Origin of the sequence: Arthrobacter sp. KN11-1C, from assembly GCF_052180225.1 — a bacterium.
In the GTDB taxonomy this organism is placed as follows: domain Bacteria; phylum Actinomycetota; class Actinomycetes; order Actinomycetales; family Micrococcaceae; genus Arthrobacter.
Genome location: NZ_CP197467.1, coordinates 1,991,719 through 2,047,346, shown reverse-complemented (window position 1 = coordinate 2,047,346; position 55,628 = coordinate 1,991,719). Strand labels below are relative to the sequence as shown.

The 55,628-nt window shown below is 64.7% G+C and carries 55 protein-coding genes and 1 tRNA gene; 25 read left to right on the top strand and 31 right to left on the bottom strand.

The window, feature by feature from the left end; translation table 11 throughout:
- Window positions 1-71: 71 nt before the first annotated feature.
- The 3 genes from ACSBOX_RS09575 to ACSBOX_RS09565 all read right to left on the bottom strand — a co-directional run bounded on the left by ACSBOX_RS09575 (window position 72) and on the right by ACSBOX_RS09565 (window position 3,150).
- On the bottom strand, window positions 72-1,124 hold the full coding sequence (locus ACSBOX_RS09575) for a tRNA (adenine-N1)-methyltransferase (RefSeq protein WP_442545781.1): 1,053 nt from the start codon (window positions 1,122-1,124) through the stop codon (window positions 72-74).
- Between the two features lie 112 nt (window positions 1,125-1,236).
- A complete protein-coding gene (locus tag ACSBOX_RS09570; RefSeq protein WP_442545780.1) occupies window positions 1,237-2,406 on the bottom strand; it encodes a site-2 protease family protein in 1,170 nt (389 codons plus the stop codon).
- The gene (locus ACSBOX_RS09565) at window positions 2,407-3,150 is read right to left on the bottom strand and encodes an HAD family hydrolase (protein WP_442545779.1); all 744 of its coding nucleotides are present in this window, start codon (window positions 3,148-3,150) and stop codon (window positions 2,407-2,409) included.
- Window positions 3,151-3,269: 119 nt separating this feature from the next.
- Between ACSBOX_RS09565 and ACSBOX_RS09560 the strand changes: the two genes are divergently transcribed.
- Window positions 3,270-4,175, top strand: coding sequence for a PAC2 family protein (locus ACSBOX_RS09560; protein ID WP_442545778.1), 906 nt, complete (start codon window positions 3,270-3,272; stop codon window positions 4,173-4,175).
- A gap of 73 nt (window positions 4,176-4,248) precedes the next feature.
- Here ACSBOX_RS09560 and mshC read toward each other — a convergent pair whose 3' ends face one another.
- Window positions 4,249-5,532, bottom strand: a complete 1,284-nt coding sequence (gene mshC / locus ACSBOX_RS09555) for a cysteine--1-D-myo-inosityl 2-amino-2-deoxy-alpha-D-glucopyranoside ligase (RefSeq protein WP_442545777.1) — start codon at window positions 5,530-5,532, stop codon at window positions 4,249-4,251.
- 16 nt (window positions 5,533-5,548) lie between these two features.
- On the bottom strand, window positions 5,549-6,382 hold the full coding sequence (locus ACSBOX_RS09550) for an undecaprenyl-diphosphate phosphatase (RefSeq protein ID WP_442545776.1): 834 nt from the start codon (window positions 6,380-6,382) through the stop codon (window positions 5,549-5,551).
- 52 nt (window positions 6,383-6,434) lie between these two features.
- Between ACSBOX_RS09550 and ACSBOX_RS09545 the strand changes: the two genes are divergently transcribed.
- A complete protein-coding gene (locus ACSBOX_RS09545; protein ID WP_442545775.1) occupies window positions 6,435-7,367 on the top strand; it encodes an aldo/keto reductase in 933 nt (310 codons plus the stop codon).
- Window positions 7,368-7,419: 52 nt separating this feature from the next.
- Here the strand turns inward: ACSBOX_RS09545 and ACSBOX_RS09540 are convergent, their stop codons facing one another.
- The gene (locus tag ACSBOX_RS09540; RefSeq protein ID WP_059389240.1) at window positions 7,420-7,692 is read right to left on the bottom strand and encodes a hypothetical protein; all 273 of its coding nucleotides are present in this window, start codon (window positions 7,690-7,692) and stop codon (window positions 7,420-7,422) included.
- Between the two features lie 39 nt (window positions 7,693-7,731).
- Between ACSBOX_RS09540 and ACSBOX_RS09535 the strand changes: the two genes are divergently transcribed.
- Complete coding sequence (locus tag ACSBOX_RS09535; RefSeq protein ID WP_078108891.1) at window positions 7,732-7,965, top strand: DUF5703 family protein; 234 nt, start codon at window positions 7,732-7,734, stop codon at window positions 7,963-7,965.
- A gap of 46 nt (window positions 7,966-8,011) precedes the next feature.
- On the opposite strand, the gene ACSBOX_RS09530 is transcribed toward ACSBOX_RS09535, so the two are convergent.
- Window positions 8,012-9,172 carry an acyl-CoA dehydrogenase family protein gene (locus ACSBOX_RS09530; RefSeq protein ID WP_442545773.1) on the bottom strand — a complete coding sequence of 387 codons (1,161 nt, stop codon included), beginning with the start codon at window positions 9,170-9,172 and terminating at the stop codon, window positions 8,012-8,014.
- 10 nt (window positions 9,173-9,182) lie between these two features.
- Window positions 9,183-10,487, bottom strand: coding sequence for a M20/M25/M40 family metallo-hydrolase (locus ACSBOX_RS09525; protein ID WP_442545772.1), 1,305 nt, complete (start codon window positions 10,485-10,487; stop codon window positions 9,183-9,185).
- 277 nt (window positions 10,488-10,764) lie between these two features.
- On the opposite strand from ACSBOX_RS09525, the gene ACSBOX_RS09520 reads away from it, so the two are divergent.
- A tRNA-Leu gene (locus tag ACSBOX_RS09520) sits at window positions 10,765-10,847 on the top strand.
- Window positions 10,848-11,087: 240 nt separating this feature from the next.
- On the opposite strand, the gene ACSBOX_RS09515 is transcribed toward ACSBOX_RS09520, so the two are convergent.
- The 3 genes from ACSBOX_RS09515 to ACSBOX_RS09505 are packed head-to-tail and all read right to left on the bottom strand — an operon-like array spanning window position 11,088 to window position 14,724.
- Complete coding sequence (locus ACSBOX_RS09515) at window positions 11,088-11,999, bottom strand: MaoC family dehydratase (RefSeq protein ID WP_442545770.1); 912 nt, start codon at window positions 11,997-11,999, stop codon at window positions 11,088-11,090.
- Window positions 11,996-13,348, bottom strand: coding sequence for a 3-oxoacyl-ACP reductase (locus ACSBOX_RS09510; RefSeq protein ID WP_442545769.1), 1,353 nt, complete (start codon window positions 13,346-13,348; stop codon window positions 11,996-11,998). The genes ACSBOX_RS09515 and ACSBOX_RS09510 overlap by 4 nt, the downstream gene beginning before the upstream one ends.
- 5 nt (window positions 13,349-13,353) lie before the next feature.
- The gene (locus tag ACSBOX_RS09505; RefSeq protein ID WP_442545768.1) at window positions 13,354-14,724 is read right to left on the bottom strand and encodes an acetyl-CoA C-acetyltransferase; all 1,371 of its coding nucleotides are present in this window, start codon (window positions 14,722-14,724) and stop codon (window positions 13,354-13,356) included.
- 68 nt (window positions 14,725-14,792) lie between these two features.
- Here ACSBOX_RS09505 and ACSBOX_RS09500 point away from each other — a divergent pair, with 68 nt between their 5' ends.
- Together ACSBOX_RS09500 and ACSBOX_RS09495 are read left to right on the top strand one after the other, a co-directional pair.
- Window positions 14,793-15,515, top strand: a complete 723-nt coding sequence (locus ACSBOX_RS09500; RefSeq protein WP_442546006.1) for a TetR/AcrR family transcriptional regulator — start codon at window positions 14,793-14,795, stop codon at window positions 15,513-15,515.
- A gap of 34 nt (window positions 15,516-15,549) precedes the next feature.
- The gene (locus ACSBOX_RS09495) at window positions 15,550-17,655 is read left to right on the top strand and encodes an acyl-CoA dehydrogenase family protein (protein WP_442545767.1); all 2,106 of its coding nucleotides are present in this window, start codon (window positions 15,550-15,552) and stop codon (window positions 17,653-17,655) included.
- 170 nt (window positions 17,656-17,825) lie between these two features.
- On the opposite strand, the gene glgA is transcribed toward ACSBOX_RS09495, so the two are convergent.
- Window positions 17,826-19,025, bottom strand: a complete 1,200-nt coding sequence (gene glgA, locus ACSBOX_RS09490) for a glycogen synthase (protein WP_442545766.1) — start codon at window positions 19,023-19,025, stop codon at window positions 17,826-17,828.
- Between the two features lie 104 nt (window positions 19,026-19,129).
- Here glgA and glgC point away from each other — a divergent pair, with 104 nt between their 5' ends.
- Entirely contained in the window at window positions 19,130-20,512 is a 1,383-nt protein-coding gene (gene glgC / locus ACSBOX_RS09485) for a glucose-1-phosphate adenylyltransferase (protein WP_442545765.1), read from the top strand.
- A gap of 108 nt (window positions 20,513-20,620) precedes the next feature.
- Window positions 20,621-22,072, top strand: coding sequence for an SDR family NAD(P)-dependent oxidoreductase (locus tag ACSBOX_RS09480; RefSeq protein ID WP_442545764.1), 1,452 nt, complete (start codon window positions 20,621-20,623; stop codon window positions 22,070-22,072).
- A 25-nt stretch (window positions 22,073-22,097) separates the two neighbouring features.
- Here ACSBOX_RS09480 and ACSBOX_RS09475 read toward each other — a convergent pair whose 3' ends face one another.
- The 3 genes from ACSBOX_RS09475 to ACSBOX_RS09465 all read right to left on the bottom strand — a co-directional run bounded on the left by ACSBOX_RS09475 (window position 22,098) and on the right by ACSBOX_RS09465 (window position 25,501).
- Entirely contained in the window at window positions 22,098-22,949 is an 852-nt protein-coding gene (locus ACSBOX_RS09475) for a transglutaminase family protein (protein ID WP_442545763.1), read from the bottom strand.
- Window positions 22,946-23,872: an alpha-E domain-containing protein gene (locus ACSBOX_RS09470; protein ID WP_078108851.1), complete on the bottom strand. Its 927-nt coding sequence runs from the start codon at window positions 23,870-23,872 to the stop codon at window positions 22,946-22,948. Before ACSBOX_RS09470 ends, ACSBOX_RS09475 begins: the two co-directional genes overlap by 4 nt.
- Window positions 23,873-23,944: 72 nt before the next feature.
- Complete coding sequence (locus ACSBOX_RS09465) at window positions 23,945-25,501, bottom strand: circularly permuted type 2 ATP-grasp protein (RefSeq protein WP_078108850.1); 1,557 nt, start codon at window positions 25,499-25,501, stop codon at window positions 23,945-23,947.
- A gap of 113 nt (window positions 25,502-25,614) precedes the next feature.
- Here ACSBOX_RS09465 and ACSBOX_RS09460 point away from each other — a divergent pair, with 113 nt between their 5' ends.
- The 4 genes from ACSBOX_RS09460 (at window position 25,615) to ACSBOX_RS09445 (ending at window position 30,440) form a co-directional block, all read left to right on the top strand.
- The gene (locus ACSBOX_RS09460; RefSeq protein WP_442545761.1) at window positions 25,615-26,658 is read left to right on the top strand and encodes a YeiH family protein; all 1,044 of its coding nucleotides are present in this window, start codon (window positions 25,615-25,617) and stop codon (window positions 26,656-26,658) included.
- 4 nt (window positions 26,659-26,662) lie between these two features.
- A complete protein-coding gene (pepN, locus tag ACSBOX_RS09455; RefSeq protein ID WP_442545760.1) occupies window positions 26,663-29,302 on the top strand; it encodes an aminopeptidase N in 2,640 nt (879 codons plus the stop codon).
- A gap of 117 nt (window positions 29,303-29,419) precedes the next feature.
- Window positions 29,420-29,824 (top strand): hypothetical protein, encoded by a 405-nt coding sequence (locus tag ACSBOX_RS09450; protein ID WP_442545759.1) that lies wholly within the window; start codon window positions 29,420-29,422, stop codon window positions 29,822-29,824.
- On the top strand, window positions 29,811-30,440 hold the full coding sequence (locus ACSBOX_RS09445) for a hypothetical protein (RefSeq protein ID WP_442545758.1): 630 nt from the start codon (window positions 29,811-29,813) through the stop codon (window positions 30,438-30,440). The genes ACSBOX_RS09450 and ACSBOX_RS09445 overlap by 14 nt, the downstream gene beginning before the upstream one ends.
- A gap of 68 nt (window positions 30,441-30,508) precedes the next feature.
- On the opposite strand, the gene ACSBOX_RS09440 is transcribed toward ACSBOX_RS09445, so the two are convergent.
- The 5 genes from ACSBOX_RS09440 to ACSBOX_RS09420 all read right to left on the bottom strand — a co-directional run bounded on the left by ACSBOX_RS09440 (window position 30,509) and on the right by ACSBOX_RS09420 (window position 34,489).
- The gene (locus ACSBOX_RS09440) at window positions 30,509-31,606 is read right to left on the bottom strand and encodes a lipoate--protein ligase family protein (RefSeq protein ID WP_442545757.1); all 1,098 of its coding nucleotides are present in this window, start codon (window positions 31,604-31,606) and stop codon (window positions 30,509-30,511) included.
- A gap of 81 nt (window positions 31,607-31,687) precedes the next feature.
- On the bottom strand, window positions 31,688-31,945 hold the full coding sequence (locus ACSBOX_RS09435; RefSeq protein ID WP_009358283.1) for a type B 50S ribosomal protein L31: 258 nt from the start codon (window positions 31,943-31,945) through the stop codon (window positions 31,688-31,690).
- Window positions 31,946-32,082: 137 nt separating this feature from the next.
- Window positions 32,083-32,892, bottom strand: a complete 810-nt coding sequence (locus tag ACSBOX_RS09430) for a TrmH family RNA methyltransferase (RefSeq protein ID WP_442545756.1) — start codon at window positions 32,890-32,892, stop codon at window positions 32,083-32,085.
- A 6-nt stretch (window positions 32,893-32,898) separates the two neighbouring features.
- Window positions 32,899-33,684, bottom strand: a complete 786-nt coding sequence (locus ACSBOX_RS09425; protein ID WP_442545755.1) for a sulfite exporter TauE/SafE family protein — start codon at window positions 33,682-33,684, stop codon at window positions 32,899-32,901.
- Window positions 33,685-33,703: 19 nt separating this feature from the next.
- Window positions 33,704-34,489, bottom strand: a complete 786-nt coding sequence (locus ACSBOX_RS09420) for an ABC transporter ATP-binding protein (RefSeq protein ID WP_059389255.1) — start codon at window positions 34,487-34,489, stop codon at window positions 33,704-33,706.
- Window positions 34,490-34,614: 125 nt separating this feature from the next.
- Between ACSBOX_RS09420 and serB the strand changes: the two genes are divergently transcribed.
- Window positions 34,615-35,508 carry a phosphoserine phosphatase SerB gene (gene serB, locus ACSBOX_RS09415; protein WP_442545754.1) on the top strand — a complete coding sequence of 298 codons (894 nt, stop codon included), beginning with the start codon at window positions 34,615-34,617 and terminating at the stop codon, window positions 35,506-35,508.
- Window positions 35,509-35,592: 84 nt separating this feature from the next.
- Here serB and ACSBOX_RS09410 read toward each other — a convergent pair whose 3' ends face one another.
- Both ACSBOX_RS09410 and ACSBOX_RS09405 read right to left on the bottom strand, forming a co-directional pair.
- Window positions 35,593-36,342, bottom strand: coding sequence for an SDR family oxidoreductase (locus ACSBOX_RS09410; protein WP_442545753.1), 750 nt, complete (start codon window positions 36,340-36,342; stop codon window positions 35,593-35,595).
- An 88-nt stretch (window positions 36,343-36,430) separates the two neighbouring features.
- Window positions 36,431-37,156 (bottom strand): beta-ketoacyl-ACP reductase, encoded by a 726-nt coding sequence (locus tag ACSBOX_RS09405; protein ID WP_442545752.1) that lies wholly within the window; start codon window positions 37,154-37,156, stop codon window positions 36,431-36,433.
- 153 nt (window positions 37,157-37,309) lie between these two features.
- Between ACSBOX_RS09405 and ACSBOX_RS09400 the strand changes: the two genes are divergently transcribed.
- From ACSBOX_RS09400 to ACSBOX_RS09380, 5 genes are read left to right on the top strand one after another with little or no spacing between them, the layout of a single operon-like run.
- Window positions 37,310-37,822 carry a DUF3099 domain-containing protein gene (locus tag ACSBOX_RS09400; RefSeq protein WP_442545751.1) on the top strand — a complete coding sequence of 171 codons (513 nt, stop codon included), beginning with the start codon at window positions 37,310-37,312 and terminating at the stop codon, window positions 37,820-37,822.
- Window positions 37,819-38,097 (top strand): hypothetical protein, encoded by a 279-nt coding sequence (locus ACSBOX_RS09395; protein WP_442545750.1) that lies wholly within the window; start codon window positions 37,819-37,821, stop codon window positions 38,095-38,097. Before ACSBOX_RS09400 ends, ACSBOX_RS09395 begins: the two co-directional genes overlap by 4 nt.
- The gene (locus tag ACSBOX_RS09390) at window positions 38,098-38,955 is read left to right on the top strand and encodes an SURF1 family cytochrome oxidase biogenesis protein (RefSeq protein WP_442545749.1); all 858 of its coding nucleotides are present in this window, start codon (window positions 38,098-38,100) and stop codon (window positions 38,953-38,955) included.
- Window positions 38,939-39,424, top strand: a complete 486-nt coding sequence (locus ACSBOX_RS09385; protein ID WP_442545748.1) for a YbaK/EbsC family protein — start codon at window positions 38,939-38,941, stop codon at window positions 39,422-39,424. Before ACSBOX_RS09390 ends, ACSBOX_RS09385 begins: the two co-directional genes overlap by 17 nt.
- 39 nt (window positions 39,425-39,463) lie before the next feature.
- A complete protein-coding gene (locus ACSBOX_RS09380; protein ID WP_442545747.1) occupies window positions 39,464-39,907 on the top strand; it encodes an SRPBCC domain-containing protein in 444 nt (147 codons plus the stop codon).
- Window positions 39,908-39,952: 45 nt separating this feature from the next.
- On the opposite strand, the gene abc-f is transcribed toward ACSBOX_RS09380, so the two are convergent.
- Window positions 39,953-41,551 carry a ribosomal protection-like ABC-F family protein gene (gene abc-f / locus ACSBOX_RS09375; RefSeq protein ID WP_442545746.1) on the bottom strand — a complete coding sequence of 533 codons (1,599 nt, stop codon included), beginning with the start codon at window positions 41,549-41,551 and terminating at the stop codon, window positions 39,953-39,955.
- A gap of 224 nt (window positions 41,552-41,775) precedes the next feature.
- On the opposite strand from abc-f, the gene ACSBOX_RS09370 reads away from it, so the two are divergent.
- From ACSBOX_RS09370 to ACSBOX_RS09355, 4 genes are all read left to right on the top strand, one after another.
- Window positions 41,776-42,561, top strand: coding sequence for a hypothetical protein (locus tag ACSBOX_RS09370; protein WP_442545745.1), 786 nt, complete (start codon window positions 41,776-41,778; stop codon window positions 42,559-42,561).
- Window positions 42,562-42,715: 154 nt separating this feature from the next.
- Window positions 42,716-43,330, top strand: coding sequence for a biotin transporter BioY (locus tag ACSBOX_RS09365; protein WP_442545744.1), 615 nt, complete (start codon window positions 42,716-42,718; stop codon window positions 43,328-43,330).
- Between the two features lie 17 nt (window positions 43,331-43,347).
- Entirely contained in the window at window positions 43,348-44,079 is a 732-nt protein-coding gene (locus ACSBOX_RS09360; protein WP_442545743.1) for an energy-coupling factor ABC transporter ATP-binding protein, read from the top strand.
- Entirely contained in the window at window positions 44,076-44,699 is a 624-nt protein-coding gene (locus ACSBOX_RS09355; RefSeq protein ID WP_442545742.1) for an energy-coupling factor transporter transmembrane component T family protein, read from the top strand. The genes ACSBOX_RS09360 and ACSBOX_RS09355 overlap by 4 nt, the downstream gene beginning before the upstream one ends.
- Here the strand turns inward: ACSBOX_RS09355 and ACSBOX_RS09350 are convergent.
- The 8 genes from ACSBOX_RS09350 to ACSBOX_RS09315 form a co-directional block, all read right to left on the bottom strand.
- The gene (locus ACSBOX_RS09350; protein WP_442545741.1) at window positions 44,696-45,913 is read right to left on the bottom strand and encodes a thiolase family protein; all 1,218 of its coding nucleotides are present in this window, start codon (window positions 45,911-45,913) and stop codon (window positions 44,696-44,698) included. The two genes, ACSBOX_RS09355 and ACSBOX_RS09350, sit on opposite strands and share 4 nt — an antisense overlap.
- Window positions 45,906-47,312, bottom strand: a complete 1,407-nt coding sequence (locus ACSBOX_RS09345) for a class I adenylate-forming enzyme family protein (protein ID WP_442545740.1) — start codon at window positions 47,310-47,312, stop codon at window positions 45,906-45,908. The genes ACSBOX_RS09350 and ACSBOX_RS09345 overlap by 8 nt, the downstream gene beginning before the upstream one ends.
- A 116-nt stretch (window positions 47,313-47,428) precedes the next feature.
- A complete protein-coding gene (locus ACSBOX_RS09340; protein WP_059389266.1) occupies window positions 47,429-47,761 on the bottom strand; it encodes a metal-sulfur cluster assembly factor in 333 nt (110 codons plus the stop codon).
- A gap of 14 nt (window positions 47,762-47,775) precedes the next feature.
- On the bottom strand, window positions 47,776-48,570 hold the full coding sequence (gene sufC / locus ACSBOX_RS09335) for a Fe-S cluster assembly ATPase SufC (RefSeq protein ID WP_241707760.1): 795 nt from the start codon (window positions 48,568-48,570) through the stop codon (window positions 47,776-47,778).
- Between the two features lie 38 nt (window positions 48,571-48,608).
- Window positions 48,609-48,965, bottom strand: coding sequence for a non-heme iron oxygenase ferredoxin subunit (locus tag ACSBOX_RS09330; RefSeq protein WP_442545739.1), 357 nt, complete (start codon window positions 48,963-48,965; stop codon window positions 48,609-48,611).
- Between the two features lie 26 nt (window positions 48,966-48,991).
- The gene (gene sufD, locus ACSBOX_RS09325; protein ID WP_442545738.1) at window positions 48,992-50,320 is read right to left on the bottom strand and encodes a Fe-S cluster assembly protein SufD; all 1,329 of its coding nucleotides are present in this window, start codon (window positions 50,318-50,320) and stop codon (window positions 48,992-48,994) included.
- 2 nt (window positions 50,321-50,322) lie between these two features.
- Window positions 50,323-51,798 (bottom strand): Fe-S cluster assembly protein SufB, encoded by a 1,476-nt coding sequence (sufB, locus tag ACSBOX_RS09320; RefSeq protein WP_078108810.1) that lies wholly within the window; start codon window positions 51,796-51,798, stop codon window positions 50,323-50,325.
- A gap of 11 nt (window positions 51,799-51,809) precedes the next feature.
- Window positions 51,810-52,628: a helix-turn-helix transcriptional regulator gene (locus ACSBOX_RS09315; RefSeq protein ID WP_241707762.1), complete on the bottom strand. Its 819-nt coding sequence runs from the start codon at window positions 52,626-52,628 to the stop codon at window positions 51,810-51,812.
- A gap of 102 nt (window positions 52,629-52,730) precedes the next feature.
- On the opposite strand from ACSBOX_RS09315, the gene ACSBOX_RS09310 reads away from it, so the two are divergent.
- The 3 genes from ACSBOX_RS09310 to ACSBOX_RS09300 are packed head-to-tail and all read left to right on the top strand — an operon-like array spanning window position 52,731 to window position 55,473.
- On the top strand, window positions 52,731-53,696 hold the full coding sequence (locus tag ACSBOX_RS09310) for an ABC transporter ATP-binding protein (protein ID WP_442545737.1): 966 nt from the start codon (window positions 52,731-52,733) through the stop codon (window positions 53,694-53,696).
- The gene (locus tag ACSBOX_RS09305; protein ID WP_442545736.1) at window positions 53,693-54,469 is read left to right on the top strand and encodes an ABC transporter permease; all 777 of its coding nucleotides are present in this window, start codon (window positions 53,693-53,695) and stop codon (window positions 54,467-54,469) included. Before ACSBOX_RS09310 ends, ACSBOX_RS09305 begins: the two co-directional genes overlap by 4 nt.
- A gap of 59 nt (window positions 54,470-54,528) precedes the next feature.
- Entirely contained in the window at window positions 54,529-55,473 is a 945-nt protein-coding gene (locus ACSBOX_RS09300) for a COX15/CtaA family protein (RefSeq protein ID WP_442545735.1), read from the top strand.
- Window positions 55,474-55,628: the final 155 nt, after the last annotated feature.

The window sequence follows — 55,628 nt, the reverse complement described above, 5'->3', positions numbered from 1 at the left end:
ATAGACCTTAGCCCTCAAAAGCGTCGGGAAACCTGTGACATCCGGAATGCGGACCAGTTTGTGATGTTTCCTCAGGGAGCGGGCGTGGGGTCGTCCTTGACGTTGGTGCCGGCAATCGCATCGCGTGCCGCCCGACGCAGTTTTTTGTCCGAAACCGCGCGCTCTCCTACGGCGCCCGGCGTCCACGCATTCAAGTCCTCTTCGCTGAACTCGGTCTTGGACGGACGCCGCTTGACGGAGATTCCGGTCACGCCGTCGGCGAGGCGGCGGGTGACCAAAAGGAAGCCGGTGTGGGCCACCATGCGGTGGTCCGGGCGGACGGCGAGGCCCTCAAGGTGCCAGCCGCGGACCATGGACTCCCAGGCGTCCGGTTCCGTGAACCGTCCGTCGGCGCGGATGGCTTCGGCAGTGCGGGAAAGCTGGGTCACCGTGGCCACGTAGTTGATCCACACGCCGCCGGGGGCCAGGACGGTCGCAACGGCGTCGAGGCATTCCCAAGGAGCGAGCATGTCCAGCACCACGCGGTCCACGGATCCGGGCTCTTCGCTGCGGACCACTTCCTCCTGGAAGTCGCCCAGCGAGATCTTCCAGGCGGGGTGCGGACCGCCGAAAATTGTTTCCACGTTGCCGCGGGCGATGTCTGCGAATTCTTCGCGACGTTCGAAAGAGTGCAGGTAACCGTTGTCGCCCACTGCGCGGAGCAAGGAAATCGAAAGGGCGCCGGAACCAACGCCTGCTTCCACAACGCGCGCACCCGGGAAGATGTCGGCCATCGTGACGATCTGCCCGGCATCCTTCGGGTAGACCACTGCTGCACCGCGGGGCATGGACAACACGAAGTCCGAGAGCAGCGGCCGGAGCGTCTGGTACTGCTGGCCGATGTTGTTGGCGACTACGGAGCCATCAACCTGGCCGATGATTTCGTCATGGTTGAGGAAGCCGCGGTGCGTGTGGAAGGCTCCGCCCTCCTCCAGCGTGATGGTGTTCATCCGGCCTCGCTCGTCCGTGAGTTGAACCCGCTCGCCCACGCGGAACGGCCCTCGGCGCCGTGCCGCACCCGTCGGCTGAATGGCGGTGTCGGCGGTGTCGGTGGCCGTGAAGTTGGCGGCGGTTTCGCTGCTCATGGGGATTTCCTCGCTCCTGTACGGCTGGGCCGTCTTTTGTTGCCACAGTTACTGCTTGGTGATGCGCGGCCGGGTTAATTCACGGCCGGCAGGTAACTCTACCGGGAAGGTCCTACGGGCGTCCGCTCCGTCGGGCTACTTTACCTGTAATGGCTGTCACTACGGCCTGCTGCCGCAGCAGGCCCATGACCGTACCGGCTTCGTCCACGACGGCGTATTCAGTGCCGCTGAGCTGCGCCAGATACTGGATCAGTTCCTGGCCGCTGGAACTCCACGGGACGTAGGCGCCCTCGGCGAGCGGGGTCGAAACCGCCGTCACCAGCGTTGCGTAAATCTGGGAGGGCGGCACGGCTGCGGTGGCATGCGGATCGACAAGGCCCTGTGGCCGGCCATCGGGTCCGCAGATCACGACGGCGGGAGTGCCGTAGGGTGCCACCCGCAGGACGTCGGCGACGGTGGCCGAGTTCGGAATCCCGACGGCGGGCTCGGCCAAGGCCGCGGCGCTCACCAAGGGAAGGCGGCCGCGGAGCGTGGCCTGCTGAATGGCGCCCGAGGCACCCATCCACAGGAAGCTGCAGACCAGGAAGGTGATGAGCATATAGCTGAGATCCGGGGTATTTCCGCTGAGCACGGGCAGTACGACGATCCAAACGACCAGGACGATCACGATGACCCGTCCCGCCCAGCCAGCCGCCACCGTCCCCTTTTCCTGACTGCCTGTGGCTTTCCATACCGCGGACTCCACCAAGCGCCCCCCGTCCAAGGGCAGGCCCGGGAGGACGTTGAAGATGCCGATCAGGAAATTGGCCCACATGAAGATATTTGTCAGGGTGTCCCCTGCCCCGGTGAAGATACCGGTCTGAAGCACCAGCCAGGCCCCGCCCGCGAGGACAAAGTTGGCTGCGGGTCCTGCCAAGGCAACAACCACCGAACGGCCAGGGGAAGCAATGAAGCTCTCGAACTGTGTGTGCCCGCCCCACAGATTCAGCACGATCTTCTCCGTGGGCCAGTTGAACGCCTTGGCACTCAAGGCATGGGCGAGCTCGTGGACCAATACGGAAAGGGCAAGGAGCACCGCATACGCAAAGGCAACGAAATATGCGGCGATCCCGAGGGAGTGCTCCCGGACGAGCAAAGCTGGACCATAGACGATCACAGTGAACGCCGCGATGATGAACCAGGAGTAAGCGAGGTATACGGGGATTCCCGCTATCCGGCCGAGGGGAATCCCGTCTTTACTGCCGCGACGCGTGCTATGGCCACCATTCCGGGGAGTGCTCACTTAGTTCGCCCGTCCAAGGAGAGTTCCGGCCGGCACATTCGCGGAGGCCCTGGCGGCAACAAGCGCTTCAAGATCGGCGACCTTCCGGCCCTGAAGGGAGTCCCAGGTTGCCCGGCGGGGGTCCTCCGGCAGCGGCATCTGGTGCGGGATCCCGACCGTCACCACGCCTGAGGCGATCGCGGACGCAACTCCCGGAACCGAGTCCTCGAGTGCGACGCAATGGTCTGCGGTCAGCCCGGGGTCTGTGTCCTGGAGTCGCTCGACGGCGGTCAGGTAAGCCTCCGGGTGGGGTTTTCCTTGGCTCACGGTGTCTCCCGTGATGAGGAACTCGAAGTAGGGCTTGGGGAGGTTGGCCACGACCTCCCGCGCCATCGGGCCTTCGGACATGGTCACGAGGGCACAGCGGACGCCCGATTGATACAGCTCGTCAAGCAATTCCTTGGCACCGGGCCGCCACGGCACCTCGACGCGGAGACGGTCGATGACCTGGGCGCTCAAGGAGTCGACGATCTCGCGCTTTTCCAGGTTCACTCCAGCCGTTTGGAGGATGCCGGCCGAATGCATCAGCGACTGCCCTACGAGCTGCATGGCTTGTTCATGGCTCCAGGCGCCGCCGTGGGACTCCACGAGGGCGCGTTCCGCGGCAATCCAGTATGGCTCGGTGTCCACCAAGGTGCCATCCATGTCCCATAGTGCGGCTTTGAGCTCGGCTTTTACAAAGGGCTGGGTGGCTGAAGCAAGCATGCCTAAAGTCTACGTGGAAGGACGGAAGGCAATTGCCGTTCTACGCCGGGGGCGAAGTATGGCCACGCCGGTCACTTTACGCCATGCATGGGTGGCGGTCTTGGACGTAGGGTGAGTGAATGAACAGTTTGGACGGAGCCCCTGACGGACAGGCCACTTCACCGGAGCCTGAGCGCCTTCTCCAGCCTGTAGCCGAAGGCCAGCGCATCACCGTGATGCTCGCGGCTTTCGAGGGTTGGAACGACGCCGGAGAGGCGGCCAGCGATTCCCTTCACTACTTGAACAAGTTGTGGCAAGGAAAGAAAGTGGCATCCGTTGATGCCGACGACTACTACGACTTTCAGTTCACCAGGCCGACCGTTCGACGCACGGCCGCCGGAACCCGCAAAGTGAAGTGGCCTTCCACGCGCCTTTACAAGGCCAGCGTCCCGGACAGCAACGTCGACGTGGTGTTCGTGCTCGGCACCGAGCCTTCCTATCGTTGGCGCGCCTACACGGCCGAGCTTCTGGTCCACGCCGAGACTCTCAAGGTTGACTACGTGGTGCTGATCGGCGCCCTGCTGGCCGACGTGCCGCACAGCCGACCGATCCCCGTCAGCACCTCCTCGGACGACAGCGGACTGCGGCAGCGCTTGAACCTGGAGGCGTCGCAGTACGAGGGGCCGGTGGGCATTGTGGGCGTGCTGGCGGAGTTCGCACTGCTCGCGGGGTTGCCCACGGTGTCATTGTGGGCAGCCGTGCCGCACTATGTCGCCCAGCCGCCGTCCCCCAAAGCGCAACTTGCCATCTTGAACCGGATCGAGGATCTGCTACAGGTGCCCTTGGACACCCATGCCCTCAACGAGGAATCCGAGGCGTGGGAGCGCGGCGTGGACGAGCTCGCCACCGAAGACCCGGAAATCGCCGCCTACGTGCGGCAGCTCGAAGAGGCCAAGGACACTGCCGACCTTCCCGAGGCCAGTGGCGAATCCATCGCGCGCGAGTTCGAGCGCTACCTGAAGCGCAGGGGCAAGGACAAGCCCTGACCCAACGCGGGGTCACTTACGGCCGGTCCAAGGGGACATTATGGGCCGTAAGTGACCCCGCGTTGTTTGGATATCAGAGCTCGACGCCGAGCAATCCGTTGATCGCGTCGCTCACCAGGGCGGAATCGAAGGCGCCGGGATTCGCGGTGGACGGGTTGCCGAGGGCCGCGGCCGCCCAGGCATCGACGGCGGCAACCGCGCCGGGAGCGTTGAGGTCATTGGCGAGCTCGGCACGCATCCGAGTGAGCAGCTGCGCCGCCGTCCCCTCAGGAGCAATGTCCCGGGCCGCCCGCCACGTGTTGAGCCGTTCCTTGGCTTCCACGAAGCCTTCATCGGTCCAGGACCAATCCGAGCGGTAGTGGTGGGCCAGGATCGCCAAACGGATTGCTGCAGGTTCTTCGCCTGCGGCACGAAGCTTGGACACGAGGACCAGGTTGCCCTTGGATTTGCTCATCTTTTCGCCGTCGAGGCCCACCATTCCGGCGTGGGCATAGTGGTGCGCCAAGGGAACGCCACTGAGCGAATACGCGTGCCCGGCACCCATTTCGTGGTGCGGGAAGACGAGGTCCGATCCGCCGCCCTGCACGGCGAAGGGAGCGGGCAGGTACTTCTGGGCGATGACGGTGCATTCAATGTGCCAGCCGGGACGTCCGTCACCGAGGCTTGCGCCGGGCCAGCGCGGCTCGCCGTCGCGGGCAACGCGCCACAGCAAGGGATCAAGGGGATTCCGCTTCCCTGAACGGCCCGGATCGCCGCCACGTTCGGCGAAAAGCTCCAGCATTTCCACTTCACCGAGCCCGGAGATGTCTCCGAGCGTCCACGCGTCCGGGCTATCGGACGCTTTGCCGGCCGCCTCGACGTCGTAATAGACGTCGCCGTCGGGCTCGCCGCCGGTACCGTGCACGCGGTAGGCGAGTTTGTCCGCGATCAGTTTCTCAATGGCCGGGACAATCATCGGGATCGCCTCGACGGCGCCGATGTAATGGTTCGGGGCCAGCACGTTGAGGGCGTCCATGTCGGCGTGGAAAAGCTCAATCTGGCTCGCCGCCAGCTCGCGCCAATCGACGCCGGTGGCGGTGGCTCGCTCAAGCAGGGGGTCGTCGACGTCGGTGACGTTCTGGACGTACGCAACCCGCTGGCCGCTGTCCCGCCATGCCCGGTTGAGCAGGTCGAAGGCGACATAGCTGGCCGCGTGTCCCATATGGGTCGCGTCGTAGGGGGTGATGCCGCACACGTACATGGATTGCTCCGGGCGTGGCTCGACCTCCACCACTGCCCTGAGGGCGGTATCGAACAGCCTCAAGGGGGGCATGCTGCCGGGTAGTTCAGGCACAGGGCGGGAGATCCACGATTTCACAGCCTCAACCATAGTGCTAGGCGCTGATGACATTGAAACCGAGCAGTACATAGAGGGCGAGTCCAAGGAGGATGCGGTACCACACGAAGACGCGGTAGCTGTGGGTGGAAATGAACTTGAGGAACCAGCCGATGATGATGAAGCCCACAACGAAAGCGATGACCGTGGCCAAGGCTGTTTCCGGCAAGCCGAAGGGCCCGGTGATTCCTTCCTTCGACACCACTTTGTACAGCTGGTAGAGGCCGCTGCCGAAGACAGCGGGTATGGCCAGCAGGAACGAATAGCGTGCAGCCGACTCCCGGGTGTACCCCATCAACAGGCCGGCGGTGATGGTTCCGCCGGAGCGCGAGACGCCCGGGATGAGCGCCATGGCCTGCGCCAGGCCGTAAAGGATGCCGTGCTTGAAGGTCAATTGGCTCAGCTCGCGTTCCTGCCGGCCAACGGCGTCTGCTACCGCAAGGATCATGCCGAAGACGATCAGCATAGTGGCCACGATCCACAAGCTGCGCAGGACCGATTCGATCTGGTCCTGGAAGAGCAGGCCGAGAACGATGATCGGAAGGCTCCCGAGGATCACCAGCCACCCCATCCGCGCGTCAGGATCGTCCCTGGAGACTTTTCCGCGCAGTGATCCGAACCAGGCACGGACAATCCTGACAATGTCGCGCCAGAAGAAGACGATGACGGCCGTCTCGGTGCCTAGTTGCGTAATGGCCGTGAAAGCAGCTCCTGGATCCGCCGCATTGGGCAGGAACGAGCCGACAATTCGCAGGTGTGCGCTTGAAGAAATCGGGAGGAATTCTGTCAGGCCCTGCACAAGGCCAAGGAAGGCTGCTTCTATCCAGTTCACGTGAATAGACCCTACGTCATGATCTAGGCGAACTCCCCGTAAGCTATCAGCTATGCAGCAGCGTTACGTCGGCAACAGCGGGTTTCGGGTGTCCACCCTTTCCCTGGGCACCATGTCCTGGGCGGAAGAAACGGACGAGCAAGATGCACGGGAGTTGCTCCATACGTTCATCGCCGCGGGCGGCACCATGATCGATACCGCGGCCTCCTACGCAGGCGGACAAGCCGAAGCTCTCCTGGGCTCCATGCTGGGGGACGTCGTGTCGCGATCGGAGGTTGTCCTCTCCACGAAAGCGGGCATCTCGACGTCGGACAGCCGGCGCAGCGTCGATGCCTCCCGCGGATCCATGCTGTCCGCCCTCGACGCGAGCCTTGCCCGCTTGCGGACTGACTACGTCGACATTTGGTTCGCGCAGGCCTGGGACGGCAACGTACCGCTGGACGAAACGCTCTCCGCCCTTGACCTCGCGCTGCGCTCGGGACGCGCACGGTACGTCGGCATCTCCAACTACAACGGCTGGCAGACCGCCAAGGCTGCGGCCGTCGCAGGATTCACCGTGGTGGCCAACCAATCCGAGTACTCGCTCCTGCACAGGAAGCCCGAAGACGAACTGGTGCCCGCCGTCGAGGACGCAGGACTCGGCCTCATGGCGTGGGGTCCCCTCGGCCGCGGGGTGCTCAGCGGCAAGTACCGTGGACAGATTCCGTCTGAATCACGTGCGGCTGAAGGCCGCCTCAGCGGCTACGTCGAAAAGTACCTCGACGCGCGGGGGGCGCGGATCGTCGAAGCGGTGGCCATGGCTGGTCGTGGCCTGGGACGGTCCGCCGTCGACGTCTCGCTGAGCTGGTTGCTCTCCCGCCCGGGCGTATCCACGGCCGTGGTGGGCGCACGCAATGCGGTCCAGCTCAAGGAACTGCTCGACGCACAGCTGGCACCCCTTCCCGCGGAAATTTCCCGGGCGCTGGAGGACGTTTCAGCGATCTGACGTAGCTGTTACTCCGGCGCTGCGCTGTTACTCCGGGACTACTGGCCCCGTCTTACTGATCGAGGATCTCCAGCTCGTCTTCATCGAGGAGTTCATTATTGTCCTCGTCGTCATCTTCTTCATCGTCGTCGAACACCTGAAGTGGTGTGACTTCCGAGTAGGCCTCGTATAGTGAGTCCTCATATACCTCAAAGGCATCTGCGACGGCAAAAAACGCTGCCTCCACGGTGGGATCTCCTTCTCCCCGGCGGGCGGAAGCGGCAATCAGGTGCTCTTCCAAGGCAGCTGTCAATGACTGAAGCGCGACACGCGGATCGATGCTCATGACTTCACGTTAGCCCGAAAAAGACGAAAATGGAGAGGGATGAGAGAACAATTTCTGAGCAGTTCAGTGGAGCGTCAGCGGGACTACGCAAGGCAGTACGAGTACCTCGTGCTGACTGTCAGCCCTGACGATTCCTTGCCCGAGGCGCGACGTCGGCTCGTGGAGCACTCCGAATATGGCAAGTGGGAACTGGAGCGGAGCATCCTCTATATCGGCGGCGGTCGCCGGTTCTGGCTGCGCCGCAAGGTACTCAACGTGCAGCGCACCGTGTAGCTGCAAGCCCTTGCCTTCGGGTTTCCTGCTCCATCTTTCGAGCGTGTCAGCTTTCGAGCGGGCCCAGCCACGCGTTGGCTACCGTGGCGTGCGCTGATTCATCGTTGGACGGATGGAAGATCCCGGCCAGTACATCGCGATACAGCCGTTCGAGTTCCGATCCGCGGAAGTAGCTTGAGCCTCCGGAAAGCCGGATGGCCACATCCACCATGCTCCGGGCGTTCTCCGTGGCCCGGACCTTGAGGCCCACGAACTTTGGAAACCACTGCGCCCCGTGATCAACCACGGCATCCACATCACGGGCCACCGACGCCAACTGCGGTTGGATGGAATCCATGGCCATGGCGGCGTCGGCGATCTTCCAGCGGATGTCCGGATCCTGCGAGAAGCTCCGGCCGCCGTACTTGGCCGAGGTACGACGCGTGACGGCTTCGACCGCCAGGGTGAATGCCCGCTCCGCAATGCCCGTATAGACCGCGGCAAGCAGTGTTTCGAAGCACGCGAAGATCGCGAAGATCAACGGATCCTGATTGGGTCCTACGGGCAGTTTCCGAAAGATCCGATCCGGCGGCACTGCGGCGTCGTGGAGGAGCGTCGTGTTCGATTGGCTGGCCCGCATTCCCAGCGTGTCCCAGTCTTCCAGCGTCTCGTGGCCTGGCGCGTCCCGGCGGATGAAGCCGAATACCAGCTCACCGCTCCCCTCCCGCGCGCCGCTGTCCTTGCCGAAGATGCCGAGGCGGGTCCACGCCGGCGACAGGCTCGTGAAGATCTTCCGACCGGTGAAGCTGTACCCGCCATCCGGCCGCGGTTCCGCCGTCGTGCCTGAATCAAAGAGCATGGAGTCGTTTCCCGGCTCGGAAATCCCGAACGCAAAGACCTCGCCCTGCCCGGCCTCCTTCAGCACAAAGCCAAGGGAAGTGTCGCCACGGGCCGCCAGGACGTGCGCGACGCCGGTCCAGACCAAGTGCATGTTGACGGCCAACGCTGTGGCCGGGGCAGCCGTGGCAAGCCGGCGCTGAAGCGCCGCCGCGGCTTCGAGACCGAGCCCCAGTCCGCCGTCGGGCTCCGGAACGAAGATCTTCAGGTAGCCCGCCGCGGCGAGCTCCTCGAGGTCCTCGTGGAAGAACGAGTTGTTCCGGTCGTAGCCTGCGGCCCGCGCCCGGATGCGCGCGAGCAGCTCGTCCGGCAGGATCTCCTCGGGAATCAAGGGGTTCTCCCTAGTAGTTGCTGAGCAGGGTGTTGAGCACCCTGGATCCGAACTTGAGCGAATCGGCCGGAACCCGTTCGTCGACCCCGTGGAACATCCCCGTGAAGTCGAGCTCTTCCGGAAGCATGAGCGGGGCGAATCCGTAGCCTGTGATGCCGATCTTGCTGAGCGACTTGTTGTCGGTGCCGCCGGACAAGGTGTAGGGCAACACCTTGGCGCCGGGGTCTTCCGTGTGCAAGGCATCGATCATGGCGTCCACCAGGTTGCCGGCAAACGGCACTTCCAGGGACACGTCCTTGTTGACGTAGCTGACCTCCACACCGTCTCCGGCGAGTTTTTTGATGGTTTCGAAGACCAATTCCTGCTGGCCAGGCAGCGTGCGGCAGTCCACCAGCGCTTCCGCGGATTCGGGGATGACGTTGTGCTTGTACCCGGAGCTCAACAAGGTGGGGTTCGAGGTGTTTTGCAGGGTAGCTCCGACGAAGCGCGCTACGGTGCCGAGTTCCTTGAGCAGTGTCTCGGGATTGTCCGGATCGAACTCGACGCCGGTCAGTTCCGTCACGCCGTCGAGGAACTGCCGGGTGGTGGGGGTCAGCTCAATCGGCCAGGGGTATTCGCCGATCCTGGTCACTGCCCCGGCAAGGCGGGTGATCGCGTTGTCCGTGTTGATTTGCGAACCGTGCCCGGCACGTCCGTGGGCCACGAGCCGCAGCCAGGAAAGTCCCTTCTCCGCGGTCTGCAGCAGGTAGGTGCGCCGGCCTCCGATGGTCGCCGAGAAGCCACCCACTTCGGAGATCGCTTCCGTCGCGCCGTCGAAGAGCTCCCTACGGTGCTCGACGGCGTAGCGCGCGCCGTGGTTGCCCCCGGCTTCCTCGTCGGCGAAGAACGCGAAGATGATGTCGCGCTTGGGCTTGCGTCCCGTGCGGGCGAAGTCACGCATGACCGAGAGGATCATGGCGTCCATGTCCTTCATGTCCACGGCGCCGCGTCCCCAGATGAGCCCGTCCTTGAGTTCGCCGCTGAAGGGATCCACGGTCCACTGGTCTTTGAGGGCTGGAACGACGTCGAGGTGGCCGTGCACCACGAGGGCGCCGGCCGAAGGGTCCTCCCCCGCCATGCGCGTGACCACATTGGCCCGGCCCGGAGCCGACTCAAAGATTTCCGCGTCCAATCCCACTTCACTAATGAGCGCCGCTGTGTATTCAGCTGCGGCGCGTTCCCCGGGACCGGAATCGTCACCGAAGTTCGAGGTGTCTATACGGATGAGTTCCTGGCAGATCCGGACTACTTCGTCCTCGGGTCGGATATCAGTCATGGAACTCTCCTTGCTGGCTGGGATGGACGTACTCCGGCGGGAAGGCGGATGGTGCGGACGCTCCCCGCGCGCTTCCCTCAGCCTACCCACCGCACGCCCGTTTGGCCGCGTGTTTTCCCGCGTTTTGGCGCGGATTGGCAGGGCCTAATTGCCGTTGACACCGCCGTCTCGTGCTCCGGTTTTTTTATTTCCCAGAAATCGTGTTAGAGTTTTTCTCGCTGCTTCGGAGGAAAGAGAAGCGCCGAGAGGCGCAGAACGAACGCTCCGAACACCACCTGCGCGGGTGGCGGAATGGCAGACGCGCTAGCTTGAGGTGCTAGTCCTCGAAAGGGGGTGGGGGTTCAAGTCCCCCTCCGCGCACAATTGCAAGGCCTGGAATTCTGAGAGTTCCAGGCCTTGTTTGTTTAACTTTGAATTTGCCTTTTCGGACGCTAATGCGGCGTTCATCACATTTATTGAATTGCATTGCCGGTAATTCATTCGAGGCAATGATGAGGACTGCGAAGCTCGCTCCGATCCTGTGTCCGAGAAGCGCGACGACGGCGGCCCCCCACGTGGGAGACCGCCGTCGTCGTTGTCTTGAAACCCCAGGGCAGCGCCTTACAGAGCCGTCACGGATCCGCTGAAGTGCCTCCTGCCGCTTCGCGGACTCCAGGCGACGTAGTCCGAACGCTCCCACGAGCCTGACGCGGAGTGGACCGTGCCGATTTCCAGGGCCACCCGCGCCGGGAGGTACACGGGTGCCTCGAAGTTCACGTCCCAGCGGAACGCCTCCGCCTTCACAGAGCCAACGTCGGCCAAGGCCCTGGAGGCGAGGTACATGCCGTGCGCGATCGACCGCGGCAGGCCCAGCGCCTTGGCCGAGAGGAGGCTCAGGTGGATCGGATTGAAGTCTCCGGATACCGCCGCGTAAAGGCGGCCCGTATCCACGCCGAGCTGCCAGACGGCGGTTGGTGCGGGCGCCCTGAACTCCGCTGGCGCGGCGGCCGCGGCGGCCTTGTCGACTCCCGGAAGGAAGACCCCCTTGGCGAGGTACGTCGAGACGCCCCGCCAGAGCAGGGCCCCGTCATTGCTTGACCGGACTTCGGCGACGACGTCCAGCTGGGTCCCCACCCTGTGGCCACGCATGTTCTCGGCCCAGGACCGGACGTCGAGCGGTTCACTGAATTGAACGGCCCGCAACTGCTCCACCTGGTTCTTCAAATGGATCATCCCCAGCAGCGGAAGCGGGAAGTCGTCCCGGTTCAGCACGCTCATGGAGACCGGAAACGCGAGGGCGTGGATGAAGCCGGCCGGCAGCGCGTCACTCGCGGTCTCGCCGATCAGGTGCTGGTACTCGGTGAGGTTCGCGACGTCGGCCCGCACCCCGCGGACCTCGTGGCTCCCCTGGGGCAGGGCGGTGGCAGCCTGGAACCCCAGCAACCTCCGCCGCGCCGCCGTCGCCGCCGCATTCACGTACAGCTTCGAGAGCGACGGCAGATCTCCCAGGATGAGGGGTTGTTCCGTGCTCATGCACCCACCAGGTTCTGTCCGCAGACCCTGAGCACTTCTCCCGTGATACCTGCGGCCGCATCCGATGCCAGGAACGCAATTGCCTCTGCCACGTCTCCGGGCAGGCCGCCCTGCTGCAGCGAATTGAGCCTGCGGGCCACTTCCCGGGTAGCGAAGGGGATCCTGGCGGTCATGTCGGTCTCGATGAACCCGGGGGCGACGGCGTTGATGGAGCCGCCGCGTTCCGCGAGCAAGGGCGCCGTGGCCCTGACCATGCCGATCACTCCCCCCTTGGAAGCCGCGTAGTTGGTCTGCCCGCGGTTGCCGGCGATTCCACTCGTGGAGGCCACGGACACGATCCGCGGGGTCTTGTGCAACAGGTCCGAGCCCAGGAGTGCCTCGTTGATCCGCAACTGCGAGGCGATGTTGACGCCGATGACGGAATTCCAGCGGCCCTCATCCATGTTGGCCAGGAGCTTGTCCCGGGTGATGCCGGCGTTGTGGATGACGATATCGAGTCCGCCATGGCGTTCCATTGCGTGGTCGATGATGCGCTTCCCGGCGTCGAGGGCCGTGATGTCCAATTGCAGTGCAGTGCCAAGGACCTCGTTGGCGACCTCGGCGAGGTGGTCCCCCGCAGCAGGAATGTCCACCACCACGAGCCGGGCACCGTCCCGGTGCAGGGTCCGCGCGATCGCCGCTCCGATGCCGCGGGCGGCGCCCGTGACGACGGCGACCTTACCCGCCAGGGGCTTGTCGGCGTCGGCGGGAAGCTCGCCCGTGCCCGACGTGACCGTCAGGAATTGACCATCCACGAATGCGGACCGGCCGGACAGGAAAAAGCGCAACGCCCCGAGCGTGCTGGGGCTCGTGGTGCCGGCGCCGTCCCCGAGGAGAATGCCGTTGGCAGTGGCACCCGCCCGGAGTTCCTTGGCCAGAGACCGCAGCAGTCCGTCGACTCCTTGCCGGCCGGCAGCAACGGCCGGATTGGCCGCCGAGGCGGAGGTACGGGAGATCGTGACGACCCTTGCGCTGCGGGCCAAATCCCGGATCGACGGGGCCGCGGTGAGAACGGGTCCGGCAAGCTCATCGGGATGTTCGACGCCGTCGAGCACCAGGATGATGGCGCCGAGCTTTTCCTTGGGCAGGGCTGCGCGACGAACGTCGAGCCCCCAGCCCACCAGGGCGGCAGCCAACTCGTCGGAGCCCGCGGTCCTGCCGTTGCCGCTCCCAAGCACCAGGACGGGTCCCGGAACCAGCGGCTCTCCCGGCTGGTACCTCCGGAGCACGGCAGGTTGGGGCAGGCCGAGCTTTTTCGCCAGGTCCTTGCCGATCCCGTGGCTCACAAACTGCGTGTACTTGTCGGTCACTCCGGTTACCGCCCTTCCGGAGCGGAGTACGCCTCAAGGATCGCCACGACTCCCTGCCCTCCGGCAGCGCAGATGGAGATCAGTCCGCGGGCCGGACGGCCGTCCACCGGACCGTTCTCGTGGAGCATCTTCGCCAACGAAGCGACGATGCGTCCGCCGGTGGCGGCAAAGGGATGGCCTGCGGCGAGGGACGAACCGTTGACGTTGAGTTTGGCACGGTCGATCTTGCCGAGGGCACCGTCCAATCCCAGCCGGGTGCGGCCGAATTCTTCGTCTTCCCACGCGGCGAGCGTACTCAGGACGGTTCCGGCAAAGGCTTCGTGGATTTCGAAGAAGTCGATGTCTTCGAAAGACAGCCCGTTGCGGGCCAGGAGCCGCGGCACTGCGAAGGCAGGAGCCATGAGGAGTCCGTCTTTGCCGTGGACGAAATCGACGGCGGCAGCCTCGCCGTCGACGACGACAGCCAGCTTGGGCAGGCCCCGGGCATCCGCCCATTCCTCGGTGCCGAGGAGCACAGTCGAGGCACCGTCCGTGAGAGGGGTGGAGTTGCCGGCCGTCATGGTCGCCTCCGCGCCAAGGCTTCTGCCGAAGACGGGCTTGAGGGTGGCCAGCTTCTCCATGGACGTGTCGGGCCGGAGGTTCGAATCACGGCTCAGCCCCCGGTACGGAGTCACGAGGTCATCGAAGAAGCCACGCTCGTAGGCCGCGGCGAGGTTGTGGTGGCTATTGAACGCGATCTCGTCCTGCGCCTCTCGGCTGATCTTCCACTGGGCCGTGGTCAACGCCTGGTGCTCCCCCATGGACAGGCCGGTCCGGGGTTCCCCGGTGTTCGGCGCATCCGGGGCGAGGTCCTTGGGACGCAGCCGCGAGAGGACCTTGAGGCGATCGGGCAGGGACTTGGCGCGATTGAGGTCAAGCAGGATTTCACGGAGGCCTTCGCTCACGGCAATGGGGGCATCCGAGGCAGAGTCGACGCCGCCGGCGATGGCCGAGTCGATCTGGCCCAGCTTGATCTTGTTGGCGAGGCCCAGGACGGTCTCAAGGCCGGTGGCGCACGCCTGCTGGAGATCGTAGGCGGGCGTCTCCGGGGAAAGGGCCGAACCAAGGACCGCTTCGCGTGTCAGGTTGAAGTCGCGGGAGTGCTTCAGGACGGCTCCGGCGGCCACCTCACCGATCCGCTCCTCTTGAAGCCCGAAGCGCGCGATCAGCCCATCGAGGGCCGCCGTCAGCATGTCCTGGTTCGATGATTTGGTGTAGGCGCCCCCGGTCCGGGCAAAGGGAATCCTGTTCCCGCCAACCACCACAGCCCTGCGGAGCGTGCCTTGGGTTGCCGGGGATTCGTGTGGTGCGCTCGCGGAATGTGCTGCTGCAGGCATGCGTTTCTCCTTAGGATCACATCGGGTTACTGATACCCAGCGTACCTGATACGCTGGGTATCGTGAACATCCCCAGCCTAGGACTTCCTGCCGAACACGACGCCGGCACCCCGCCTCCAGCGGACGGCGAGGCTCCCGCCGTCGACGGCCGCGCCGCCCGCTGGCAAGTCCACCGCGAAGAACGCCGGCGCGACCTCATCAAGGCCGCCCGCAAGGCTGTCCATGCGCTGGGCAGCGACGCCTCCATGGAGGACATCGCGACCGCGGCCAGTACCTCCAAATCGGTGTACTACCGGTACTTCGGGGACAAAGCGGGCTTGCAACAGGCCATGGGCGAAGTAGTCCTGGGACAAATGCAACGGCGGATGAAGGAAGCGGCTGAAAGCGCGCAGACTCCCCGCGAAGGCTTGTTCGCCATGGTCTCCGCATACCTGCAGATGGCGGAGTCCAGCCCCGCCGTCTACGCGTTCATCACGCGGCTCTCGCAAGGGGAACCCTCGGCGCAAGACGCCATCGCCGCCTCGGGAGCCCTCGGCCACTTCTTCGAGTCGATCAGTGCCATGATCGCCCGGCCGATGCGCGAACATCTGGGGGCCGAAAAGGAAGCGTTGATCGACTACTGGCCCACCGCGGCCATCGGGTTGGTCCGCAACGCCGGCGAAAGGTGGCTCGGCAGCCCCGCCTCCGCCGCAAAGCCCGACCAGGAAACGATGGCGGCCCGGATCACCGACTGGCTGTGCGTGGGAATCGCCCCGGAACTCAAGATCAACTCCCCTGAATATCAGCAATGACTCCACGTTGTTCGGAACCAAAGAAGGAATCACCATGACTGAAGTAGTGGACCGTACCTCCTCCAGCCGGGCGGCCGCCGGAACGCCGTCAACCCCGCCGCCCGTTGCACCCGCCCCTACCGTGGATGTGGCGGCCCTTGGCGAACTGCTGCTCGGCAAATGGGCCCACATCCGGCACACGGCGCGTGACCTCGCGGGCCGTCCCGAGGTGCACAAGATCGAAGGCTTGACGCATACCGAGCACCGCAAGCGCGTCTTCGGGCAGCTGAAGTACCTCGTGGACAACAACGCCGTACACCGGGCTTTCCCCGCCAGCCTGGGCGGTTCGGATGACCACGGCGGCAACATCGCCGGCTTCGAGGAGCTCGTCACTGCGGATCCCTCACTTCAGATCAAGGCCGGCGTGCAATGGGGTCTCTTCGGTTCAGCGGTGATGCACCTCGGCACGGAGGAGCACCAGAACGCCTGGCTGCCCGGGATCATGAGCATGGAGATTCCCGGCTGCTTCGCCATGACCGAAACCGGACACGGCTCCGATGTAGCGAGCATTGCCACCACGGCCACGTATGACGAGGCCACCCAGGAGTTCGTCATCAACACCCCGTTCCGCGCCGCATGGAAGGACTACATCGGCAACGCAGCCGAGGACGGCCTGGCCGCCGTCGTGTTCGCCCAACTGGTGACCCGCAACGTGAACCATGGCGTCCACGCGTTCTATGTCGAGCTGAGGGACCCGGACACCAAGGAGTTCCTGCCCGGAATCGGCGGCGAGGACGACGGCATCAAGGGCGGCCTGAACGGGATCGACAACGGCCGCTTGCACTTCAGCGATGTCCGTGTTCCCCGCACCAACCTGCTCAACCGCTACGGCAATGTCTCCCCCGACGGCGAGTACACGTCGCCCATCGCGAGCCCCGGACGGCGATTCTTCACGATGCTCGGCACCCTGGTGCAAGGCCGGGTCTCCCTCGACGGAGCCGCCGTCGCCGCAAGCAAGGTGGCCTTGACCACCGCGATCCGGTACGCCGCCGAACGGCGCCAGTTCAACGCTTCTTCCCCTACCGACGAGGAAGTCCTGCTGGACTACCAGCGGCACCAGCGCCGCTTGTTCACCCGGCTTGCCACCACCTTCGCGGCGAGCTTCGCCCATGAGCAGCTGCTCGAAAAGTTCGACGACGTCTTCTCCGGCCGGCACGACACCGACGCCGACCGCCAGGACCTCGAGACCCTCGCCGCGGCCCTCAAGCCTATGAGCACGTGGCACGCCCTCGACACGCTGCAAGAGTGCCGCGAGGCCTGCGGCGGCGCGGGATTCCTCATCGAGAACCGGTTCGCCTCGCTGCGCGCGGACCTGGACGTCTATGCGACCTTCGAGGGTGACAACACCGTGCTGCTGCAGCTCGTCGCCAAGCGCCTCCTGGCCGACTACGCCAAGGAGTTCCGGAACGTCGACTTTGGCGTGCTCGCCCGCTTCGTGGCTGCCCAGGCCGCCGACGTAGCCATCAACCGCACCGGCCTGAGGCAAGTGGCGCAGTTCGTCGCAGACACGGGATCAGTCCAGAAGGCTGCGCTGGCCCTGCGCGACGAAGAAGGCCAACGCACGCTCCTGACGGACCGGGTGCAGTCGATGGTGGCGGAAGTGGGTGCCGCACTCAAGGGCGCGAACAAGCTTCCGCAGCACCAGGGCGCCGCACTGTTCAACCAGCATCAGGACGATCTGATCGAAGCCGCCCAGGCCCACGCCGAACTCCTGCAGTGGGAAGCGTTCACGGAGGCCCTCGGCAAGGTCGGCGATCCAGGCACTTTGCGGGTGCTGACTTGGCTCCGCGACTTGTTTGGCCTTTCGCTCATTGAGAAGCACTTGTCCTGGTACCTCATGAACGGCCGTCTTTCGATGCAGCGCGGACGCACCGTGGGGGCCTACATCAACAGGCTGCTCATCAAGATCCGTCCCCACGCCTTGGATCTGGTCGATTCCTTCGGCTACGGTCCGGAGCACCTGCGGGCGCCCATCGCCTCGGGGGCCGAGAAGGTACGGCAGGACGAGGCACGCGGCTACTTCCAGGCGCAACGGACAAGCGGCAACGCCCCTGCCGAGGAGAAGACCCTCCTCGCTTTGAAGGGGAGGAAATCCAGCTAGCATCCTGCCGTGACCGGCCGGTGAACAGTTGCCGAATCCTTTAACGACGACGGCGCCGGACTCCCGCTGAGGGGGTGCGGCGCCGCCGTCGTTCTTTCCCAACTAGCTCGCACTTGTTGTCGTTATGAGCCCCCAAAACGACACTTACTGCTAGCTACTTGGGTTGGGGGCTAGGGGGAGAGGACTGAGCGGTACACCTCAAGGGTTGTTTCGGTGATCGACTCCCAGGAGAAGTGTTCCTCCGCCCGGACGCGGCCCGCGGCACCCATGACCTTGGCCCGTGCGGGATCGGACACCACCTCGTTGAGGGCAGCGGCGAAGTCGGCGACGAACTTTTCGGGATCCAGCGGGGTGCCGGTACCGTCCGTGACTTGCTCCAGTTCCACCAGCAGTCCCGTTTCGCCGTGCTGAACCACCTCGGGGATACCGCCGGTGGCGCTCGCCACCACGGCCGCGCCACAGGCCATGGCTTCGAGGTTGACGATGCCGAGTGGCTCGTAGATCGACGGGCAGGCGAAGGCCGTTGCATGGCTGAGCACCTGGATGAGCTCATGCCGCGGAAGCATGCGTTCGATCACCAGGACACCTTCGCGCTTGCCCTGCAGGTCCTCGATGAGCCGGGCCGTTTCCGCCGCGAGTTCCGGGGTGTCCGCCGCGCCCAGGCACAGCACAAGCTGGACATCTTCCGGCAGGCTGGCCGCAGCCTTCAGGAGGTAGGGAACACCCTTCTGGCGGGTGTTGCGTCCGACGAAGACCACACTGGGCTTGGCCGGGTCGATGCCGAGGGCGCGAATGGCGTCCTCGCCGTGGTCCGGCTGCCACATCTCGACGTCGATGCCGTTGTGTACCACCCGCACCTTGGCGGGGTCCACGTTCGGATAGCTGCGCAGGATGTCTTTCCGCATGCCTTCCGAGACGGCGATGATGGCCGCCGCGGCCTCATAGGCGGTCTTTTCAACCCATGAGGACAGCGCGTAGCCACCGCCCAGCTGCTCTGCTTTCCACGGCCGCAAAGGCTCCAGGCTGTGGGCGCTGAGCACATGGGGTATCCCGTGCAACAGGGACGCCAAATGGCCGGCCATGTTGGCGTACCAGGTATGGGAATGGACCAGGTCCGCTCCGGCGATGTCCGGCACGATGCGCAAATCCACACCGAGGGTCTGGACGGCGGCATTGGCCGCCCCCAGATCCTCCGGGGTGGAATACGACGTCACCGTTGCCCCGTGGAAGTCCGCATCACGGGGCGCGCCGAAGGCCCGCACCTGCAGATCCACGTGCTTCGCCAAGACGCGGCTGAGCTCGGCAACATGCACACCGGCCCCGCCATAGATTTCGGGTGGAAACTCTTTAGTCACAATGTCTACGCGCACGCTACCTAACGTAGTCCTTCCGGAGTATGTGTTCTAGTGTGAAAGGGTCCGGCAACCCGGGCTTTTTTCGGGGGCTACAAAGACGTACAGGGAGAGCAAACACCATGGCGTTGAAGAAAGTATTGTCAATTGTGTTGGCTGGCGGCGAAGGAAACCGCCTCATGCCATTGACGGCAGACAGGGCAAAACCTGCGGTGCCGTTTGCGGGGGGCTATCGATTGATCGATTTCGCTCTCTCGAATCTGGTCAATTCCGGGTACCTCCAGATCGTGGTGTTGACCCAGTACAAGTCGCACAGTCTTGACCGCCACATCTCCGAGACCTGGCGGATGTCCACCCAGCTGGGCAGATATGTGGCCTCGGTTCCCGCCCAGCAGCGCGTGGGCAAGAGCTGGTTCCTCGGCAGCGCGAATGCCATTTACCAGTCCCTGAACCTCATTCACGACGCCGATCCCGACATCGTGGTGGTTGTCGGTGCGGACCACGTTTACCGGATGGACTTCCAGCAGATGGTCCAGCAACACGTTGCCAGCGGAGCCAAGGCCACAGTTGCGGCCGTCCGCCAGCCGCTGAACATGGCCAACCAGTTCGGCGTGATCGAGGTCGACAAGAACGATTCGCAGAAGATTTCGGCGTTCGTGGAAAAGCCTGCCGAAACGGAAGGCCTCGCCGCCGATCCCTCGCAGTTCCTTGCCTCCATGGGCAACTATGTCTTCGACGCCGACGCCTTGGTGGAAGCACTCCGCATCGACGCGGAGCGCCTGGATACCAAGCACGACATGGGCGGCGACATCATCCCTTACTTCGTGTCCCAAGGCGAGGCCGGCGTCTACGACTTCACGCTCAACGACATTCCGGGATCGACCGACCGCGACCGCACCTACTGGCGCGACGTCGGGACGATCGATTCGTTCTATGACGCCCACATGGACCTGATTTCCCCGGTCCCCGTGTTCAACCTGTACAACTCTGAATGGCCCATCTACACGCGGCAGAGCATCTCGCCGCCGGCCAAGTTCGTCCGGGGCGACAACAACACGGTCGGCACGGCTTTGGACTCCATCGTTGCCAGTGGCTCGGTGATCTCCGGAGGAATCGTGGAAGGGTCCGTCCTCTCCAACGATGTCTACGTCGGACCGGCCACCAGGATCCAGGACTCGGTGCTGATGGACAAGGTGCGGGTCGGTGAAGGCGCCGTGATCAAGCGGGCCATCATCGACAAGAACGTGAAAGTCCCTGCCGGAGCTGCCATTGGCCTGGATGCCGACCTCGACCGCGCCCGCGGCTTCAAGGTCACCGAATCCGGAATCACCGTGCTCGCCAAGGACCAGGTTGTACCGGAGCCTGAGGCTTCCGAGCTCGCCCTGGCTGCCGCGCACCGCCGCTCGGTGCCGGAGGCAATCAAGGCTGCCACGGAGAAGTTCCCCGATATCAGGGACTCCGCGGAGCAAGTCACGAAAATCCAGGCTGACTCGGTAGAGGTCTGACCCGGCAGCACCGAATTTGGACAGCCCCCGGCCTCCCGGGCGACTGCAGGCCTCCAGCCTCTGTTGCCCGGGAGGCTTTGTTGTGTCCGACCCTGTAAAATTGACCCAATGAGCCCCGCCGATTTGACGCCTGAAGAGATCCAGGCCTGCCTCAAGGTCTTGAACACGATCCACGCTTACGACGAGGAGCACCCGGACTACGTCGCCATCCGTCGTGCCACGGGAAAGATGTTCAAGGCGGTCAAGCGCCATCGCCGGGTCGCCAAGCGGGACGAGATCGCGGAAGCCGACCGCGCGGTCATCGCACTGACCGCCACCGCAGCCCCGGACAGGATCGACGACGAAACCCGCGGCAACAAGCTGGCCACCTCGGCTACGGGCGAAATCGCCGGCCACCTCATCCGGTCCCGGCCCTGCTACATCTGCAAGCAGCACTACACGCAAGTAGATGCCTTCTATCACCAGCTGTGCCCGGAATGTGCGGCGTTCAGCCACAGCAAGCGCGACGCCCGCACGGACCTCAGCGGCCGCCGCGCGCTCCTCACGGGCGGGCGCGCCAAGATCGGCATGTACATCGCCCTCCGCTTGCTCCGCGATGGCGCACACACCACGATCACCACGCGCTTCCCCAAGGACGCGGCACGCCGCTTCGCCGCCATGGAAGACAGTGCGGAGTGGTTGCACCGGCTCAGGATTGTGGGCATCGACCTCCGGGATCCCTCCCAGGTCATGGCCCTCACCGATTCCCTCAACGAAGCCGGCCCGCTCGACATCATCATCAACAACGCCGCCCAGACAGTCCGGCGTTCCGGGAATGCCTACAAGCCGCTGGTGGATGCCGAGGAGGAGCCGCTTCCGGAGGCGCTGCAGGCAGCCAACGGCGGCCCGGAGCTCGTCACCTTCGGCCATGCCCACGACAAACACCCGCTCGCCATCACCCACAGCGTCACCGAACACCCCGTGCTGGCGGGAGATGCGGTCACCTCACTCGCCCTGTCCACCGGCTCCGCGTCGCTGGAGCGGATCGCCACGGGCACCGCGATCGACGCCGGCGGCCTGGTTCCGGACCTGGCGACCATCAACAGCTGGACCCAGGTGGTGGACGAAGTGGATCCGCTCGAGTTGCTCGAGGTTCAACTCTGCAACGTCACCGCGCCGTTCCTGCTTGTCAGCCGGCTCCGCGGCGCCATGAAGCGCTCCACGGCACACCGAAAGTACATCGTGAACGTCTCGGCCATGGAAGGGCAGTTCTCCCGCGCCTACAAAGGCCCCGGGCACCCGCACACCAACATGGCAAAAGCCGCGTTGAACATGATGACGCGGACCAGCGCACAAGAGATGCTGGACAGCGACGGGATCCTGATGACCGCCGTCGACACCGGATGGATCACTGACGAACGCCCGCATTACACCAAGGTCCGGCTCATGGAGGAAGGCTTCCACGCTCCGCTCGACCTGGTCGATGGTGCCGCGCGTGTCTACGATCCCATCGTCATGGGCGAAAACGGCGAAGACCAGTACGGAGTCTTCCTGAAGGACTACAAGCCCTCCCCCTGGTAAAACCAGGCGGAGGGCAGCGGGCCTCCTAGGTGAGCCGGGTGATCTCGACGGTCACAGTGAGGCCTGAGCCACCGCCGCCGGACAGGATGCCCTTCAGGGGAGGAACATCCCGATAGTCCCGGCCGCGCGCCACAGTGACGTGGAGATCCCCGGCAGGCTTGTGGTTGGTGGGGTCCCAGCTGCGCCATTCGCCGTCCCACCATTCCAGCCACGCGTGCGATTGGCCCGCGACTGTTTCACCGATCTCGGCCGTGGGCCGTGGATGGATGTAACCGGACACGTACCGGGCAGGGATGCCGCAGCTGCGCAGTGAGCCGATGGCCAAGTGGGCGAGGTCCTGGCAGACTCCTTGACGCTGGTTCCAGGCCTCCTCGGCGTTGGTGGTGACGCCGGTGGTGCCCTTCACATAGCTCATTTCGCCGCGCATCCATTCGAAGATGGCCATGGCCGTCTCGTGCGGGTTCTTGCCGGCGACGACGGCGGGAATGATCCCGAGGACTTCCTCCCCCGGACCGGTGAGCTGCGACTGCGGCAACCAGTCGCTGAACTGGTCCCGGATCTCGTCCGAAGCCATTACATCCCAGCCGACGATCTCTTCGTCCAGGGCCACCCGCTCCACCCGGTGGACCTCAACGGTGGTGGTGGCCACCACTTCGAGGCGCTCGTGCGGCATCTGCATATCGAAGGCGGTGACGCGGGTGCCCCAATAGTCGCGGTAGGTGCTCACGGCAGCCTGCGACGGCGTGATCTTCAGCGAGGATTCAAGCACCACTTGTTGCGGATCGGTCAGCGGGGTCATGCGCGCCTCGTTGTACGACAGGGTCACGCGGCGGTTGTATTTGTAGGCCGTCTTGTGGACGATGCTCAGCCGGGTCATGAAACTTCTCCCACCCAGGCCAGTTCATCCGCCTGATTGAAGTACTTACGGGAAATCGCGTCGGACGCCTGCGTGACGGCCTTCTGCACCCGGTCCATATGCTCGGGCAGCTCGGACATGAGATCGTCCGTGCGGTGGAATTCAAGGAAGGTGCGGGCCTGGCCGACGATCCGGCGGGCGTCGTTGATGAAGCCGACCCGCTGCGCGGAGGGATCCAACTTCGCGAGGCACTCGTCGGCGTCGCGCAGGGCGAAGACGATGGAGCGCGGGAACAAACGGTCCAGCAGCAGGAACTCGGCAGCGTGTTGGTCTCCGAAGGCCGCACGGCGGGTCCGCAGGAATGACTCGTAGGCGCCGGCGCAACGCAGCATGTTCACCCAGGACATTCCCGCGGAGAGGACATCCCTGGTGGACAGCATCCGCGCGGTCATGTCGGCCCGTTCGAGCGAGCGGCCGAGGACCAGGAAGAGCCAGCTTTCGTCGTGGCTCACCGTGGTGTCCGCGAGGCCCCTGACCATGGCGGTGCGTTCCAGCACCCAGTTGCAGAAGCGGTACGTCCCGACGACGTCCTTGCGGTGCTGGTTCAGCCCGTAGTACGTGGTGTTGAGGCTCTCCCACAATGAGGAGGACACGGTCTCGCGCGCACGCCGCGCGTTCTCCCGCGCAGCCCCCAGGGACCCGGCAATGGAGGTGGCACTCGTCTTGTCATAAGCGAGGGCATGAAGCAGCTCCGGCAAGCCGAATTCCTCGCTCTGCGGCCGGGCTCCCATGACAGCCAGGAGTTCCCTCGCCACGCTGCGTTGCTCCTCGAGCGGAAGGTGGTTCAGGCGTTCGAGATGGACGTCCAGGATTCTGGCCGTTCCGTCGGCCCGCTCCACATAACGGCCGATCCAGAAAAGGGATTCAGCAATACGGCTCAGCATGGGGCTGCGCCTCCTTCGGGTCCTGCGTTGTAACGATGGATGTATCCTGCTCCGGCACCGCGGCGTGACCGGTCACTGCTGCTGGTCCGATTGGCGGTCCCGCCAGTTGCTTTCGACCGGCCAGACCGAAACCTGTTCACGGACCGTGATGGCGGAACGGGGCAACTCTGCCGCGGGCAATTGCGGGGAGTCCGAGAGTACCCACGTGTCCTTGGAACCACCACCCTGGGAAGAGTTCACGATCAACGAGCCCTCCTTCAATGCCACGCGGGTCAGCCCGCCCGGCAGCACCCAGACGTCGTCGCCGTCGTTCACTGCGAACGGACGCAAGTCCACGTGGCGGGGCCCGAAGCGGTCCCCCGAGAGGGTGGGCACGGTGGAAAGCTGCAGCACGGGCTGCGCAATCCAGCCACGCGGATCCGCCAGCACCCGCTTCCGCAAAGCATCCAGCTCGTCCCGCGAGGCATCCGGACCGATCACCAGGCCCTTGCCTCCGGACCCGTCCACCGGCTTGACCACGAGTTCCTCGAGCCGGTCGAGGACCTGCTCGCGGGCTTCCTTTTCTTCGAGCCGGAAAGTCTCCACGTTGGCAATGACCGGCTCTTCGTGCAGGTAGTACCTGATCAGGTCAGGCACGTAGGAATAGACCAGCTTGTCATCGGCCACCCCGTTTCCAACGGCGTTCGCGATGGTCACTCCGCCTGCCCGGGCCGCGTTCACGAGTCCCGGACAACCGAGCATGGAATCGGAGCGGAACTGCAGCGGATCCAGGAATTCATCGTCGATCCGCTTGTAAATCACGTCGACGCGCTGCTCGCCGGCGGTGGTGCGCATGTAGACCCGGTTTCCGCGGCAGATGAGGTCCCTGCCCTCGACCAGTTCAACGCCCATCAACCCGGCCAGCAGGGTGTGTTCGAAGTAGGCACTGTTGAAGACCCCGGGGGTCAAAACCACCACGGTCGGGTCGTCCACCCCGGAGGGGGCCGTCTTGCGCAATGCCGAGAGCAAACGGCGCGGGTATTCCTCGACCGGACGGATGTGCTGCTGCCCGAACGCTTCCGGCAAACCCTTTGCCATCGCCCGGCGGTTCTCCAACACGTAGGACACGCCGGACGGTACGCGGACGTTGTCCTCCAGCACCCGGAACGTGCCGGCCGCATCGCGGACCACGTCGATACCGGAGACATGCACACGCACGCCCCCTGCCGGCTCGAAACCATGCACTGCCCGATGGAAATGCGCACTCGTGGTCACCAACGCCCGCGGCACGACGCCGTCAGCGACCACCGTCATCCGACCGTAGACATCATCCAGGAACGCCTCCAACGCGCGGACACGCTGCTTGACACCCCGTTCAAGAACATCCCACTCATCAGCCGGAATCACCCTCGGCACGATATCCAGCGGGAAGGGTCTCTCCTCCCCCGCATAATCGAAGGTGACGCCCCGGTCCAGGAAGGTCCGCGCCATCGACTCAGCGCGGGCGCTCACATCGGCAAGCGAAAGCTCGCGCAGTGCGCCGTCCACCTGGCCGTAGGATTTTCGGGCAACGGTGCCTGGGGCGAACATTTCGTCGTAGGCGCCGGAACGGACGGCGGCCTCGGAGTAATCCCGGAATAGCTCTGACATGGGATTCAGACAATCACCTTTTCGATTACGAACGCATTTCGCGTTCTGCGTGTTGCGACACCAAGTGTGAACCCGGTTCGCATTTCAGCGCCTGCATGCATCAAGGTTGACGAATGCACCCCAAGCGTTTTCCGATCCCCGTCTCCCGATTGGGAGCCGGGATCGTCATGGCAGTGGCAGCCACCGGACTTGCCTTCATTGTCCATGCCCTGCTTCCCCCCATCCCTGCCATGACAGCCGCTGTAGCGCTGGGTTTGTTAGCTGCAAATATACCGGGCACGGCAACCTGGGCTGCCGGACGCGCCCGCCCGGGCCTCGACTTCGCCGGCAAGCACCACATGCGGGCGGGCATCGTGTTGCTGGGTCTGAAGGTCAGCGTTGTGGATGTCCTCAACCTGGGCTGGTTTGCGCTCGTCCTGATTGCCGCCGTCGTCCTCCTCAGTTTCGCGGGCACGTACGGGCTGGCCCGGCTGGTAAGGCTTCCGCGCGATGCCGCCCTCCTGATAGCCACTGGCTTCTCCATTTGCGGCGCCTCGGCGATCGGAGCGATGGCCGCTGTGCGCCGCATCAAACACCAGGACACGGTCCTGCCCGTCGCCCTGGTGACCCTGTGCGGAACGCTCGCCATCGGCGTCCTGCCCCTGCTCATGCACCCCTTGGGCCTGAGCCCGGAACAGTTCGGGGCATGGACCGGCGCCTCGGTCCACGACGTCGGCCAGGTAGTAGCCACCGCCCAGACCGCCGGCCCGGTGGCGCTGGCGCTCGCCGTCATCGTGAAACTGACCCGGGTGGTCCTGTTGGCCCCCATCGTCGCCGGAGCGGGCCTTGCGCAACGATGGTCCATACGGCGGAAGTCGCGTAACGGCGCCGAAGCGGACGACGACGGCGGCAAGTTTCCGCCGATCGTCCCTCTCTTCGTGCTCGGGTTCATCGCGATGGTAGCCGTGCGTTCCCTGGGCTGGCTTGGTCCCGGCGTGCTGGATGCCGCGGGAGGGCTCCAGGACATCCTGCTCGCCTCGGCCTTGTTCGGGCTGGGTTCCGCGGTCCGCGTCCGCACCCTGTTGCACACTGGCGGCCGTGCCGTGCTCGTTGCGCTTGGCTCCTGGTTCCTTATCGCCCTCCTGGGCTTGGGCGCCGTCTTGCTCATGATTAGATAGCTGGGTGTCGAATCACAACTTGGCGCGCGCCGAAGCCGCCACCCGTTCAGCCCTGATCAGCACCCACAGCTACGATGTCTCCCTTGACGTCCGCGAAGCCGCCGATGCCGGCGTGCCGGGGTACACGAGCCGCAGCGTCATCAACTTCTCCGCGGAGCCTGGCTCCTCCACGTTCCTGGATTTCATCCACGGCGGCGTGCACAGCGTCTTCCTCAACGGAAAAGGACTCGACGTCGCCGAAGTGGTGGACGGCGACAGGATCCACCTCAACAATCTCCAGGCCGAAAACCAGGTCACAGTCACCGGAACCGCCCTGTACAGCCGATCAGGCGAGGGCATGCACCGCTTTGTCGACCCCGCCGACGGGCAGTGCTACCTCTACACGCAATACGAACCGGCGGATGCCCGCCGCGTGTTCGCGAATTTCGAACAGCCGGACCTGAAGGCCGAATTCACCTTCCACGTCATGGCACCCTCCGCCTGGCAGGTGGCCTCCAACGGCGCCGAGGTCTCCCGGACGCAATTGACCAGCGATCCGGCCACGAGCCGCTGGGACTTCGCCACCACCAAGCGGATGTCCACCTACATCACCACCGTCCTCGCCGGTCCGTACTTCCGCGCCGAGGACCACTGGAGCACGACGCTCGACGACGGGACGAACCTTGAGGTTCCGCTGGCGCTCTATTGCCGCGCGTCCATGCAAGAGTCCTTCGATGCCGCCGAGGTTTTCCGGCTGACGAAGAACGGCTTGGACTTCTTCAACGATCTCTTCGACTACCCGTACCCGTGGGGCAAGTACGATCAGGCGTTCGTGCCCGAGTACAACCTTGGCGCGATGGAAAATCCCGGACTCGTCACCTTCACGGAGAAGTACGTCTTCACCTCTCGCGCCACCGATGCCCAGTACCAGGCCCGCGCCAACACCCTCATGCACGAGATGGCCCACATGTGGTTCGGCGACCTCGTGACCATGACCTGGTGGGACGATCTCTGGCTCAAGGAATCCTTCGCCGACTACATGGGCACACTCGGCGTGGACAAGGCGACGGACTGGGACAGCGCCTGGGTGAATTTCGCGAACAAGCGCAAATCGTGGGCCTACCTGCAGGACCAGTTGCCCACAACCCACCCGATCGTCGCGGACATTCCCGACCTGGAAGCCGCCAAGCAGAACTTCGACGGCATTACCTATGCCAAGGGCGCGTCCGTGCTCAAGCAATTGGTGGCCTACGTCGGCTTCGAGGCATTCATTGCCGGCTCGCGGCGCTATTTCAAAGATCACGAGTACGGCAACACCTCGCTGGGCGACCTCCTCGAAGCCCTGGGCGCGGCATCGGGCCGGGACCTTGGAACCTGGGCCCGCCAATGGCTGCAGACCTCGGGCATCTCCACCATCGCGGCGGAGATCTCGGGGAGCGGCGATGCCATGGCGGCTGTCACCCTGCGGCAGGACTCCGTGGATCCCGTCACGGGCAAGCAGGAACACCGGCCGCATAGGCTCAGGATCGGTCTTTACAACTTTGACGACGGCGGCCGGTTGATCCCCACGGAGGGCATCGAGCTCGACCTCGAAGGTGCCGACACCACGGTAGGGGCACTCGCAGGCACGCCGCGCCCGGCCCTCCTCCTCGTCAACGACGAGGACCTCAGCTATGCCAAAGTCCGCCTGGATGCGGAGTCCGAGGCAACGGTACGTTCCTCCTTGGACCGCCTCAGCGACCCCATGGCCCGGGCCTTGTGCTGGACTGCCTTGTGGGATTCAGCGCGCGACGCCGTCACTCCGGCGGCGCTGTACGTCACCGCCGTCGAGCGCTTCGCCCCAGCCGAACCGGGAATCGGCGTCCTCCTCAACGTCCTGGGCAACGCCGTTACCGCCGTCGAGCGCTACGTCCCTGCTCCGCAGCGCGATGAGGTCCGGGAGGGCCTGATGGCGGCCAGCGCGATGCAGTTGCGGAGCTCCGAGCCGGGTTCGGACCAGCAACTCGCGTGGGCAAGGACCCTGGCCCAGTTGTCGCGCCATGCCGGCGCCTACGTCGAGTTCTTCCGCGGCATTCTCTCCGGCAGCGTGACAGTGGACGGGCTGACGGTGGATGCGGATCTCCGATGGAGCCTGTGGCAGGCGTTGGCAGCCAACGGAGCGGCCACGCTATCGGAACTGGATGCCGAGCTCGCCGTGGACCACACCGCATCAGGACGCGAAGGCCATGCCCTGGCAGCAGCTTCCCGTCCCGATGCCGACGTGAAGGCGGCCGCCTGGAAGGCCGCAGTCAACGACACAGGGCTCTCCAACGAAATTCTGAGCGCGACAATCGCAGGGTTCTCCCTTGCCCCCTCGGGGCTCCTGGACGGCTTCACGGAACAGTACTTCGACTGTCTGGAGGATGTTTGGCAGTCCCGGAGCATCGAGATCGCAAGCCGGATCGTGCGGGGCCTGTTCCCGGCATCCCAGGACCTGCGGGACGGCATGGCTCCGGCAGATCATCCGGTGCTTCGGCGCACGGACGAGTGGCTGAGCGCGCACACGGCCGCTCCGGGCGCGCTCCGGCGCATCATCATCGAGCAGCGAAGCCATTTGTTCCGCGCCCTGACGGCCCAGGCCGCCGGTGCTTCGCTGCAGGACGGTGTAGCGCCGCAGCAGGGCTGATGCGGGAGCCGGCGATCCGGCGTTGACAAGCCGGTCTTTGAACCAAGGGGATCGCCGGCACCGTCTTTAGGGGCAAAGCCCGGCGCTCCGCATGGGCCTTTCTTGAGGACGGTCACCATGAAGATTCCTCGCCCCGTGCTCGCCGTCGCGGCGCTGGGCACCAGCCTATTGCTCGGAGGATGCTTCGGCGGACAACCCGCCACTCCGGCACCTGCAAGCCCGCCGGCGAGCACAACGCCCGCCCCAAGCCCGCCGTCACCTTCGCTGGACACCATCGCCCCGACGCCCTCAACGCCATCGCCGAGCCCGACGACGACGCCGGCGCCTCCGCCAGCGGCTGTTCCGCCCGCCGTCGTTCCGCCACCCCCGGCGCCGCCTGCCGTTGTTCCGCCGCCCGCCGTCGTTCCGCCTCCGGCACCGGCACCATCACACATGGTTCCGCCGCCCCCGCTGCACCCCAATGGAGGCGACCGCGACGGCGACGACCACGGCGGACCGGACGACGGCGATGGAAACCGGTAGCGCACCGGCCCGGCACAGAGTAGTGCTGTTCGCGGTGCTCTCCTTGGGCACGGCTGCGATCCTGGCCGTTTCAGCTTGCAGTTCCGCCGTTCAAAGCCCTGGGACCCGCGTCGGGCAGCCCGCCGAAGCGCCGTTCGCATGGTTTAACGCGGCACCGGCCCCGGCAGGATGGAAAACCATGGAGCTTCCGGACGGCACCGGAGTCCTTTCCATCCCTCCCGATGCGGCTCCTGCGGAAAGCGACCCCGGCAGCCTCTCCGCAACAGCCACATCGTCAACGGGCGATTTGCGGATCTACCTCAACGCGACTCCCCGGCAGGGCAGCGAGTCGCTGGACAATTGGATCGCCTTCAGGCTCGACCATCTGGCGGACGAGAATTCCTCGCCACCCACGAAGATCGCTGACCGCAATGGAATGGCTTTCCTTGGCGGCACGGGTTCCTGCGTGGAGGACAGCTACGTGACCCATGTCGGCAACAACCGTTACCGTGAGATCGCTTGCCTCGTCGCGGGCAACAAGGGCAGCAGCGTCCTCATCGTGGCTGCGTCGGCCGATTCATGGCCGCTCTATGGTCCGGTCCTGGAACGGGCAGTGGATGCGTACCGGGCGGAGTAACTAGCGAAAACCTGCGGCTAAGGGACAACGGCAGTTAAGGAAGGCCCGCAGTCAAGGGACACCCGCATTTAAGGAACACGGTGCAGCCATTCTTCGGTTCCGAACTTTGACTGCACGCGTTCCCGGGCGGTTGCCAATTCGACGTCGGTGATGCGGGACTCCGTGGCGCCGTAGCGCTCGGTGAAAACCTCTTGCATGGCTTTGATGATGTCAGTCCGCGCCAGGCCGGTTTGCCGGCGGAGTGGATCCACGCGCTTCTTCGCACTGCGGGTGCCCTTGTCGGATAGCTTTTCCTTGCCGATGCGCAAGACGTCCACCATCTTGTCGGCGTCGATGTCATAGCTCATGGTGACGTGGTGCAGCATGCCGCCGTTGGCGAGGCGCTTTTGCGCGGCGCCGCCGATCTTGCCTTGCTCGGTGGCGATGTCATTGAGCGGGACGTAGAACGCCGTAATGCCCAGTTTTTCCAAAGCGGCCATGACCCACGCATCCAGGAACGCGTAGGAATCGGCAAAGCTGATGCCATCCACCAGGCTTTGTGGCACATAAAGCGAATACGTGATGCAGTTTCCGGCTTCCATGAACATGGCTCCCCCGCCGCTGATGCGGCGGACCACCGTGATGCCGTGGCGCGCGACGCCGTCGGGATCCACCTCGTTGCGGAAAGACTGGAAGCTGCCGATCACCACTGACGGCTCTTCCCAGTCCCAGAAGCGCAAGGTGGGGTTGCGGAGTCCGGCCCCGACCTGTTCGGTGAGGACCTCGTCCAACGCGACGTTGAGGTGCGTGGGAAGGACCGACGGCGCGATGACCTCCCATTGGTGGTCCGCCCACCCGCTGGCCTTGGACAGCGCCCTGCGGACAGCGACGGCGACCGCGTCGGCGGAGAAGCCGAACAGGACTGAGCCTGCGGGCAACGCGGCGGTAACGGCAGCGGAAATCTCGGCCGGCGTCGAACTTTCCGGGAGGCCCGTGAGTGCCCGGTTGATGTCCAGAAGGGCCTCGTCCGGTTCCAGGAAGAAGTCCCCGCTGAGCGAGACGTGCTCGAACCGCCCGTCCACGACGTCGAGGTCGACCACCACGAGCTTGCCGCCGGGGACCTTGTATTCGCCATGGAGCCGGGGTTCGCCATGTTGGAATGCCATGCTGGAAGTCATGGTTTCCATCCTGCCGGAAAATGCAAAAGCCCGCAGCCACCGAAGATCCGGCGGGTGCGGGCTTTCACAGAAGCTTGGAGGTGAAGTTGATTACTTCTTGCCGCCGAAGCCCTTGAAGCGAGCGTTGAAGCGCTCGACGCGGCCTGCAGAGTCCATGATGCGCTGCTTGCCCGTGTAGAACGGGTGGGACTCCGAGGAGATTTCGACGTCGATGACCGGGTAGGTGTTGCCGTCTTCCCACTCGATGGTCTTGGAAGAAGACACGGTGGACTTGGTCAGGAACTTGACGCCGGAAGCCAGGTCGTTGAAAACAACAGCTTCGTACTTCGGGTGGATATCAGACTTCATAATGGGACCTTTTGTTCACGCAGCTGGATTTTGCCAGCTGCCAGGTATGAATGGATGCGGTCCTCGCACTGGAAACAGATTCCGCGTGCCGGGCCAACAATCAATCATAGCGGAAGCGGCGGGGCCATACGAACCGGTCAACCGCGCGGCCGCAGCTCCCAGAAGGCCACGGCCGAGGCGGCAGCGACGTTGAGCGAGTCGACGCCGGCACGCATGGGAATCTTTACCGCGAGGTCGACGGCGGCAAGCGTCTCCGGACTCATGCCCGCGCCCTCCGTGCCGAGGACGAGGGCGAGCTTTCCGGGGTTCCCCGCGGCGAGCTCGTCGAGGTCCACTGCATCGTCTGTCAGTTCCATGGCGGCGACGGTGAAGCCCTGTTCCTTGAGCCGTTCAAGATCACCCGGCCAGGACTCCAGCCGCGCCCACGGAACCTGGAACACGGTGCCCATGCTTACCCGGACGCTGCGGCGGTACAGGGGATCTCCGCAGCGCGGGGACACGAGCACGGCGTCCACCCCGAGCGCGGCCGCGGAACGGAAGATGGCGCCGACGTTCGTGTGGTCGACGACGTCCTCGAGGACCGCCACGCGGTGCGCCCCGGCCAGTAGTTCCTCAAGCGGCACGGGCGCCGGCCGGTGCATGGCCGCCATGGCACCGCGGTGCAGGTGGAATCCCGTGATTTCCTCAAGCAGGGAAGCCTTGCCGATGTAGACCGGGACCTCGGGGAACTGTTGGAAAACGTCGTCGAGGTCTTTCAGCCACTTGTCCGCCAGGAAGAAGGAGCGCGGCTGATGGCCCGCGGCGAGGGCGCGTCGGAGGACCCTGGACGACTCGGCGATGTACATGCCCTCAGCGGGCTCGCGGAGCTTGCGGAGGTGGACATCGGTCAGTTGCGTGTAGTCGGCAACGCGCGGGTCGTCGGCAGACTCAAGGTGGTGGAAAGTCACAGGTTCCTATTTCAGCAGGTTGGCGATCATGAAGCCCAGTGCCACGATGCCCAGCGCGAAGATCACGATGCGCAGCACAAAGGGCTTCAAGCGCCGCCCCACTTTGGAGCCCACCAGCCCGCCGATCAATGAACTGACAGCGATCACTGCCACCACCGGCCATTCGATCCGGCCAAAGGCAAACAGGAGGTAGGAGCAGGCTGCCACCACGTTGACGGCCAACACGAGGATGTTCTTCATGGCGTTGGCGTTCTGGATGGTGCCCGTCATGAAGACACCCAGGATGCCCACGAGCAGGATGCCCTGGGCGGCGACGAAGTAGCCGCCATAGACACCGGCGAGGTACACCAACACCACGAGGATCACGGTGTGGCGCTTGTCGTGGATGGCGTGCTCCGGGTTGCCGGCCCGGTCCTGGACCCACCGTTGGAGTTTGGGCTGGAAGAGCACCATGAGCAGCGCGACGACGATCAGGATGGGTGCGGCGTAGTAGAAGACCTTCTCCGGGAGGTGCAGCAGCAGCCAGGCACCCGTGATCCCGCCAAGCAGCGACGCCGGCAAGAGGCGCAGCAATTGCCTGCCCCTGCCCTGGAGTTCGTGGCGGTAGCCCCAGGCTCCTGTCACGTTGCCTGCAACGAGCCCCATGGCGTTGCTGATGGTCGCCGTGACGGGTGCGTAGTCGAGGGCGATGAGGACCGGGAAGGTCACGAGCGTGCCGGATCCGACCACGCTGTTGATCGTTCCGGCCCACAAGCCCGCGAAAAAGACCAGGATGCCGCTAAGGATCTCCACTGATTCTCGCTGCCCCGGCCTAGCGGCGGGCGGTGGCCGTATAGCGGCCGGAGTTCTCGGTCACGTCCAGGGGCAGGCCGAAGGTGTTGCTGAGGTGTTCCGCTGTCAGGACTTCCTCGATGGGTCCAGCGGCAACTACCCCGCCGTCGCGAAGCAGCATGGCGTGGGTGAATCCCGGAGGAACTTCTTCAAGGTGATGGGTCACGAGGACCATGGCGGGAGCGTCCTCGTCGCGGGCGAGCTCGCCGAGCTTGTGGACGAGCTCTTCGCGTCCGCCAAGGTCCAGGCCCGCGGCCGGCTCGTCGAGCAAGAGCAGCTCAGGATCGGTCATGAGGGCCCTGGCGATCTGAACCCGCTTGCGCTCACCCTCGGAAAGCGAAGAGAAGGAGCGGTTCAACAGCGGGCCCATGCCCCACTCGTTGAGAAGGCCGAAGGCGCGGCGCTCGTCGTCGCGCTCGTACCCCTCGCGCCAGCGGCCGGTCACGCCGTAAGCGGCGGTGACCACAACGTTCAGCACGTTCTCCTGCTCCGGGATCTGGGTGGCCAGGGCCGCGGAGGAAAGGCCGATGCGCGGACGGAGCTCGAAGACATCCACGCGGCCCAGCGTCTCGTCAAGGATCCCGGCTTTCCCGCTCGTGGGGTGCATCCGGGCGGCAGCGATCTGGAGAAGAGTGGTCTTGCCGGCACCGTTGGGACCGAGGATGACCCAGCGTTCGCCTTCATTGACCTGCCAGTCAACCTTGTCCAGCAGGGTCTTGGTACCTCGGACAACGCTGACGGAAGCCAATTCAAGAACATCACTCATAGGAGTAGACACTAGGACAAAAATAGGGGCGATAGATAACTGGAACTTCGGTCACATGGTTTGCGAGACGACGTGGATGAAACACGAGTTCGGGCGGCGGTTCGCCGCTCGCTAAGATTGCAGCCATGAGTTCGAACTTGACCGCCGTCAGCTATGGCGTGAATCTGTCCCTTTCGGAGCTTGATCACCTGCGCAAGGTGCTGTCCGGTTCGGGGGCTTCCTTCACGTCGGAGTCGCAATCCGGGGACGAGCGCTTCGGGGTCTACACCATGGGCCTGGCCGTTGACGGGGCTACTGTCGCCGACTTGTCAGGCATCCGGCACAGGGTCGCTGAGGCCGCGGCACCGGGCATGGACACCGCGATCGTCACCGACGCACTGCGTGACGCTTCGCGCAAGCTGCTGATCATGGATGTGGACTCCACCCTGATCCAGCAGGAAGTGATCGAACTGCTTGCCGCACACGCCGGCAAACGCGAGGAAGTATCGGCCGTCACGGAGGCCGCGATGCGCGGCGAACTGGACTTCGCGCAAAGCCTCCACGCCCGGGTGGCGGTCCTCGCAGGCCTGCCGTCCGCCGTCGTCGACGCCGTCCGTGCCGAGGTTCGCCTGAGCGAGGGTGCCGCGGAACTCGTGGCCGCTTTCAAGGCCGCCGGCCATGCGGTGGCGGTGGTGTCCGGTGGCTTCAACCAGATCCTGCGGCCCATCGCGGAGGAACTCGGCCTGGACTACTGGATCGCAAATGAACTTGAAATCGTTGACGGCTTCCTGACAGGCAAGGTCCTTGGCGACGTGATCGACCGCGCGGCCAAGGAGAAGTACCTTCGCGAGTGGGCTGCTGCCGAGGGAATCGACCTGGAGCACACCATCGCGGTGGGCGACGGCGCGAATGACCTGGACATGCTGGGCGCCGCGGGCATCGGTGTGGCGTTCAACGCCAAGCCAGCCGTTCGGGCGGTAGCCGATGCCGCCATCAACATGCCCTACTTGGACGCGGTCCGCCATATCGCCGGCGTTTAGGCGGGAATCACGCACCACGAAGAAGCGGCCCGGACTGTGCCATTCAGACAGTCCCGGGCCGCTTTTTCATGCGCTCAAAGGTGATCAGGCGCTCTTGCCGAAATAGTCAGCGCCGCCGACGTATTCAGTGTGGCCGCTCTCGACGTCGGCCGTGGCCATCTTCGCCACCTCAGCGGCGAATTCCTCCACCGAGTACAGCTTGCCGGCCTCGGCCCGGCGGGCCTCGATGGCGCCCGGGTTGGAGCGGTCCAGCAAGGTGGCAGTCACAGTGCCTTCGATCATGTCGCCGGAAACCACCACGAGCGAGATGCCCTTGTCGGCGAGGTTCGGGAGGAGGCCGCGCAATGCGTCCTCACCCGCGCGCTTGCTGCGGGCGACGGGCTCGTACTCGGGCATCGTGGGAACGGTCTCGACGAAGTGCGCCTGGTGGCTCGTGACGAACACCACACGGGAACCCTCCGGCATCAGCGGAACAGCGGCGTTGAGCATGTTGATCTGGGCGTCGCGGTTCAGCTTGAGGGCGTAGTCCTCTTCCATGCCGGATTCCATGCCGCCGGAAGCGTTGAGCACGAGGACGTTCAGCGAACCGAATTCCTCCATGGCCGCGCTGGCCAGCGCCTGGACGCCTTCCTGGGTGGTCAGGTCCGCGCCGACGGCGACAGCACGGCCACCGGCCGCTTGGATCTCGCCTACTACCTTGTTGGCCCGGGGGGCCTTCTGGCGGTAGTTGACGACGACGGCAGCGCCCTCGCCGGCCAGGATCTTGGCTACTTCAGCGCCGATGCCGCGCGAAGAACCGGTGACGATCGCCGTCTTGTTGTCCAGCAGTCCCATTCGTGCTCCTTTATTCAAAACGTCCAACTTGTTCAAAACATCCGGGTTCCATAAGTCCCGAGTCAATCATGCCAGCGGGAACCCTGACCTAGTGCCCCATGCCCAGGCCGCCATCCACGGGGATGACAGCACCGGAGATGTATGCGGCTTCATCGCTGGCGATCCACCGGACCACGTTTGCGACCTCGGATGCCTCGGCGAATCGGCCGGCCGGGACACTCGCCAAATAGGCCTTCTGGGTGTCTTCGGGAAGCTCCGCGGTCATGTCCGTGTTGATGAATCCCGGTGCCACCACGTTCGCGGTGATCCCCCGGCTGCCAAGTTCCCGGGTGAGGGAACGGGCGATGCCCACCATGCCCGCCTTCGAGGCCGAGTAATTGATCTGTCCCGGGGCACCGTAGAGACCCGACACGGAAGAGATCAATACAACTCGTCCCTTGCGCAAACGGATCATTCCCTTCGAGGCACGCTTGATGACCCGGAAAGCGCCGGTGAGGTTGGTGTCGATGACGGACGTGAAATCGTCCTCGCTCATGCGCAAGAGAAGCGTGTCCTTGGTGATTCCGGCGTTGGCTACCAAAACCTCGACGGGTCCGTGGGCCGCCTCGACTTCCTTGAACGCGGCATCGAGGGAGGCCTCGTCGGTCACATCGGCCTTCACGCCGAGGATGCCCTCGGGAAGGGGCGTTTCGCTGCGGTAGGTCACGGCAACCTTGTCTCCGTTGGCGAGGAATGCCTCTGCGATAGCCAGGCCGATGCCGCGGTTTCCGCCCGTGATAAGGACACTGCGGGCGCTTGATACTGCTTCAGACATGCTGCTCTCCAGGGTTCCGCGGCAGCAATATGCCGCTTGAAAGTGGGTGATTTCCTGCATCGATCTTAGCCGCCGGGAGACCTTGGCCGCGGGTAGCTGCGCCCGGCGCGGTTTGGGAGGCCCGTTCCGGGGTGAGAGAATTGAGGGGAGCCGTTGGAGCGTGATGAATCAGCCGTGACAAGAGATAGCAGTCCCCTGCAGGCGCCAGGGGATCCGGACGCCGTATCGGGTGACCCCGAGGTGCACAGCATTACCGACGCCGCTGCCGCCCACTCGGACGACATGCGCGAACGGATGATCAAGTACGCCGTCGCGATGGGTATCCGCTTGGTGTGCCTCATCCTCATTTTCGTGGTCGACGGCTGGTTCAAGATCATCGCCGTTGCCGGTGCCGTGTTCCTGCCCTGGATTGCCGTGGTGATCGCCAATGGCAGCGACAAAGCCGAAGTCCACAGCGACGCCCTGTTGGACTACGTCCCGGCCGTGGAGCTGGAAGCGTCGCCTGAAGAAGGGGAACCGCCCGCGGCGCCCGTCACCGTTTTGCAGGGCGAACTCATCGACGACGACGCTGCCGGCGAGGACGCTGCCAGCCCGGAACCCGATGACTTCACCGGCGGCGCAAAACGCAAGTATCCGTTCAGCGGGGAAGAACAGGCGGCTTCATGAACATCTTCACTTTGGGCGGGCTGGGGCCGGAGAATGAACAGCAGGCCGGCCTCGATGGCTCGCCTGCGGCTGTGTGTTCGCGCAAGGCATGCCGCGCGGAGGCCACATGGCAGCTCCTGTGGAACAATCCCCGTATCCATACTCCCGAGCGCCGCAAGGTGTGGTTGTCCTGCGATGAGCACCGGGAATGGTTGGAGGACTACTTGCAGACCCGAGGCCTGTGGAAAGAGACAGTCCCTTTCGACAAGACCACTGACACAGGCGAGGCCCGCTGAATGTATCGTTTTCTTTTTTCCAGCAAGTGGCTGGGCTACTTCGTCCTGGCCCTGATCTTTGCCACCGGCTGCGTTTTGCTGGGCCGCTGGCAGATGGACCGCAGGGCAGAGACCTTGGCGGAAATCAATCGAGTGGTCAACAACTACTCGGCCACTCCCCTCCCCTTTTCGGCTGCCAAGGCACAGTTCCAATCATTGGACCCTGAACGGGAATGGGCACAGGTGGAACTCCATGGGAGCTATGACGTTTCGGGCCAACGCGTTGTCCGCAACCGTCCCCTCAACGGCCAGCCCGGATACGAGGTAGTGGTCCCGCTCCGCTTGTCGAGCGGCGACGCCGTGGTGGTCGACCGCGGTTGGCTGCCCATCGGAAACAAGACTCCCGGCCACCCGGACAGCATCCCGGCCCCGCCGGCGGGCGACGTCACCGTCGTCGTACGTTTGCAGGCTTCGGAAGCCGACCTGGGCCGCGGCGCGGTGGATGGCCAGTTGCAGTCGATCGATCTTCCTGCCTACGCCACGGAACTTCACTACCCCATCTTGACCGGCGCCTACGGGCAGTTGGCCTCGGAATCGCCCGCTGCCCAGGTGATGCCCGCGCCGTTCGCCAAACCGGCCACGGACGAGGGCACCCACCTCTCCTACTCCCTGCAATGGTTCGCCTTCGGCGTCCTGATGTTCGTCGGTTTCGGCTACGCGGCGAGGCAACAGGCGCGGAACGCGCTGATCGACGCCCAGGACGAGGAAGAGGAAGAACTCAGCGCGATGCCTCGTCGCAAGGCACCCGCACCGCGGAAATCGAAGCGGCCGACGGCCGAAGAAGAGGAAGACGCGATCCTGGATGCACAAGGGTACTGAACCGGCTCCGGCCCCCGTCCTGAATGTGAAGTCGGCGCTGACCGCGGCCGGCGCACAAGACACGGTGCGGACTTTCGACGACGAAGTCCCCACCGCGGCCGCGGCAGCGTCCCTGCTGGGTTGCGATGTTGCGGCCATCGCCAACAGCCTGGTCTTCGAACTTGACGGTGCACCCCTGCTGATCCTCGCGAGCGGGGCCGCGAAGGTGGACACCGCCCTCGTGGCAGCCTCCTTGGGAACAGCCAGGATCCGCCGTGCCAGCCCGGACTTCGTGCTGGAGCACACCGGCCAAGCCGTGGGCGGCGTGGCTCCCGTTGGACACCCACAGCCCATACGAACGATCCTCGACATCTCGCTCCAGGAGCACCCGCTGCTCTGGGCAGGCGCGGGTGACCATAACTCGATGTTCTCCATCAGCTACATCGAACTCCAACGGATTACGGCCGCCCAGCCCCTGAGGGTCCGCTAAGGCGTTGATCCGGGCCGCCCTGCGGCTAGGCTGGTGAGCATGGCTGAATACACCTACGTCACGTACATCGAAGGAACCCCGGACCAGATTTGGACGGCACTGACGGATGCAGCCCAAAGCGCTGAGTACTGGGGCCATGCCAATGTTTCGGACTGGAAGGCAGGTTCACGCTGGGAACACCAGCGCACGGATGGCTCGGGAACTGCCGACGTCGTAGGAACCATCCTCGAAGCGACGCCGCCGGCGCGCCTCGTGAACACGTGGGAGGATCCCTCGGTTCCGGAGGTGGTGAAGCCCGATGTGGCCACCTTCACCATCGAGGCACATGACGGTATTGCCCGGCTCACCGTCCATCACAGGAACATCGCCGACGACGAACAGCTCGCCATTGCCGGCCGCGGCTGGTCGGCGGTCCTGTCCAATCTGAAAAGCTACATTGAACTAGGCCGTCCGCTTGCATCTGTCCCGTGGGAAATGCCATAGCACCGTGGGAAATGCCCTGATCGGGTAGGTCCCTGACCCGCTCCCCTAAGCGAGGGTGATGAGGTCCAGGTAGTCTTCGTTCCAGTGGTCCTCGACACCGTCCGGAAGCAAGACGACGCGTTCCGGGTTCAGCGCCGCCACGGCGCCTTCATCGTGGCTGACGAGGACGACGGCGCCGGAATAGTTCCGCAGTGCGCCGAGGATCTCGGCGCGGCTGGCGGGGTCCAGGTTGTTGGTGGGCTCGTCCAGGAGCAGCACGTTGGCGCTCGAGGCCACGATCGTGGCGAGGGCCAGTCGCGTCTTCTCACCACCGGAAAGCACGCCGGCCGGCTTGTCGACGTCGTCGCCCGAGAACAGGAAGGAACCGAGGATCCCGCGGACCTCCGCGTCCTTCATGTCAGGAGCCGATGAACGCATGTTCTCCAGGACGGTGCGATCGTGGTCCAGGGTTTCGTGTTCCTGGGCGTAGTAGCCCACTTTGAGCCCGTGGCCCGGGACGATGTCGCCGGTGTCCGGCTTGTCCACCCCGGCGAGCATCCGCAGGAGGGTGGTCTTGCCTGCACCGTTGAGGCCCAGAATGACCACCTTTGAGCCGCGGTCGATGGCCAGGTCCACGTCGGTGAAGATTTCCAGGGAGCCGTAGGACTTGCTCAGGCCTTCCGCGGTGAGCGGAGTCTTGCCGCACGGTGCTGGATCCGGGAAGCGCAAGGCTGCCACGCGGTCATTCTCGCGGACTGCTTCCAGGCCCCCGAGCAGCCGCTCTGCACGCTTTGCCATGTTTTGCGCCGCGACGGCCTTGGTGGCCTTGGCACGCATCTTGTTGGCCTGGTCCATGAGGACCTGGGCCTTCTTTTCGGCATTGGCGCGTTCGCGCTTGCGGGCGCGCTCGTCGGTTTCACGCTGTTGCAGGTAGCGCTTCCAACCCATGTTGTAGAAGTCGATCTGCGCCCGGTTGGCGTCCAGGTGGTAAACCTTGTTGACCGTGGCTTCGAGGAGCTCCACGTCGTGGCTGATCACAATCAGCCCGCCCTGGTGGCTCTTGAGGAAATCGCGGAGCCAGGTGATGGAGTCTGCGTCGAGGTGGTTGGTGGGTTCGTCCAGGAGGAGGGTTTCGGCGTCCGAGTAGAGGATCCGGGCCAGCTCCACGCGGCGGCGCTGGCCGCCGGACAGGGTCTTGAGCGGCTGGTTCAGGAGCCGCTCGGGAAGAGCCAGGTTGGAGGAAATAGCAGCGGCTTCGGCCTCGGCCGCATAACCGCCTCCTGCGAGGAACTCGGCTTCGAGACGGTCGTAGCGGTTCATGGCTTTGCGCTGGACGGTGGCGTCTTCGCTGGACATGTCCGTTTGCGCCTGCTTCAGCTTGCCCACCACGACGTCGAGGCCGCGGGCGGAAAGGATGCGGTCGCGCGCCAGTTGTTCCATGTCCGGGGTCCGCGGATCCTGTGGCAAGTAGCCGATTTCACCGCTGCGTGCGACTTTGCCGGCCGCGGGCAGTCCCTCGCCGGCAAGGACGCGGGTGAGGGTCGTTTTGCCCGCACCGTTCCGGCCCACCAAACCGATTTTGTCCCCCTTGTCCACGCGGAAGCTCACCTGGTCCATGAGCAGGCGGGCGCCGGCGCGCAGTTCGAGTTCCTGGACAGTAATCAATTCGGGGGATGCCTTTCAATGGGGAACACCCGCAGCACCGGAGGTCACGGCGCGGCTGAAGTGGAGGGGCCGAACAAACGGCCTTTACGATTCTACCGCCCACGAGGTCCCACACTCGCCAGCGACGAGGGCGGGCGCGGACGATCCCGGAATAGTAAGTACCCTTGCTACTATTTTCGGCGCGTGGTTAGGTGAAGGTAGGACAATTGCGAGGGAGGCTCACGATGAGCAGTACAGCAGGATCCGATGGCAAACACGTCCGGGCTGAGCGCGCCCAGGATGAAGTCCCATACACCGCCGAACCACGGACCGGGCGGGTAGCCGAACCGCGGACCGAGCGCGTAGATGACGTGCGTGGAAGCGGTTCCGGCTACGTGGACGAAACGAGCAGCTATCCCGTCGTTCCAGCCGCTTCCGACCCCGGCGCAGCCACCCGCGAGACCGTCATCGCCCGCGAAAAAGAGCAGTTCGGCGGGATCAAGATCGGCTCCGCGTTTTTCGGCTGGCTGACCGCCACGGGAATGGCCGTGCTGTTGGTGGCCCTCCTCGCAGCCGCGGGGATCGCCGTCGGGCTCGCCAACAACGCGAACGTCAGTGATGCGGCAAACCTCGCGTCGTCGCAGCCCGTGGGCATCGCGGGAATCATCGCGCTCCTGGTGATCCTGTTCCTCTCCTATTATTGCGGCGGCTACGTTGCCGGACGCATGGCCCGGTTCAACGGTGTCAGGCAAGGATTCATGGTCTGGTTCTGGGCGGTTATCGTCGCCGTGCTGGTGGCCTTGCTGGGCTTGTTCGCCGGACCGCGGTTCAATATCCTCGCCAACGTCAACAGCTTCCCAAGGATCCCGGTGGGTGAGGGACAGCTCAGCACCATCGGCATCGTTGCCGCCATCGTGGTGGCTGCAGTGACCCTCATCGCCGCGGCGTTGGGAGGACTCGCCGGTATGCATTACCACCGCAAGGTGGACCGCGCGGGCTTCACCCCGACAGCCGAGGACGTCGAAGCCTAGCCAGGACTCCGGCCGCGAGCAGCACCGCTCTTTGTACCTAGGGCCCAAGGCCGTGTGGTGCTGTTCGTGGACACCCTACAAAATTCCGTGTCAGGCTGCTCTGTAGTGTCGGTTTCAGGGATTCACCCGCCCCCAGGCAGAGACAGGACACACCATGAGCAGCACCGAAACCGCATCCACGCGACGAACCTCCCCCCGCGCCCGCTGGACGTCCACGGACATCGGCCTCATCGCGGTATTCGCAGCCCTCGTAGCCGCCTCAACACTGATTCCGGGGATTCCGGTCGGCGCACTCGGCGTGCCGATCACCCTGCAGACCCTCACCGTCATCCTGACCGGGCTCGTGCTCGGCGGCGGGCGCGCTTTTGCCGCCGTCGGGCTTTACACCCTGCTCGGTTTCGCGGGACTGCCGATCTTCAGCGGGGGCCGCAGCGGGCTCGGTATCCTGGCGACACCGTCGGCCGGCTACATCATTGCCTTTCCGCTGGCGGCGGCCGCCACCGGCTGGTTGGCGGCCATCGTGATCCGCAAGACCGTCAAGTACCGTACCGTTTACCTGTTTGCCGCGGCGATGGTCAGCACCATCGTCCTCATCCACGGCCTCGGAGTGCTCGGCTTCATGGTCAACGGCAAGTTCGACTTTGCCAAGGCATTCCTGGCCGACCTGCCCTACTACCCCGGGGACACCATCAAGAACGTCCTGGCGGCGATCATTGCGGTCTCGCTCCACAAGGCCTTCCCGGACATCCTGGTCCGCCGCGTCAAATAGAGCGGAAACATCAGTAGATGAACACCATCATTCTCAGCGAAGTCTCCGTGCGCGTAGCCGTCGATGGCAGTCCGGCGCCCAAGACTTTGCTACGGGACGTCTCCTTGGAACTCACCGAGCAACGCATCGCGGTCATCGGGGCCAACGGCTCGGGAAAATCCACCTTGCTGCGCTTGCTCAACGGCCTGGTAGCTCCCAGCGAAGGCACCGTCCGCGTCAACGGCGCAGACAGCGTGCGGGACGTTCGCCAGGTCCGCAGCCAGGTGGGCTTCGTCTTCACCGATCCCTTGTCACAGCTGGTCATGCCGACCGGCCGGGAAGACGTTGAACTCTCGCTGCGGCGCTCCATCAAAAACTCCAAAGAGCGTGCCGCCCGTGCGGAAGCTGTGCTGGAGCGGTTCGGGATCCTGGACCTCGCCGATCAGAGTATTTATGAGCTCTCCGGCGGCGAACGCCAACTCCTCGCCCTCGCGGCCGTGCTCGCGGTGGACCCCGCCGTGCTGGTCCTCGACGAGCCTTCGACCCTCCTGGACCTGCGCAACCGGGAGTTGCTCAGGCGGACCCTTGCGGGCCTGGAGCAGCAGATCATCATGTCCACCCACGATCTCGATCTTGCCCTCGAGGCGGATCGCGCCCTCGTGGTGGATTGCGGACGTATAGTGTTCGACGGCGGAGCAACCGCCGCCGTCGAACACTACCGCGCGCTGTGCGCGGCTGAATGCCCGCAGGGCAAGGTGGAAGCGACGTGAGGGGCCACGGGGTCCTGATCCCCAACTATGTGCGGGGCGACTCGATCGTGCACCGCACTCCCCTATGGCTCAAGTTCCTGCTGGTTGCCGGCTGCGGCCTGGCGTCATTCCTCATTGTCGACTGGCTTGTCTCGGCAGTGGTCCTCGCAGTGATGTGCGGGCTGTTCCTGCTGAGCGGTGCGGGCTTCAAACGGCTCGCGCGCGCCGTGTGGCTCGTCACGCCCATCCTCCTTGCGATCGGCGCCTTCCAGTGGTGGCAACTGGGCGGCCCCGTCGCCGCACGGATTGTGCTCAATGTGCTTGTCTGCGTCGTGGCGGCGTCGGTACTGACGGTCACCACTCCCGTGCAGGCATTACTCGACGGAGTGGTGGCCCTGTCCAAGCCGTTCCAGCGTTTCGGGGCGGACCCTGAGCGCTTCGCACTCACCATCGCCATCATGCTGCGCAGCCTTCCATTCATCGCCGGCGCATTTTCCGATGTCCGCGACTCAGCCCGGGCGCGCGGCCTTGAACGCAATCCCCGCGCCCTGGTGTTGCCGGTATTCATCACCACGGTTGCCTATGCGCGGCAGACCGGCGACGCCCTGGCTGCGCGCGGGCTTGGCGACGCCGAAGACTAATCGACCGCCAACTGCGAGTACTGGAACATTGCCGCCGTGCCCATTCCACCGGCGATGCTGATCATCGCCAACGCCAGGCTCTCCCGGCCCGGTTGCGCTCCGGCCATCCTGCGCGCCTGGGCCAGGAGCCGCGTCACCAGGACAGCCCCGGACGCGCCGTAGGCGTGTCCCAAGGCCAGCGCTCCGCCGTCGAGGTTCACCCGGGCCGGTTCCACTCCCAGCGAGTCCAGGCACGCGAGGGTCTGCGAAGCGAAGGCCTCGTTGAATTCCACGAGGTCCAGTTCGCCGGGTTCAAGACCAAGCTCCGCCAGCAAGCGCCTGGCCGCCACTGACGCTCCGATGCCCAACAGTTCCGGGTCCACGCCCGCAGTGTCGCAGCCCAGGACCAGCAGTCCGTCGTCGGCACCCAGTTGACGTGCCCGCTCCAGTGAAGTGATCACGACGGCGGAGGCCGCGTCGGCGTCGAAGCACGAGTTTCCGGCCGTCACAGTGCCGCCCGATACGAATGCCGGCGGGAAGCGGGCCATGAGTCCGGCCTTGAGTGATGCCCGGGGTCCGTCATCCGCCTGCACCACGGCGCCCCCTGCTTGCAAGGGGACAATTTCAGGGGCGAATGCGCCGGCGGCACCGGCAGCGACGGCACGCTGGTGACTCCGCAAGGCGAACTCATCTTGTTGTTCGCGGCTGACGCCACACTCCCGCGCAACGTTTTCTGCGGCCACCCCCATGTCCGGGTCCCCGAACCCGGGCGGCACGAAGGTGGCGCGGGTATAGAAGTCCGGCTCGCCGTCGGGGTCTTGGTTCCGCCTGGCACGCAACGGAGCGGTACTGATGCTCTCCACTCCCCCGGCGAGGAAGACGCCATTACCACCGGCGGCCACGAGCCGGGACGCCAGGGCGATGGCGTCGAGTCCGGAGCCACACTGCCGGTCCACGGTCAATCCGGGAACTTCCACCGGCAGTCCGGCGTGCAAGGCGGCATACCGGGCCAGGTTTCCGCCGCCACCCACCGCGTTGCCGATCACGACGTCGCTCACGTCCGAGCCGGCAATACCCGTGGCTGTCAGCAATGAGCGCAGGACCGGAGAGAGGAGTTCTTCGGCGCGAAGCGTCTTCAGTTGTCCGTTGGCCCGGCAAATGGGGGTGCGCAGGGCAGCGATGATCACGGGTTGGCGCGAAGGGTCCGGCGCTGTGACCGGATCGCGGCTAGGCAAGGGGCTTCACCCGCGGATCGTTGTTCTCAATCCAGTCGAGCAACATCCGGCGGCTGACCTTCCCGCGGTCCGTCACAGGCAGTTCGGACAGCATGAAATACCGCTGGGGCCGCTTGTCCCGGGCGAGCAAACCGTCCAGGCCGGTCTTGACCTGGGTTGCCGTCACCGAACCGTACGCCGGAACGATTCCGGCCACGACTTTCTGGCCGCGGACTTCGTCGAGCATTCCGGCCGCGACGGCCACCGAGACCCCCGGGACCGAAGCCAAGGCAAGTTCCACCTCGTGGGGATAGACGTTCCTCCCGGAGGTGATGATCATGTCAGACCGGCGGCCGAGGATGTGCAGGACACCGGAGTCCACGTAGCCCTGGTCCCCCACCGTGTACCAACCGTCAAAGCAGCGCAGCGCCTGGCCGTCGTCGCCCCACAAATACCCGTTGCTGACCATGCCGGAGCGGACGCAGATGTTCCCGTCGGCCCCATCGGGCAGCTCCGCGCCGTCGTCGTCCACGATCTTGAGTTCGACGCCGGGAAACGGTCCGCCGATTCCGGTGCCGCCGGCGTCGAGCGGTTCCCCGGCAGCAAGCCGCGTTCCGGAAACGAAGCTGAGCTCTGACGCACCGTAGTACTCGAAGATTGCCGCGTTCGGCGCCCACCGCCTGGCGGCCTCGAGGGTGCGGGCGTCAAGTTTCGAGCCCGCGCAGATGATGCTGCGCACGGCGGATGCGTCCACTCCTCCGGTGAGTCCGCGTTCGCTGAGGAGGCGGAGCATCGTGGGCACGAGGACCAGGCGGGTGACGCCGTCGTAGCTGATGGCTGCGTGGACATCGCCGACGTCGAAAGTCTCCATGGTGTGGAAGGGCGCCCCGGCATAAAGGCATTCCGACAGGGCGTACAGGTTCAAGCTTGCGGCCAACGGTCCGGGCGCGAGCGTCCTGTCCTCCGGTGTCAGCCCGAAGAATTCGATGGAGGCGTCAAACGAGACCTGCCAGGATCGCCGTGAACGGGTGAAGGCTTTGGGAACGGACGTGGTTCCGGACGTCAGGCCGATCAGGAACGTGGAGTCCGGACCGCCGTCGGACAGCTCGTCGCCTGTTGCGGTTGGGCCGGTGAAGGGCCTGGCTTGTCCGATCCTGTGGGTAACCTCATCGATCATGGCTTGCGGCCACAACGGGTCCAGCACGGCGCAGCACCGCTCGCCGGCGACCGCGGCCGTGTAGGACACCACGAAGTCCAGCGAATTGGGTTCGGCGAGTACCGCCGTCGCGGGCGTCCCGCCCAAGCGCAAGGCTGCGGCGTCCCGAAGGTCAGCCCAGCTGAGCCGCTTGCCGCCGACGACGACGGCGGTGTCGTCGGGGCGCTCACCGGCCCAGAGCTGAAGTTTGTCCAGGAAAGGCATCATCGAATTTTAGCCCCTGCCGCGGGTCCGCGGCGTTCTGTGACGCTGTGCGGGTACGACGACGGCCGGTCACCTTCCGCGGAAGGTGACCGGCCGTCGTCGTAACCGCTGGGGATCTAGATGTTGAAGCCGAGGGCCCGCATCTGGTCCTTGCCGTCGTCCGTGATCCGCTCGGGACCCCATGGCGGCATCCATACCCAGTTGAGGCGCCAGTCGTCGACGATGCCGTCGAGGGACTGGCCGACCTGCTCTTCAAGGACATCCGTCAGCGGGCAGGCAGCTGTCGTCAACGTCATGTCGATGAGCAGAGCGCCGTCCTCCTCCGAATACTTCAGACCGTAGAGCAGCCCAAGGTCCACCACGTTGACTCCGAGTTCCGGGTCGATGACATCCTTGAGCGCCTCCTCGACGTCCTCGAGGCTGGTGCGAGCCGCGTTGATTTCGGTCATGGCGGGAGTCCTAACTAGGCCTGTGCTGCTGCGGCAGCAGCAATGGTGGCTGCGCCGGCGCCCGTGGCGTAACGGTCGTAGCCTTCTTCTTCGAGGCGGTCGGCCAATTCAGGGCCGCCCTCTTCGACAACCTGGCCATCAACAAACACGTGGACGAAGTCCGGCTTGATGTAGCGCAGGATGCGGGTGTAGTGGGTGATGAGCAAGGTACCCATGTTGCCCGTGGCGTGGGCGCGGTTGACGCCCTCGGAGACGACCTTGAGCGCGTCGACGTCCAGGCCGGAGTCGGTCTCGTCAAGTACGGCGAACTTCGGCTTGAAGAGCTCGAGCTGGAGGATCTCCACGCGCTTCTTCTCGCCGCCGGAGAAGCCCTCGTTGACGTTGCGCTGTGCGAAGTCGGCGTCGATGCGCAACTGCTGCATGGCCGCCTTGACGTCCTTGGTCCAGGTGCGGAGGGCAGGAGCTTCGCCGTCGATTGCGGTCTTGGCCGTGCGCAGGAAGTTGGTCATGGTGACACCCGGAACCTCTACGGGGTACTGCATGGCCAGGAAGACGCCTGCACGGGCGCGCTGGTCAACGCTCATGGCCAGCACGTCTTCGCCGTCGAGCGTGATGGTGCCGCTCGTGACGTTGTAGCGCGGGTGGCCGGCGATGGTGGACGCCAAGGTGGACTTGCCCGAACCGTTGGGGCCCATGATCGCGTGGGTCTCACCGGTCTTGATGGTCAGGCTGACGCCCTTCAGGATCTCCTTGGTGCCCTGCTCCGTCTCGATGCTGACGTGCAGGTCCTTGATCTCAAGAGTAGACATGCTCTTCTTTCTTTCGTAAGTCTTTAGGCACTTGGCGCTCAGTAGTTCTGTACTGAGGCGCCGTTCACAACGTTGGTCACGTCCACGTAGACGTCGTCGCCGTCGAGGCTGACGGCGAAGACCGGGACGGGGTCGTAGGCAGGGAGCTGCAAGGGCTGTCCGGAGCGGAGATCGAACTGGGAACCGTGGCCCCAGCATTCGATCGCGCAGCCTTCGATTTCACCCTCGGAGAGCGAAATGTCCGCATGCGAGCAGGTGTCTCCGATGGCGTGGATCTGACCCATCGAGTCCTTGACGATGGCTACGGGGTAGTCATCGATCAGGATGCGCAGCGCCTGCTTGACCTGGATCTCGTTGGCGTTGCATACCAGTTCGCCTTGTGGCTGATCGCTCATAGTCTGTTTTCCCTGCTTGGCTTGAATTAGTTGTCGCTCGCGGCGAGCTCACGCTCAACAGCCTCGGTCAGGCGCTCTTCGAGTGCCGGGACCTTGATCTGCTGGATGATCTCGTTGAGGAAGCCGCGGACCACCAGGCGGCGGGCTACGTCTTCCGGGATGCCGCGTGCCATGAGGTAGAACAAGTGTTCGTCATCGAAACGGCCGGTGGCGCTGGCGTGGCCGGCACCCTCGATCAGGCCGGTTTCAATCTCCAGGTTCGGCACCGAGTCGGCGCGTGCGCCGTCCGTGAGGACCAGGTTGCGGTTGGCCTCGTAGGTATCGGTGCCTTCGGCTTCCTTGCGGATCAAGACGTCGCCAACCCACACGGTGTGCGCGTTGCGGCCCTGCAGGGCGCCCTTGTACAGGACGTTGGACTTGCAGTTGGCCACGGCGTGGTCAACGAACAAGCGCTGCTCGAGGTGCTGGCCGGCGTCGGCGAAGTACAGGCCGAACATCTCGGCTTCCGCTCCCGGGGCCGTGAAGCGGGTGGACGGAGTCATGCGGACGACGTCGCCGCCGAGGCTTACCACGATGTGCTTGAACTTGGCGTCACGGCCCAGCTTGGCCTGCTGCGACGAGGCGTGAACGGCGTCGTCGTTCCATTCCTGGAGCGAGATGACCGTCAGGTCGGCACCGTCTTCGACGAGGATTTCGACGTTCTCCGAAACGATCGCGCTGCCCTGGTGGTCAAGGACGATCCGGGACTTGGAGAAGCGCCCTGCCACGATCACGATGTGCTGGGCGGAAGCTTCGGTGGAGGTACCGGTCAGCAGGACGGACACTTCGCCGTCGAGCTGGAGCTCGGCCGGCACCGTGATGACGGTGGCCTCGGTGAAGTTCTCCCAGGCATTGGCGGACACGCGGTCCTCCGGAATGGCAGCCGAGCCGATGCGGACGTCGTCCCGCCCCACGGTCTCGACGACGACGCCCTCGGGGGCGGTCACGGCGACCGACGGTGCCGAACCGGAGAGGACCTCGTTGTGGAGGCCGCGAAGCCGCTTGAGCGGGGTGAAGCGCCAGTCCTCTTCCAGCCCGGTGAGGGGCTTGAAGTCTGCCAGCTTGTACGAGGTCAGTCGACCTGCGCGCGAGCTGTCCGGAATTCCAACACCGCCGCCGTGGGAGTGGCTCTTGGCCGAGGCGCCCGCGAGCGGCCCGGCCGAAGGTGCCTGCCCCGGCGTCGTTTCCGAGGTGGAAGACGTGTTGGTGCCGGTGTTCACCGGCGAGAGGTTCTCGCCCTCTTCAGTGAATCCGTCGATAAACGGCTTTGCCGATGGCGCGCCGATGCGGGCCTTTTCAGTAGTGATTTCAGTCATTGCTAACCGACGGATCCTTCCATCTGCAGTTCAATCAGGCGGTTGAGTTCAAGGGCGTATTCCATAGGCAACTCACGGGCAATCGGCTCGATGAAGCCGCGCACGATCATGGCCATGGCCTCGTCCTCGGGCATACCGCGGGACATCAGATAGAAGAGCTGCTCCTCGCTGACTCGGGAAACGGTGGCCTCGTGACCCATCACCACGTCATCCTCGCGGATGTCGATGTAGGGATAGGTGTCGGAACGGGAAATGGTGTCTACCAGCAACGCGTCGCAACGCACGGTGTTGGCGGAGTGCTTGGCGCCTTCGCGGACCTGGACCAGGCCTCGGTAGGCTGCACGGCCGCCGCCGCGGGCCACAGACTTGGAGATGATGGAACTCTTGGTGTTCGGCGCGATGTGGACCATCTTCGAGCCGGTGTCCTGGTGCTGGCCTTCGCCGGCGAAGGCGATGGACAGGGTTTCACCCTTGGCGTGCTCGCCGACCAGGTAGACGGCCGGGTACTTCATGGTCACCTTGGAGCCGATGTTGCCATCGATCCATTCCATGGTGGCGCCCTCTTCGCAGATGGCGCGCTTGGTGACCAGGTTGTACACGTTGGTGGACCAGTTCTGGATGGTCGTGTAACGGACGCGGGCGCCCTTCTTCACGATGATTTCCACCACGGCGGAGTGCAGCGAGTCCGAGGTGTAGATCGGCGCGGTGCAGCCTTCGATGTAGTGGACGTAGGAGTCCTCGTCCGCGATGATCAGCGTGCGCTCGAACTGGCCCATGTTCTCGGTGTTGATGCGGAAGTAGGCCTGCAGCGGGATGTCCACGTGGACGCCCTTGGGGACGTACACGAAGGAACCGCCGGACCATACGGCCGTGTTCAGCGACGCGAACTTGTTGTCGCCCACCGGAATGATGGTGCCGAAGTACTCCTGGAAGATCTCCGGGTGCTCACGCAGCGCGGTGTCCGTGTCCAGGAAGATCACGCCCTGCTTCTCCAGGTCCTCGCGGATCTGGTGGTACACAACCTCGGACTCGTACTGCGCGGCCACGCCGGACACGAGGCGGCTGCGCTCGGCTTCCGGGATGCCCAGCTTCTCGTAGGTGTTGCGGATGTCCTCGGGGAGGTCTTCCCACGTGGCAGCCTGCTTCTCCGTGGAGCGCACGAAGTACTTGATGTTGTCGAAGTCGATGCCGGAGAGGTCTGCACCCCAAGTGGGCATGGGCTTGCGGTCGAAGTACTTCAAACCCTTCAGGCGCAGGTCCAGCATCCATTCCGGCTCGTTCTTCTTGGCCGAAATGTCGCGGACTACCTCTTCGTTGAGACCACGGCGTGCGTTGGCGCCGACGTCGTTCTTGTCAGCCCATCCGTACTCGTAGGTGCCAATACCGTGCAGCTCGGGATTCTTCTCCAGAATCTCCGAGATCACAGCACCGTCAGCTAGCGCTTTCTCTGCTGTTCCTTCAGCTAATTGACCCGTCATCACGGCCTTTCTTACTGATTGTTGGATTCGACATGGGGCGCGGCCGGCAGCTTCGGAAACCCGAGGGCCTCCTTGGCGGCTGGCCTGCCGGTAGGAATGTGGGTGGTGCAGACGTGTCCGCCCTGCGCGAGGGTGGAAAGCCTGCGGACATCGACGCCGACCAAACGGGAAAACAGTTCGGTCTCAGTGTCGCAAAAAACGGGGAATTCCGCGGCGAGCTGCTGGATGGGGCAATGGCCCTGGCAGAGCTGCACGCTTGAGAGGGATGCGGGAAGGGGCGCCTTGGTCTCAATCGACGCTGCCGATGCGACATACCCGTCCCGGCTCAACGCCTTGGACAGCGCCACAGCCCGGGCGGCAATGTCGGAACCGGCTCGGTCGACTTCGGGTGCGTAGCGCGCCTCCATCTCGGCGAAGCGCTCCACCGCATAGTCCCTTACAGCTTCTTCGCCTGCGAGGTCCCTCAGCCGCCGCAAGGCGGAACTGGCGATGTTCAGGTAGTCATCGCCGAGCTTCGATTGCCCCTGGGAGCTGAGGACGTAGCGGCGGGCCGGCCGGCCCGCGCCGGCACCCGCCTTCGCGACGCGCTTTACCTCTATGACACCGGCACGCTGAAGGTGATCCAGATGCCGGCGGACAGCGGCAGGGGTGAACCCCAGCATGTCGCCGAGTTCAGCCGCGCTGACGGGGCCATGCTCCAACACCGCGTTGAGAACGCGGTTCCGGGTACGGTCTTCCGCATCAGCGACGCCAACGGCAGTGCCACCGGGCACAGGGATGACCGCGCTATGCCCTGCGGGCACGGAAACAGAACTCCTCATGGAATACACAACACAATCATGTCGTAATTTAGTCCGTGCATCCAGTAAGGCAAGGCTGGCCTGCGGGCGCCCCGCCCGCCGCACCCCTACTACTTCACGTAGAATACTTTGGTGCGATCCCCCGAATCCCCTGTCCTCACCATCGACGGACTCATCAAGGACGTTGGCCCGCTGGCTTCCCTTGACGGCAAGATGCTGCGGGTAGTCAGCGGCCTCTCAATGTTCGCAGAACGCGGCCAGATCACCGCCTTGCTTGGTGCCAACGGCGCCGGCAAGACGACAACGCTCGAATGTGCCCAAGGCCTTCAGAAACGTACCGGCGGCCGCATCGGACTCCTCGGCGAAGATCCCGACACCGCCGGCGCAAACCTCCGTTCACGCGTCGGCGTCATGCTGCAGGACGGCGGCCTCCCGCCGTCGGCCCGTCCCATCCCCTTGCTTCGGCACATTGCGGGCATGTACCGGAATCCGCTTCCGCTGGACGGACTCGTCGAGCGCTTGGGCATCGACACCTTCAGCCGCACCGGCGTCCGCCGCTTGTCCGGCGGCCAAAAGCAGCGTCTCTCCCTTGCGGCTGCCCTGATCGGCAATCCCGAAGTCCTGTTCCTGGACGAGCCCAGCGCCGGACTCGATCCCCAGTCCCGCCAGATCGTCTTCGAGCTCATCGCCGAACTGCGGGATGCCGGCATGGGTATCATCCTGACCACGCACCTCATGGATGATGCGCAGAGGCTTGCGGACTATGTTTACATCATCGACGCCGGCCACAACGTCGCGGAGGGCACCGTCGCCGACTTGTTGAGCCACGGCCACGAGGCCATGGACGGGGTGACTGAACGCACCCTGTTCTTCGACGCCCCGGCCGGCCTCGACATTGCCGCGGCCATCGGTCACGAACTGACCGTCACCGAAAGCCGGGCAGGCAGCTACGCAATTGCCGGGACTTTGACGCCGCAGCATCTGGCGAAGCTGACGGCCTGGTGGGCAGAGAAGGGCATCATGCCGGCGTCCCTCCGCTTGGAGGCGCGCAGCTTGGAAGACGTTTTCCTGGACATTTCCGGAAGGGATATCCGATGACCAGTGCAATCCCCGTGCGCAGCACACCCCACGCCGGACCGGCGACCTTGATGCGCAGGATCCTCCTGCAGGGCCGCTACGAGACCTTGACCATGATCCGGAACGGCGAGCAGTTGATCCTCGCGGTGATCATGCCCTTGCTGGCCCTGGTGGGACTCACGGTCACGCCCCTGCTCGACGGCTTGGGCGCCAGCAGGGTGGACATCGCGACGCCGGGCGTCCTCGCCCTGTGTGCGATGTCCACGGCATTCACGGGCCAGGGCATCGCCACCGGCTTCGACCGCCGCTACGGTGTGCTCCGCTTCCTCTCGACCACTCCCTTGGGCCGGACCGGACTCATTGCCGGCAAGATCATCGCCGTCTTGGCCGTCCTGGTCCTCCAGGTCCTGGTGATCGGCGCCGTCGCCGCGTTGCTGGGCTGGCATCCGCGTCCCGAAGGTTGGCTTCCCGGCCTCGGCCTCTTGGTTCTCGGCGCTGCCGCCTTCACTGCGCTCGGGCTCCTGGTCGCCGGCACCGTCCGGCCCGAGGCAACCCTCGCCATCACCAACTTGCTCTGGATCCTGCTGGGCGCCCTCGGCGGAATCGTGGTTCCGACCGAGCGTCTGCCGGACCTGGCGCAGAGCATCGTGCACTTCCTGCCCTCAGGGGCCTTGGGGCAGTCCCTCAGGGATGCTTTCCTCCACGGCAGCGTCTCCCTTCCGTATGTTCTTGTGCTGCTGCTGTGGACCGTCGTTCCTGGCGCGGCCGCCGTCCGCTGGTTCAAATGGAACTGAGCGTCCCGCAGTGGAACCGAACCGTCAGCATGAATTGAGTACCGAGAATTGAGAAAACTGTGAGCACGGCTTCCCGCCTCCCGAAGTCCATCCAGCAGTTGGCCGACAAGCTGCCCACGGAAGTCAACAGCACTATCCGCAGGCTGGCGATGTTGTCGCTGATCGGCCAGGTGGTCCTGGTGGTCACCGGCGGCGCGGTCCGGCTGACGTCTTCAGGGCTCGGCTGCCCGACATGGCCTCGTTGCACCAGCGGATCCTTGGTGAATACGCCGGAGATGGGCATCCACGGCTTCATTGAGTTCGGCAACCGCATGCTGACGTTCGCCTTGGCCGCCGTCGCCGTCCTGATGCTGGTGTATTTGTGGAACCTCCGAAAGGAACGCCGCGACTTGTTCCTGCTGGCCGTGGGCCTGCTTGCCAGCATTCCGGCACAGGCCATCATCGGCGGCATCACCGTGCTGTCCAATCTGAACCCTTGGGTTGTCGGACTGCACTTCCTGGTTTCCATGGCCTTGGTCGTCTTCTCCACACTGCTGGTCAATCGCGCCTATGACCGGACCGGGCGCTTCATGAAGCGGCCACTGGCGGCGATTCCAGGCGCCATGAGCCCTGTCATGACCGCCGTCGCGTTCTTCTCGGCCGTCGCGGTGTGCTTGGGCGTCGTCGTGACCGGTGCCGGCCCGCACGCCGGGGACGCGAACGCGCCGCGCAACGATCTCGACTGGGACCTCGTCTCGCATATCCACGCAGTGCCGGCGTACCTCATCACGGCGGGAGCCGTCTTCGCCGTCTACTTCGTCCTGCGCAAGCGAATCACCGGCCTGTTCCGCACAGCTGCGCTGCTGCTCCTCGCCGTGACGGTCCTGCAAGCGGTCATCGGCTTTACCCAGTACTACAACGGCATTCCCGCGCTCCTCGTGGGAGCGCACATGCTGGGTGCCGCCCTGCTCATGGGCGCCGCCACGAACGCGGCGGATGTGGCACGGTTCAGCCCGAAGCTGTAACCCGCCGCCCCCCCAGGCAACCCCCGCTCACCTATATGCCCCTCCCGTCCGACGCTCGCTCACATAAGTGCCCCTCCCGTCCGACGCTCGCTCACGTTGAGCGAGGGGCCCCACGGAAGAAAGCCGCCAAAGGTGAGCGAGCCTTCCGGAAAACG

What these genes read in the sequence shown, in the direction of transcription:
- ACSBOX_RS09525 (WP_442545772.1), bottom strand. Translation starts at nt 10,487, where the DNA reads ATGACTGATATCCGACCCGAGGACGAAGTAGTCCGGATCTGCCAGGAA.
- ACSBOX_RS09330 (WP_442545739.1), bottom strand. Translation starts at nt 48,965, where the DNA reads ATGAGCGATCAGCCACAAGGCGAACTGGTATGCAACGCCAACGAGATC.
- ACSBOX_RS09395 (WP_442545750.1), top strand. Translation starts at nt 37,819, where the DNA reads ATGAACATCTTCACTTTGGGCGGGCTGGGGCCGGAGAATGAACAGCAG.
- ACSBOX_RS09305 (WP_442545736.1), top strand. Translation starts at nt 53,693, where the DNA reads ATGACCAGTGCAATCCCCGTGCGCAGCACACCCCACGCCGGACCGGCG.
- ACSBOX_RS09345 (WP_442545740.1), bottom strand. Translation starts at nt 47,312, where the DNA reads ATGCCTTTCCTGGACAAACTTCAGCTCTGGGCCGGTGAGCGCCCCGAC.
- sufC (WP_241707760.1), bottom strand. Translation starts at nt 48,570, where the DNA reads ATGTCTACTCTTGAGATCAAGGACCTGCACGTCAGCATCGAGACGGAG.
- ACSBOX_RS09475 (WP_442545763.1), bottom strand. Translation starts at nt 22,949, where the DNA reads ATGACCCGGCTGAGCATCGTCCACAAGACGGCCTACAAATACAACCGC.
- ACSBOX_RS09370 (WP_442545745.1), top strand. Translation starts at nt 41,776, where the DNA reads ATGAGCAGTACAGCAGGATCCGATGGCAAACACGTCCGGGCTGAGCGC.
- ACSBOX_RS09440 (WP_442545757.1), bottom strand. Translation starts at nt 31,606, where the DNA reads ATGGAAACCATGACTTCCAGCATGGCATTCCAACATGGCGAACCCCGG.
- ACSBOX_RS09460 (WP_442545761.1), top strand. Translation starts at nt 25,615, where the DNA reads ATGCACCCCAAGCGTTTTCCGATCCCCGTCTCCCGATTGGGAGCCGGG.
- ACSBOX_RS09495 (WP_442545767.1), top strand. Translation starts at nt 15,550, where the DNA reads ATGACTGAAGTAGTGGACCGTACCTCCTCCAGCCGGGCGGCCGCCGGA.
- ACSBOX_RS09575 (WP_442545781.1), bottom strand. Translation starts at nt 1,124, where the DNA reads ATGAGCAGCGAAACCGCCGCCAACTTCACGGCCACCGACACCGCCGAC.
- glgC (WP_442545765.1), top strand. Translation starts at nt 19,130, where the DNA reads ATGGCGTTGAAGAAAGTATTGTCAATTGTGTTGGCTGGCGGCGAAGGA.
- ACSBOX_RS09390 (WP_442545749.1), top strand. Translation starts at nt 38,098, where the DNA reads ATGTATCGTTTTCTTTTTTCCAGCAAGTGGCTGGGCTACTTCGTCCTG.
- ACSBOX_RS09360 (WP_442545743.1), top strand. Translation starts at nt 43,348, where the DNA reads ATGAACACCATCATTCTCAGCGAAGTCTCCGTGCGCGTAGCCGTCGAT.
- ACSBOX_RS09385 (WP_442545748.1), top strand. Translation starts at nt 38,939, where the DNA reads ATGCACAAGGGTACTGAACCGGCTCCGGCCCCCGTCCTGAATGTGAAG.
- ACSBOX_RS09560 (WP_442545778.1), top strand. Translation starts at nt 3,270, where the DNA reads ATGAACAGTTTGGACGGAGCCCCTGACGGACAGGCCACTTCACCGGAG.
- ACSBOX_RS09480 (WP_442545764.1), top strand. Translation starts at nt 20,621, where the DNA reads ATGAGCCCCGCCGATTTGACGCCTGAAGAGATCCAGGCCTGCCTCAAG.
- ACSBOX_RS09365 (WP_442545744.1), top strand. Translation starts at nt 42,716, where the DNA reads ATGAGCAGCACCGAAACCGCATCCACGCGACGAACCTCCCCCCGCGCC.
- sufD (WP_442545738.1), bottom strand. Translation starts at nt 50,320, where the DNA reads ATGACTGAAATCACTACTGAAAAGGCCCGCATCGGCGCGCCATCGGCA.
- ACSBOX_RS09450 (WP_442545759.1), top strand. Translation starts at nt 29,420, where the DNA reads ATGAAGATTCCTCGCCCCGTGCTCGCCGTCGCGGCGCTGGGCACCAGC.
- ACSBOX_RS09410 (WP_442545753.1), bottom strand. Translation starts at nt 36,342, where the DNA reads ATGGGACTGCTGGACAACAAGACGGCGATCGTCACCGGTTCTTCGCGC.
- ACSBOX_RS09340 (WP_059389266.1), bottom strand. Translation starts at nt 47,761, where the DNA reads ATGACCGAAATCAACGCGGCTCGCACCAGCCTCGAGGACGTCGAGGAG.
- ACSBOX_RS09470 (WP_078108851.1), bottom strand. Translation starts at nt 23,872, where the DNA reads ATGCTGAGCCGTATTGCTGAATCCCTTTTCTGGATCGGCCGTTATGTG.
- ACSBOX_RS09565 (WP_442545779.1), bottom strand. Translation starts at nt 3,150, where the DNA reads ATGCTTGCTTCAGCCACCCAGCCCTTTGTAAAAGCCGAGCTCAAAGCC.
- serB (WP_442545754.1), top strand. Translation starts at nt 34,615, where the DNA reads ATGAGTTCGAACTTGACCGCCGTCAGCTATGGCGTGAATCTGTCCCTT.
- ACSBOX_RS09535 (WP_078108891.1), top strand. Translation starts at nt 7,732, where the DNA reads ATGAGAGAACAATTTCTGAGCAGTTCAGTGGAGCGTCAGCGGGACTAC.
- ACSBOX_RS09405 (WP_442545752.1), bottom strand. Translation starts at nt 37,156, where the DNA reads ATGTCTGAAGCAGTATCAAGCGCCCGCAGTGTCCTTATCACGGGCGGA.
- ACSBOX_RS09445 (WP_442545758.1), top strand. Translation starts at nt 29,811, where the DNA reads ATGGAAACCGGTAGCGCACCGGCCCGGCACAGAGTAGTGCTGTTCGCG.
- ACSBOX_RS09545 (WP_442545775.1), top strand. Translation starts at nt 6,435, where the DNA reads ATGCAGCAGCGTTACGTCGGCAACAGCGGGTTTCGGGTGTCCACCCTT.
- ACSBOX_RS09540 (WP_059389240.1), bottom strand. Translation starts at nt 7,692, where the DNA reads ATGAGCATCGATCCGCGTGTCGCGCTTCAGTCATTGACAGCTGCCTTG.
- ACSBOX_RS09420 (WP_059389255.1), bottom strand. Translation starts at nt 34,489, where the DNA reads ATGAGTGATGTTCTTGAATTGGCTTCCGTCAGCGTTGTCCGAGGTACC.
- ACSBOX_RS09380 (WP_442545747.1), top strand. Translation starts at nt 39,464, where the DNA reads ATGGCTGAATACACCTACGTCACGTACATCGAAGGAACCCCGGACCAG.
- ACSBOX_RS09465 (WP_078108850.1), bottom strand. Translation starts at nt 25,501, where the DNA reads ATGTCAGAGCTATTCCGGGATTACTCCGAGGCCGCCGTCCGTTCCGGC.
- ACSBOX_RS09515 (WP_442545770.1), bottom strand. Translation starts at nt 11,999, where the DNA reads ATGAGCACGGAACAACCCCTCATCCTGGGAGATCTGCCGTCGCTCTCG.
- sufB (WP_078108810.1), bottom strand. Translation starts at nt 51,798, where the DNA reads ATGACGGGTCAATTAGCTGAAGGAACAGCAGAGAAAGCGCTAGCTGAC.
- ACSBOX_RS09505 (WP_442545768.1), bottom strand. Translation starts at nt 14,724, where the DNA reads ATGCCTGCAGCAGCACATTCCGCGAGCGCACCACACGAATCCCCGGCA.
- ACSBOX_RS09435 (WP_009358283.1), bottom strand. Translation starts at nt 31,945, where the DNA reads ATGAAGTCTGATATCCACCCGAAGTACGAAGCTGTTGTTTTCAACGAC.